The organism is Acinetobacter seifertii (genome assembly GCF_000368065.1).
In the GTDB taxonomy this organism is placed as follows: domain Bacteria; phylum Pseudomonadota; class Gammaproteobacteria; order Pseudomonadales; family Moraxellaceae; genus Acinetobacter; species Acinetobacter seifertii.
In genome coordinates this window covers 173015-230472 of sequence record NZ_KB851200.1, presented here as the reverse complement: position 1 = coordinate 230472, position 57458 = coordinate 173015, and the positions used below count along the sequence as shown (strand labels likewise).

The following is a 57458-nucleotide window of genomic DNA, read 5'->3' as shown; positions in this document are numbered from 1 at the left end:
TCACCCTGAATATCTACAACCTCGTAAACAGGGAGATGTTTTTTACGTGCTTGTAGATACTCTTGTAAACGTGATTTTGGATCCTTGAGTTGATCTGTTGGCTCAATATGATCTAAATAAGGTACATACCATTTTAACACAATATCGTTAAGTAGGTTCAGGTCACTACAATCAAGATATATTGCGCCAATAATCGCTTCTACAGTATCTGCCAATATTGACTCACGATGATGACCACCAGATTTCAATTCGCCCGTGCTTAATATTAAACACCGACTAAGTTGCAAATCGGTTGCAATTTTACCTAAAGCTTCTTGGCGAACCAGAGTCGCACGCATACGCGTTAAACGCCCCTCATTTTCATGCGGGTAGGCATGATATAAATAATTGGCGATGATCATCCCCAATAGCGAATCGCCTAAAAACTCCAAACGTTCATAGTTATACCTATGACTCACCGAACGATGAGTCAAAGCTAACTGTAGCAATTCGGGCTGCTTAAATTGATAACCGATCCGACTGAGTAAGCGAGGATCACTTAGTTTGAACTGATGTTTTGTCAAAACTCTTCTCAAATGTTAAAACTAAATCAATATTTAGTAAGAATGGTTTTCTTACTTCATATTTCTTTTTGACAATTAGACCCGATTGGTTAAACACTTCTGCAATCTCCTTAAAATGGAGGTCACGAATATTGTTCATTTCAAGTCGTTGATCCATTTGTGTCATAAACTTTTGGGGTGTGGTATCAGCTGAGCTTTGTTGCATAAGCTCAGTAATCTGATTATTAATCACACGATCATCCCAATATGCTGGCCAAACTGCAAGTACGGCTTTCGCCGCAACTGCAAATATGACCACCCCAAATAAAATTGCTAAATACGAAGTACCCTGTTGTGCCTTACGCATTTTTGTTTTCCTAATGGTTGTTTTTAATCTATTTTTCCATTTCGGCTAAAGCTTGGCAGGTGGAAACCAGGTTCTTTATGCATCCAGACATAGAAAGCTCGGCCTGTTAAGTTTTCTTCAGGAACAAAGCCCCAGAAACGACTGTCAGCACTTTGATCACGGTTGTCCCCCATTGCAAAGTAATGTCCTTTTGGAACTGTCACTTCCCAATATAAACCGTCTTGGTTCGAATATTTGCCATTATCAACATAGTTGATAAAAGGTGCCTGACGCGCAACGTTTACGCCTTCAAGCTCACGCATTGTAAATGTATGATCACCAATCGTTTCTTTATGATAAATCGACGTAGGTGTATCTAAAGCATCTTTTTCACGACTAAACTGAGTTGCTACTTTAGGAATTTTTTGACCATTAATAATCAATTGCCCATGATCATAAACAATATGATCACCCGGTAAACCAATTACACGTTTAATGTAGCTAATAGTCGGCTGAGGTGGATAACGGAATACAATGACATCACCACGTTTAGGCTCACCAACATCAATCACTTTTTTATTGACGATAGGTAAACGAACACCATAGTCAAACTTGTTAACCAAAATAAAATCGCCAGTCTCTAAAGTTGGAACCATAGAGTCTGATGGAATGTTAAATGGTTCATAAAGGAATGAACGTAATACAAGCACAACGGCTAAAACTGGCCAAAAGTCATAGGCCCATGTAATAACAAAATTTTCGTTCTCTCGCCCTTTATTCGCACGCTGTTTAAAAACGAGCTTATCTAGCAACCACACTGCAAATAAAATCAGCGTAACTGGAACAAGAATTAAATTAAAATCAAAATCCACATGACCTCACTCGCAGCCTAGCTGCTTGCTTTATGGCTGGGAGAATATAAGTTCATCCCAGCCCTTTCTTTTATCTTTCTACTTTCAAAACAGCTAAGAACGCTTCTTGTGGAATTTCTACACTACCCACTTGTTTCATACGTTTCTTACCTTCTTTTTGTTTAGAAAGTAATTTCTTCTTACGAGACACGTCACCGCCATAACATTTTGCTAGGACGTTTTTACGCATCGCCTTAACGGTCGAACGAGCAATAATTTGCGCACCAATGGCAGCCTGAATTGCCACATCAAACATCTGACGCGGAATCAAGTCTTTCATTTTTTCAACTAGAGCAATACCACGATGACGAGCATCATTACGGTGACAAATCATAGCCAAGGCATCAACCTTTTCACTATTAATTAGCACATCAACCTTAACTAAAGATGAACTTTCAAAACGTACAAAGTTATAGTCTAGCGATGCAAAACCACGTGAACATGATTTAAGCTTGTCAAAGAAATCCATTACGACTTCAGCCATTGGAATTTCAAAAGTAATCGAAACTTGATTACCTAAGAATTTCATGTCTTTTTGTACACCACGACGCTCAATACATAAGGTCATGACATTACCTAAGTATTCTTGCGGCACAAGAATGTGACATTCAGCAATTGGCTCACGTAAATCTTCAACAACTGAACCATCTGGCATTTTAGATGGACTATCGATATAGATCGTCTCACCTTTTTTGGTAACAGCTTCATAAACTACTGTTGGTGCAGAGCTAATTAAATCGAGATCGTACTCACGCTCTAAACGCTCTTGTACGATTTCCATATGCAACATGCCCAAGAAACCACAGCGGAAACCGAAACCAAGTGCATCTGAACTTTCAGGTTCAAAGAACAAGGCAGAATCGTTAATTTGTAATTTCTGTAATGCTTCGCGGAATGGTTCAAAGTCACTTGAATCGATTGGGAAAAGACCCGCATAAACCTGCGGTTTAACCTTTTTGAAACCTGGTAACGTTGCAACGTCTGGTGTAGTCGCAAGTGTAATGGTATCACCTACTGGTGCACCAAAAATGTCTTTAATACCTGCAATAACAAAACCTACTTCACCAGCTTCAAGAATATCTGTTTCAGTATGCTTAGGATTAAATACACCAACAGAAGTTACTGGATGAGTTTGTCCTGTCGACTTAACCAACATTTTGTCGCCCTTACGGATACGACCTTGTTTGATACGAACAAGAGAAACTACACCTAAGTAGTTATCAAACCATGAATCGATAATTAACGCTTGAAGTGGAGCTTCACGGTCACCTTCTGGTGCCGGAATAACATCAACTAAACGCTCTAATACACCTTCAACGCCTAAACCTGTTTTTGCTGAACAAGTCGGTGCATCTGTCGCTTCAATCCCGATAATTTCTTCAATTTCATGAATTACACGTTCAGGTTCAGCCTGCGGTAAATCAATTTTATTCAAAATAGGAAGAACTTCGAGACCTTGTTCAATAGCTGTATAACAGTTTGCAACTGATTGTGCTTCTACGCCTTGCGCAGCATCAACAACCAATAATGCACCTTCACATGCAGCTAACGAACGAGAAACTTCATACGAGAAGTCAACGTGCCCAGGTGTATCAATAAAATTAAGCTGATATTCCTGCCCATTTGGATGGGTGTAATACAATGTCACAGACGCTGCTTTAATGGTAATCCCACGTTCGCGCTCAAGCTCCATTGAGTCCAAGACCTGAGCTTGCATCTCACGATCTTGTAGGCCACCACACATCTGAATGAAACGGTCAGCTAAAGTAGACTTACCATGATCAATATGAGCGATAATCGAGAAGTTTCGGATATTTTTGATATCAACGGATTTTTTAGCTTGCGCCATGGGCTACCTTGAGAAAATATAAAGTGCTATGTAGCTTGTTTTAATACATAGCCAAAGCGGTTTAACAAATTGCGAGAGATTATAGCAGATTGCAGAAATGAAAAAGATATAAATTATTTCTTTTAAAAAAAGCTTTTAAACTTCTTTATGTAACCAAGTAATGTTCTTTAAAGAAAACTTAAATTAGTACAACTTCAGCTCAAACTTAAGTAAGTTGTCAGATACCGTATTGTTAGTATGATTAACTGTTTTACCAATTAATTCAAATCCAAGATTATTTACAACTTGCTGAGATTTAATGTTCCATTCAAATATTTCAGCCCAAATATATTTTATTTTTTTCTCAAATAAAAGTTCTTGCTTCAAATGCTGAATTATCCCTGTAAGTGCTTCTTGCATATAACCAATACCCCATGCTTTAGGATGAAGCTCATAACCAATCACTACAGCAAAATCATTATCAACTTGCTTGATGCTATTTACACCACATGTTCCCAACATAGTTCTATCTTGTTTAAGGCGGATAGCATGCCTAAAACCTATACATGTCTTCCATTTTAGATGCATTTTTTCAATCAAAACTTCCGCTTCTTCTAAGGAAACAAAAGGTTTCAAATCATAGAATTCAAGTACTGTTGAATTTGAAAATAATTCAAAAACAGATGTTTTGTCACTTTCCTCCAGTTCACTTAAAATTAGTCTAGAAGTTTCAATCGAAAATAAATGCTCCAAATTTTGATCTCTCTTAATGGCTTCTATATGAAATAGTAAAATCTAAAGGATTTATACTTGAATCAAGGGGCTTGTAGGCTTGTGTAAAAGTTGGTGACATCCGTTTTGGTCGGCCTGATGCAATTTCAATACATGCCCATTTGGTATTCCCAACAAATAAAACTGCCTGATCAGAGGGACGATAAAAAACATACTGGCGAAATGAGTAAAGCGCATTGATATCATCTAGCCATGTCCGCAATATAATTTCTTCGCCTTCAAACGCAGCCTTACGGTATTGCACATGATGCTCAACAGCAACCATTGCATGTTTAAGTTCAAGGTATTTGGTTACACCTACCCCTAATGTTTCAACATGAGCAGCAGCAACATCTTGCATCCATTGGACATACATTACATTGTTAACATGGCCCAAGGCATCAATATGCTGTGGCTGAACCTGAATATGCAAATCGAAAATACTGCTCACAAAACACCCACTTTAATCATTAAACCTAAAACCACAATTAAATTAGCTAGATTGAACATTATGCCGAATACAAATAATAAAAAACCACCCATTTTCAGGGTGGTTCATTTTTAAATCATTTTACTGAATGCGTAAACCAAGCATTGCTCGTTGTCCTTGACGAATGATTCCAACACGTGCGACCGTATTTTTTTGTAAGTTAGAAACAACTTTTGCAAAATCTTGGCTATTCAAAATTTGAGTATTATTAACCTGAATAATCACGTCACCCGGAATAATATTTGACAATGATGCTAGTCCACCACGGCGAACATCTTGAACATAAATACCACCTTTTACGCTCAATGCATTTTTCTCTGGCTCAGCTAAATCACGAATACTCATGCCTAAAACCGGACCTTTAGAGGCAGAAGTCTGAGCACCTGTAGCTGGTGTTTCATCTGGTGCGGTTGCCAAAGTTGCCGAGATATTACGAGTTTTATCATCACGTAATACTTCAAACTGAACAGTTTGATTTGGCTGTACTTTGTTTAAAGCATAGAGCAAATCACTTGTGCGTAGTACAGAAGTTCCATTAAGTTTTAAAATCACATCACCAGCTCTAAGCCCTGCTTTTTGAGCAGGTGAATTTGGCGTAACTTGTGTGATAAGAGCACCTTCTGGTTTAGGTAATTTGTAGGCATCAGCAAGGTTACGATCAATATCTTGCATCATAACGCCTAAGTATGAACGAGTAACCTTCCCTTTGGTTTTAAGCTGTTCAGCTACATCCATCGCAACATCGATTGGAATAGAGAAAGACAAGCCCATATAACCACCAGTACCACTAAAGATACGTGAGTTTACTCCGACTACTTCACCGTTTTGATTAAACAATGGACCCCCTGAGTTACCTGGATTTAAAGCCACATCTGTTTGAATAAACGGTACAGAGGTTTCACCACTCATATTTCGTGATTTAGCACTGACAATACCTGCTGAGGCTGAGTAATCAAAACCAAATGGTGAACCAATCGCTAAAACAGGCTCACCGACTCGTAAGCGGTCAACATTACCCACTTTTAAAGCCGGATAATTATTCCCATTCACTTTTAATAAGGCAACATCGGTACGTTCATCACTACCAACAACAGTTGCATCAATTTCACGACGGTCGTTTAAAGTAATACTAATGCGGGAAGCATTTTCAATCACATGATGGTTTGTGAGTAAGTAACCATCTTTACTAATAAAGAATGCACTACCGTATGCGGTTTTTTCTTGAGGACCTTGTTGCTGTGGAATGATGACCTGATTACCAAAGAAACGTTTTAAAATTTCAGGAACTTGCTGTTGCAACAGTTCATCCTGAGTCATTTTTTTTACGACATTTACACTCACCACAGCTGGACTAACTTGTTCAACGAGGTTTGAAAAATCAACAGCAGCGTTTGCCTGAACAGCGGCAACTGTAAATACCGCTGCATACATTCCTTGTTGTAAATAGCGAGATTTCATTCGGTGCTCACCCACAATTGGTCTACGAGAAATAAGAATAAAACTTTTGTATCACAATGCTTTGGAATTGTGCGTAACAATATGTTTACTTATAAGACATCATGATCACGTTTATTTTACACATTGCAATTTTTTAAGGTAATTGCAATTTTTCTGTGACTTAGAGCGCTTAAGCTCTTGCCTTTTTAGGTAAAAAGGGGTGTCATTAGCGGACGTTTTAAATTGATGCGAATGGACATGCCTAATCAACAGACAATTCACCACTTTGACGTGATTATTGTGGGCAGTGGCGGTGCTGGTTTAAGTCTGGCTTTATCGTTACCAAGTCATTTTAATATTGCAGTTTTAGCCAAAGCTGCTTTGACTGAAGCAAGTACCTTCTATGCACAAGGCGGTGTTGCTGCTGTTCTTGATGAAACTGACTCTATTCAACAACACATTAATGACACGATGATCGCAGGTGCTCATTTATGTGAAATAGATGCAGTTCAACATACTGTAGAAGGCGGTCGCCCTTCTGTTGATTTCCTTTTAGAGCAAGGTGTTCAGTTCACCTTAGATGAAGATGAGCAACTTCACTTAACGCGTGAAGGTGGGCACTCACAGCGCCGCATTATCCATTCTGCTGATGCTACAGGCAAAGCCATTTCAACCACATTGGTTGAACGCGCCAAACAACGCGAAAATATTACTATTTTTGAAAACTATATTGCGATTGATTTAATCACGTCGCATAAATTGGGTCATACAGATCAGGTAAATCGCGCTATTGGTTTGTATGCCTTAGACGAAAACACTGAAAAAGTTCATACCTTCCTTGCACCATTTACCGCACTTGCTTGCGGTGGTGCGATGAAAGCTTACCTTTATACGTCTAACCCTGATATTGCTACAGGCGATGGTATTGCGATGGCTTACCGCGCAGGTTGTCGTGTTGCGAATATGGAATTTAACCAGTTCCATCCAACCTGCCTATACCATCCACAAGCACGTTCTTTTTTAATTACTGAAGCGATGCGTGGTGAAGGTGCTTACTTACGCTTGCCTGATGGTGAACGTTTTATGCTTCGTTTTGATGATCGTGCAGAGTTGGCTCCTCGCGATATTGTGGCACGTACCATTGACCACGAAATCAAGCGTCTCGGTATTCGTCATGTATGGTTAGATATTACCCACAAATCACCTGAATTTATTAAAGAGCACTTCCCTACACTTTATGCACGATTGCTTGAGTTAGGTATCGACATTACCAAAGACATGATTCCAGTAGTGCCAGCAGCTCACTATACATGTGGTGGTGTTGTAGTTGACTCAAATAGTCAGACCGATATTGAAGGTCTATATGCAATTGGTGAAACCTCTTATACAGGCTTACATGGCGCAAACCGTATGGCAAGCAACTCATTACTTGAGTGCTTTGTTTACGGCATGAGTGCAGCAAAAGACATCGAAAATAAGTTTGATGAAAACTTCAAATTACCAGAAGTACCAACTTGGGATGACTCTCAAGTAACCAACCCAGATGAAGATGTGGTGATTTTACAAAACTGGGATGAGTTACGTTCAACCATGTGGAACTACGTTGGTATTGTAAGAACTACAAAACGTTTAGAGCGTGCTTTACACCGTATAGAGATGTTAAAGCGTGAAATCACTGAATATTATCAAGATTATCGTGTCAGTAAAAACCTGATTGAACTGCGTAATCTTGTGCTCGTTTCTGAGATGATTGTTCGCTGTGCCATGCACCGCAAAGAATCACGTGGACTACACTACACGCTCGATTATCCAGAAACTTCAAAAGAGATTCGTAAAACTGTTTTAACTCCTCCAACTTTTACAGTAGAACAACCATTGGTTAATACCGAAATTTAAACTGTTCTTCTTATAAAAAAAGCACAGCTCTTGCTGTGCTTTTTTTGAATTTAATATTCATGGTCTAGGTGGAATTGAATAAGTTGCGGTTACATGCGCTACTGGTTCATCTAATCCTACTGAATAAATCCATACCTCACCCACGACAAGACTCTTTCCGACTTTCATGAGCTTACATTCGCTGCGTAGATCTTTATCACCTGCGGGTTTTCTAAGAAAGTTAATATTAAAATTCGTCGTTACCGCCAAACCAACAATTCCAATTTCACCGAGTATTGCGATATACAAAGCAAAGTCTGCCAAAGTCATCATGGTAGGTCCAGATATGGTACCACCCGGACGTTGATGTCTTTGATCGACATGATAATAAACGACAGCAGCTTTAGGCGTGACTGATTCAATCGTGCAATGTTCAAGACTTGGGGGAAATTCCTTTTCAAGAAACGCTATAATTTCTTCTTTTGAACTTTTCATCCTTGTTTTTCTTCGATTTAAGAACAGTATTCAAAATAGCATAAAATATTGTTCAATATGCTCTATGTTCTTTTTAAGCAGATTTGTCATTATTTTTAACCACTCCCACAAATATGAGAGTGGCTTTTATTATTTATCCTAAATATTGTAAGGCTTGCTCAAACACCTGATCAGGACTTTGCGTAGCATCTAAACGTTTAATACGTTCAGGTTCAGCTTTCCATAAGGTCTCATAACCTTCGCGAACTTTAGTAAAGAAACTTAACTTTTCTTGTTCAAAACGGTCTAAAGCTCCACGCTCACGTGCACGGTTCATACCGAGTTCAATCGGTGCATCTAACCAGAAAGTCACGTTTGGCATACGTGAAACAAAGTTCTGATTTAAAAGCTGTAATTTATCTTGGCTTAAACCACGACCCGAACATTGGTAAGCAAAGCTTGCATCGGTAAAGCGATCACTTAAAACAATTTTGCTAGACTCTAGAGCCGGCAAAATCACTTGTTGTAAGTGTTGCGCACGTGCCGCATAAATTAAGAGTAGTTCAGTATCGTGACTCATATTTTCATCATGATTTACCGCTAAAAGCATTGAACGTATTTGTTCTGCTAAAGGCGTACCACCTGGTTCACGGGTTAAAACAACTTGTTTACCTTGCTCTTCAAAATGCTGATGAATTTTTCGAATGAGTGTAGTTTTACCTACCCCTTCCGTGCCTTCAAAGCTAATAAACATCTTTTTTCCTTATTTCTTCGATCTCAACACGGATAAGTACTCTTGTACCGCTTGATTATGAGCCTGTAAATCTGCTGTAAATTTATGACCGCCATTACCAGTTGCCACAAAATAAATATTATTTGAGTCATCTGGATGTAATGCTGCTTCAATTGCCTTTTGACTAGGTAAAGCAATTGGTGTCGGCGGTAAACCATTAATAGTATAGGTATTATATGCAGTTGGTGTACGTAAGTCTTCGCGAGTAATCTTGCCTTTATAGTTATCACCCATTCCATAAATCACGGTTGGGTCAGTTTGTAAACGCATACCAATTTTCAAACGGCGCACAAATACACCAGATACTTGCTCAAGCTCACTATCTACACTTGTTTCTTTTTCAACAATTGAAGCCATAATTAAAGCTTCATACTTATCTTTATAAGGTAAGTTTGGTGCACGATTTGCCCAAGCAGTATCTAAGGCTTTCATTTGATGATGATATAAAGCGGTGAGGATTTTTTTATCAGTCTCACCTTTTGCAAAGAAATAAGTGTTAGGCGCAAATAAACCTTCCGGATGATGATATGGAATTCCTAGCGCCTTCATGAGCTGATCATCAGGTAAATCGAGTATTGTATTTTTTACATTTTTATCATTTTTCAAAGCAGTAATAAGCTGTTTAAAGGTCGTACCTTCAATCACCAAAACACGGTTCATCTGAGCATTATCAGCATTAGACAACATCTCTAATACTTGCCTTACGCTCATCCCTTGTTCAATTTCATACACACCAGCTTTCATGCTGTCATGAATCATAAACTTTTGATAAAGCTTTAATACGATAGGAAAGCTAATTTTGTCTTCTTTTGCTAAACGATCAATAAAACCAGAATAAGTTTCCCCAGATGTAATAGATAACATCTGCTTTTTCCCTTCAACAGGATAAGCTTTAAATAAACTTGACCACAAAATAGCAAAAATAGAAATTAAAACAATAAAAAAGCCAATCAGCACCAACTTTTTAGGAAAATGAGATGCTGTTTTATTGCCCTTTTTTTTAGCATTTTTTGCTTTCGCGTTCACAGGTGGCTTCGGCATATTAATGAATCTGATTCAAGTTAAGGATATGAAATAAATCTATGCATGCCTGTGAATCTAGAGTTTGTTCACCTATTTGAGTAACTACTCGCATTGGATGTAAAGCATTACAAAAGAATAGACTCTGTATTTGTGGCACTTCATCTAATTCAATTATTCTGACTTCGCAGGCAATTCCATGGTGCTGCATACGCGCCAGAATTTCTGCACGCATCACACCGTGGACGCCATTATAGCGAAGTTCCGGTGTAATCCATCTATCATTTAAACGAATAAAACAATTACTGCTTACCCCTTCAACAATATAACCTTGTACATCAGATACTAATGCTTCTGCCCACCCTTGTTGATCTGCTTCTTTTTTTAGCAGTACCTGTTCCAGACGGTTTAAAGATTTAAGTCCAACTAGACTTGGCATGGTTAAACCCAAGGCCTGATTTAAAACCCCACACTTAATAAAGTCTGGTCGGAACTGATCTAATGCTTTTGGATAGAACCAGACATAAATATCTGCTTCATGCTTTGGCAAACTATAACCACGGTCACCTTCACCACGGCTAATTACAATTTTTAAAGTACCATTGAGTACAAGGTTTTGTTTATATAGATGCTGTAAACTCTGTTCAATGAAGTCAAAGTTTGCAGTTAAAGCTAGTTTTTGGGAGGCAAGTTTTAGACGTTCCCAGTGTCGAGCCTTAAGCTCAACCTTATTTTGAAAAATACGAATTGTGGTAAAGCATCCATCCCCATAATGAAATGCTCGGTCTAGTAACGGAATGGTTTCAACAGGTTGACCATTTTTAAAACACCACATGCTTAATCCGTCCTTTCTTAAAAACCGCCCAACAATACAACACCTTTCATTTAATTAATAAATGACTGATTTTAAAAAATTATACCGATTTAATCAGCACTTTTGAAACTTGTTATATATCAAGATTTAAGAATAGTTTATCCATTTTTTATATTTCTATATTTTTCATATTAAATTCGTTTTTTATTATTTTTTTAGAATAAAGACTAGCGCTATTCTGCGTTCATGTTTTGAACATTTCGTATTTTTGAGGGGTTATCTCATGCGTTTTTCTCAATTAAAAGTTGGGGTTATTGCTGCGCTTCTTTCTGTTTCATCATTTGCAGCACAAGAATTTTTAAACGTTTCTTACGATCCTACTCGTGAGTTATATACAGACTTTAATAAGCAGTTTGGTGCTTATTGGAAACAGCGTACTGGTCAAGATATTCAGTTTAAGCAATCACACGGCGGTTCCGGCAAACAGGCTCGTGCAGTGATTGATGGCTTAAATGCTGACGTTGTGACATTAGCACTTGCAGCTGATATTGACGAAATTGCTGAAAAAGCAAAATTGCTCCCAACTGATTGGCAGAAGAAGTTACCGCAAAACTCTACACCATACACATCAACAATCGTATTTTTGGTACGTAAGGGTAATCCTAAACAAATTAAAGACTGGGGTGACTTAATCAAACCAGGTGTAGAAATTATTACACCAAACCCAAAAACTTCTGGCGGTGCTCGCTGGAACTACCTTGCAGCTTGGGCTTGGGCAAAACATCAACCAGGTGGTAACGATGCTAAAGCACAAGAGTATGTCCGCCAAATTTATAAGCACACTAAAGTTCTAGATTCGGGTGCACGTGGTGCAACTACGACTTTTGCTGAACGTGGCATTGGTGATGTGTTACTTGCTTGGGAAAATGAAGCTCATTTAGCTGTTCGCGAACAACCGGGCAAATTTGAAATTATTACCCCGTCTCTTTCGATTTTAGCTGAACCACCAGTTGCTGTTGTTGAGAAAAACGCTGCCAAAAAAGGCAATCTCACCATCGCGAAAGGTTACCTCAACTACTTGTACTCACCTGCTGGCCAAGAAATTGCAGCACGTAACTTCTACCGCCCTCGTAATGCAGCTGTACTCAAAAAATACAGCAATGTATTTAAGCCATTGAAACTCGTAACAATTGATAAAGAGTTTGGCGGTTGGACAAAAGTGCAAAAACAACACTTTGATAATGGTGGTGTTTTCGATCAAATCGTGAAAATTAATAGTGCAGAGAAGTAATTCTTTGTACTAAGGATAAGGAGAACAGACATGACTCACTCTGTAATTGTTCCAGGTGTAGGTGGAAGTGAACATCAACATTGGCAATCTTGGTTGCAGCGTCAACTCGTGTCTAGTTCTCGTGTTGAGCAAAAAAACTGGGATAGACCCGTATTAAGTGAATGGATTGAACAATTTGTTAAAACAGTTCAAGCGGTACAAGCACCCGTGCAAATTGTTGCGCATAGCTTCGGTTGCTTAACCAGTGTTGCTGCTTTAGCTGAGCATCCTGAGTTACAAGCTCAGGTTAAAAAACTAATTTTGGTTGCTCCTGCAAATCCGGCACGTTTTGGTGAAGCTGGTTTTGCTCGCCATAGCTTGACTGACTACAAAGATTATTTTCATCAGTTAAAAATTAATGTGCCTACAACACTACTGATTAGTGAAAATGATCCTTGGTTAGATTTTTTTGATGCTTTACAACTTGCTAAAGCTTGGCAATTAAATCCTATTAATCTTGGAGAAGTCGGTCATATTAATGTTGCTTCCGGTTTTGGCCCATTCCCTGATTTACTGAACTATCTACTTCCTGAAGACTCGATGTGTAGCCACTCATCTATTGATCCGGTAAAGACACATTTCTCTTTGAAATTTGCTTAATACCCAGCTTTATACCGCGCCGTTTATCTTTATTTATTCGCTTACTGGTTTCAGCAGGCTTTTCTCTTTGAGGAAATATCATGTCGCAGCGATCCCGAGTGCTGCCTGGGTTTGGTCTATCATTGGGCTTCACCCTCGCCTACGTTTCTTTTATTGTGCTTATTCCATTAGCCGCAGTCTTTATCAAATCATTTGGAATCGGATGGGACGGACTATGGGAAATTTTAACCTCTGAACGTATTTTAAAATCACTTCAATTGAGCTTTAGTTCAGCTTTAATTGCGGCGTTTATTAATGTTGTTTTCGGACTACTTTTAGCTTGGTGCCTTGTTCGTTATAACTTTCCCGGAAAACGTCTGGTTGATGCTTTAGTAGACTTACCTTTCGCACTTCCAACAGCAGTTGCAGGTATTGCGCTTACTTCACTTTATGCACCCACTGGCTGGATTGGTCAATATTTAGAACCACTCGGTATTCAGGTTGCCTATACACCGATCGGAATTACGCTAGCTTTAGTATTTATTGGTATTCCTTTTATTGTTCGAACTGTTCAACCCGTACTAAGCGATATCGAAACCGAGCTTGAAGAGGCTGCTTCTGCACTTGGGGCAAATCGCTGGCAGACGATTACTAAAATTATTTTGCCAATATTACTACCTGCTCTATTTACAGGCTTTGCTTTAGCATTTGCTCGTGGCGTGGGTGAGTATGGTTCTGTAATTTTCATCGCAGGTAACCAGCCGTTTAAAACAGAAATTGCCCCACTCATGATTATTTCTCGCCTTGAAGAATATGACTATGCAGGTGCAACCACCATTGCAGCGGTCATGTTGGTTCTCTCTTTCATTATTTTATTTGCCATTAATTTACTTCAAGCATGGGCAAACCGTCGTACAGGGAGAAATATCACATGAACCTACATACCGACAGCAATGCACTTGCTTTGAAGTTACAGTCTCGTGATGCGACTCGTGAACCGACTTGGGTACGTTATACGCTCATTACAGTTGCACTGATTTTCTTTCTTAGTTGCTTAATGCTGCCACTTATTTTGGTTTTTGTTGAAGCATTTAAACAAGGCCTTGAAGTTTATGTTCAGGCTTTAATTGATCCAGATACTTTGTCAGCGGTGAAATTAACATTACTCACCGCAGCGATTGCAGTTCCAATTAACGTGATATTTGGTATTGCCGCAGCATGGGCTGTTTCTAAGTTCCAGTTTAGAGGTAAAGCGATTCTAACCACCATTATTGATATGCCTTTTTCGGTTTCACCAGTTATTGCAGGTTTAATGATTGTACTGATTTTTGGTGCTCAAGGTTGGTTAGGCGGCTGGTTAATGGACCATGACATCAAGATTTTATATGCCGTACCTGCGATTGTATTAGCAACTATCTTTATTACCGTTCCTTTTGTTGCACGTGAGTTAATTCCACTGATGGAAGCTCAAGGAACAGAGGAAGAAGAAGCAGCAATTGTGTTAGGTGCTTCAGGCTGGCAAACCTTTTGGAAAGTCACTCTGCCTAACATTAAGTGGGGTTTAATTTACGGCGTGATTTTGTGTAACGCGCGTGCAATGGGTGAGTTTGGTGCAGTATCAGTGGTTTCTGGTCACATTCGTGGTGAAACCAATACCCTGCCACTTCATGTTGAAATTTTATATAACGAGTACACCTTCAGTGCAGCCTTTGCCGTGTCCTCATTACTTGCTTTCTTAGCCTTATTAACACTGGTATTGAAAACTTGGTTAGAACTGCATCAAGACAAACCAGAACCGCATTCAACTGATTCGTAAGGAATGAAATCATGAGTATTCAAGTTAAGAATATTGAAAAACACTTTGGTGCATTCCATGCGCTTAAAAATATTTCCCTAGATTTTCCAGAGGGCGAACTGGTTGCGCTACTCGGACCATCTGGCTGCGGTAAAACCACACTACTTCGGATTATTGCTGGATTAGAATCAGCTGATGATGGTCAAGTGCTGCTTGAAGGCGAAGATGCAACTAATGTCCATGTTCGCGAACGTCAAGTTGGCTTTGTATTTCAGCACTATGCTTTATTCCGTCATATGACTGTATTTGACAATATTGCTTTTGGTTTACGTGTTCGCCCTCGTGCGACCCGTCCTTCGGAAGCTGAGATTAAAAAACGTGTTACTCGTCTGCTTGACCTAGTTCAACTGGGCTTTTTAGCAGACCGCTACCCTGCTCAGCTTTCTGGTGGTCAACGTCAACGTATTGCTTTAGCTCGAGCACTCGCTGTAGAGCCTCGTGTGCTATTGCTTGATGAACCATTTGGCGCACTAGATGCCAAAGTCCGTAAAGAACTACGTCGCTGGTTACGCAACTTGCATGACGAATTGCATATCACTTCAATTTTTGTAACCCATGATCAAGAAGAAGCTCTTGAAGTGGCTGACCAGATTATTGTGATGAATAAAGGTAACGTTGAACAAATTGGTTCACCACGTGAAGTCTACGAAAAACCTGCAACGCCATTTGTATTTGATTTCTTGGGTCAAGCAAATCGTTTTGAAGGTGAACATGCTGGCGGTATTATCCGTATTGGCAATGATCGTATCAAATTACCGACTACAGTTCAGGCACCGCAAGGAAAAGTGATTGCTTTTGCCCGTCCGGATGAGTTACATATTCATTCGCAACCACAGGCAAATACAATTGAAGCAACTTTTGTACGTGAAGTCTGGATTGCTGGAAAAGTAGTGGCGGAATTACAAGATCGTAATGGACGTTTAATTGAGATTGCTCTGAGCAGTGAAGCTGCAAAACAACATGCATTTAAACCAAATCAAACTGTTTGGGTCAGTGCATCTCAACTTCATCTATTTGCAGATCAAGTTGCTTAAGGAATTATTTGGTGAGGAATCATGTCGCGGAATTTAAAGCCGTTCCTCACCTCTTTCGAGGAAAAGTGTAAATGAACTTTCAACAATTAAGAATTATCCGAGAAACAGTACGCCAAAACTTTAATTTAACGGAAGCATCTGCCGCGTTATACACCTCTCAATCAGGTGTCAGTAAACATATTAAAGATTTAGAAGATGAATTAGGTGTACAACTTTTCGTTCGTAAAGGTAAACGTTTACTTGGTTTAACTGAACCAGGCCAATCACTACTTAGCATTGTAGAGCGTATGCTTGTAGATGCGGAAAATATTAAACGTCTTGCCGATGACTTTAATAAAGTGGATGAAGGTACACTCACGATTGCAACAACGCATACTCAAGCACGTTATGTACTACCCCCGATCGTTAATCAATTTAAAAAGCTATTCCCTAAAGTACATTTGATTTTGCAACAAGCCAGCCCTGTTGAAATTGCAGAAATGCTATTACAAGGTGAAGCAGATATTGGTATTGCGACAGAGTCTTTAACAACTGAAGAAAACTTAGCAAGTATTCCATACTATCAATGGCAACACAGTATTATTACTCCGCAAGATCACCCGCTTGCAAAGCTCAATAAGATTGATCTTGATGCTTTATCTGAATATCCGCTAATTACTTATCATGGTGGTTTTACAGGTCGTTCAAAAATTGATAAGGCATTTGAAGATGCCCAAATTGATGCAGATATCGTAATGTCTGCGCTTGATGCCGATGTTATCAAGACTTATGTAGAACTTGGCATGGGCGTCGGAATTGTCAACGATGTTGCTTACGATGCAGAACGTGACTATCGTTTAAAACAAATTAAAACTGATATCTTTGGTGTTAACACCACATGGATTGCTGTTCGTAAAGGCCATTTATTACGTGGTTACGGTTATGAGTTTATTTCTTTATGCTCACCCGATGCTGACATTAAAGCCCTCAAGAAAATTGCTTATCCAGATGAATAAAAATTAAGAATAAAATAAAAGAGCTGAATAGCTCTTTTATTAAGTTCAAAAAAAAACGAGCCGAAGCTCGTTTTTTTATATTTATTACCAGAAGAAGTTCACACCAACTTTACCCACTGGTAACCATTTGTATTTGTCATCGTTACGGATTTTGTTTTCTTGATCATCTAAAGTCTTACCTAGAGTACGACCATCGCTACCAATTAATGCATCATTATTTGAAGCTAAAGTTACTTTAGGATTACCAGTATAATAGGCACCGACTTCACCAAATACGCCCCAGTTTTTATTGATTTTAGGTGCGAAACCAAAACCTACGTAAGGAGCAATATCGTTATCATACTTTAGATTACCAGCGATATTTACCCCATTAGCACCCCCATTAAAACGATTTCCATCAATTTCAACAGAAGCATTCGTACCTACTTTTTTAGTCAAGTCATATTGACTATCAACATATGCTGCTCCAGCAGCGATATATACGCCTTGCGCCCAACGATTAGTACTTGCACCCCATGGACGAATCTCAGCATTTAAATATGCTAATTTATTATCCATATCCATGTCATACTTAGTACCATTGATTGATAAATCATCAGACCAAGAAATATCACCACCGTTATAACCCAATGCTAAACCAACGTATGGGTTTGCTTGCCATAATAAAGCACCACCATAGCCTGTAGTACCAACTTCAGCACGAGCGCCTACTGGAATTAATTGGTTCTTATCGAATGCATAACTGTCATGAACAACAGCTTCATCTGCCATTGCAGCACCAGCAGCAAGTAAAGCTGTAGTTGTCACTAAAACACGTAATACTTTCATCGTTTTCTCCTCAAGAAAAGGCTCTGTTTTTAATTTTTCAGCTTGTGACAAAAATTATATTCAAGAGCATAGAGTCTTTTTTATACAAAAACTGCTAGATTTCTGTTATTTTTTGATACAAATTGAGTTAAATTTTTATTTTCAAATCATTTTTGTGTAAAAAACACTTGATTATCTAATAAGCTTTTCCACTTTAACTCTCGCTTAAAACGTAACACGTTTTTTCAAAGATTCTTGTCACAAATTAGTGTAAAATCTTTAAAATTTTTTATGGAAGGAAGATCATGTCTCAGCTTTCTACGATCATTGAGCAAGCATTTGAAGACCGCGCAAACTTTACTGCAGCAGATTGCTCAAGCGAAATTCGCCAAGCTGTTGAAGAAGCAATTGCTGGATTAGATAACGGTACACTTCGTGTTGCAGAAAAAATCAATGGTGAATGGGTTGTTCATCAATGGTTAAAAAAAGCTGTTTTATTATCATTTAAACTAAATGACAATAAACCAATCGAGTCATGTGATCTTCGTTTCTACGACAAAGTTGAAACTAAATTCTCTGGTTGGACTGAAGAGCAATTTAAAGCTGCTGGGGTGCGTGTTGTGCCTCCTGCTGTTGCTCGTCGCGGTAGCTTCCAAGCTAAAAATGTGGTGTTAATGCCATCTTATGTCAACATTGGTGCTTATGTAGATGAAGGCACAATGGTTGATACATGGGCAACTGTAGGTTCATGTGCTCAAATTGGTAAAAACGTTCACTTGTCTGGTGGTGTTGGTATCGGCGGCGTTTTAGAGCCTTTACAAGCTAACCCGACAATTATTGAAGATAACTGTTTTATCGGTGCACGTTCTGAAATCGTTGAAGGCGTAATTGTTGAAGAAGGCTCAGTTATCTCAATGGGCGTTTTCATCGGTCAATCAACTAAAATTTATGACCGCGAAACTGGGGAAATCCATTACGGTCGTGTACCAGCAGGTTCAGTTGTAGTTTCAGGCAGCTTGCCATCTAAATGTGGTACTTACAGCTTATATGCTGCAATCATCGTGAAAAAAGTTGATGCAAAAACACGTGCAAAAACTAGCTTGAACGATTTGTTACGCGCTGACTAATTTGTTATAACTCTCTTGCGGAGCCTTAATCGCTCCTCATCTCTACGATCAACACTGATCGTAGAGATTTTATTTTTTATATAATGTGGTATTTCTAGAATGGCTTCCTTACGTTCCTCTGCAATTCCTGTCTCTGACCCTGCGTCTGGTTTACGCATTACCGAGATTTTTTACTCGTTGCAGGGTGAAGCAAATGCCTCTGGTCTACCGACTGTATTTATTCGTCTTACAGGCTGTCCTTTACGTTGTACATATTGCGATACTACCTATTCTTTTGAAGGTGGTGAACGTTTATCACTTGAGCACATTATTGAAACGGCTGAAAAATATAAAACGCCTTATATTTGTGTGACTGGTGGTGAACCTTTAGCGCAGCCAAATTGCTTAATTTTATTACAACGTTTATGCGATGCTGGTTTTGACGTTTCTTTAGAGACCAGTGGTGCCCTTGATGTCTCAAAAGTAGACCCTCGCGTTTCTAAAGTCCTCGATTTAAAAACTCCAACTTCTGGTGAAGAACATCGTAATCTCATCAGCAATCTTGACTATCTAACCTCACATGACCAAATCAAATTTGTGATTTGTAACCGTGAAGATTATGAATGGTCAAAGCAACAAGTTGAACAATATCAACTGCAAACTAAAGTCAGTACCGTTTGGTTCTCCCCTGCTTTTGCAGTTGAAAAAGGTGCTGTTGGCCTACCACGTTTAGCACGTGATCTGGCACAGTGGATACTGGACGATAAAATGCCTGTTCGTTTCCAACTACAGTTACATAAACTGCTTTGGAATGATGAATCAGGTCGTTAATCGCTCAATAAAATAAATTATTCCGAATATGGAGAAAAATATGCGCCCTCGTGCCATTGTTTTACTTTCAGGCGGCTTAGACTCAACCACTTGCCTAGCTTGGGCACAAGCGCGCTATGAATGTATTGCTATTAGTTTTATGTATGGTCAACGCTCGACCACTGAACTTGATGCAGCAAAAGCATTAGCTCAACGTGCTGGTGTTGAACATCGTGTTATTAATATCGATTTAGCGAATTTAGGTGGATCTGCACTTACAGACCATAACATTGCGGTACCAGAACAATTACAAGAAGGCATTCCTGTAACTTATGTACCAGCACGTAACACAATTTTCCTTTCATATGCCTTAGCAGCAGCCGAAGTATTCAATGCTGAAGCAATTGTGATTGGTATCAATGCTGTTGATTATTCAGGATATCCTGATTGTCGCCCAGAATTTATTGATGCTTTTGCCAATATGGCTCGTTTAGCAACAAAAGCTGGCGTTGAAGGAAAACCACTTAAATTTGAAACACCCCTGTTACATTTATCCAAAGCGAATATTATACGTTTAGGGATTGAACATGGCGTAGACTATAGCCAAACGGTATCTTGCTACCAAGCAGATGCTCAAGGACGTGCGTGTGGCAAGTGTGACAGTTGCCGTTTACGTAAAGAAGGCTTTATCGATGCTGGTGTTACCGATCCAACACGCTATATACCGCAATAAGTAGGTAAAATTTATGAAGTTGTTAAAATCAAATCTTATTCTTTCATCTTTATTCTCAGCAGTTGCACTTATGGCTGGTTCAGCTCATGCAGCTGAAAACCCAGTTCAAGCGGCATATAAAAGCACTAACGTTAAAGGTGCATTAATCAACGTTTGTAAAGACCAAACTGCAAAAGGCGGTAAATTAAGTTCAGCTGAAGTTAGCAAATTCTGTAGCTGCCAAGTTGATGCTCAAGGTAAAGTAACTGAAGCTCAAAAATGGGAAATTCAAAGCGCAATCAATGCGAAGAAAAGCCCAAGCTCTTTAGCTTTTGTACAACAACAAAACCGTGATCTTAAAGCATGTTTTGGTCCTCAGTTAACAACTAAACTTGAAAAGTTAACTGAAGATGCGATGAAAGCAGCTCAACAACAAGCTCCTAAAAAATAAGCTTTTATTGAGTCAAATTAAGCCTGCATTTATGCAGGCTTTTTTATAGCTCTGTTAAAATAACACTCATTTAGTCATTCGAAATAAACCATGCAAGAACAATGGAAAACCAACGCAACTGATAAAAAGTCTATTGTCTCATTTAGTGGAGGTAAAGACAGCTCTCTTGCTCTCTACCAGGCTATGAAAACTGGCAAGGTAATGGGTTTAATTGTTATGCTGGAAGAGCATGGTCAACGTTCTCGTTCGCATGCAATGCCACTTGATATTATTCGAGCACAAGCGCAAGCAATTGGCTTACCCATATTTATGGCTTCATCTAGCTGGAATGACTATGAAAGTAAATTCATTAGCTTACTGAATGAAGCCAAACAAAAAGGTGCAGAGGTGTTGGTTACAGGTGATCTAGATATGCCTGAACATGGTTGTTGGCATGACCGTGTCACTCAAACAGTGGGGCTTAAATTAGGCATGCCACTCTGGCTACGTCCCCACCGTGAAGTTGTTGAAGAGTTCATTCAATTTGGATTTAAAAGTGTAATTGTCACTGTTAATCTTAAACTAGGAATGAAAGTAGAAGATTTAGGTAAAACTTTAACTTTAGAATATATAGAAGAGCTTGAAAACCGTGGTATTGATCCATGTGGTGAGGGCGGCGAATTCCATACCACTGTCATTGACGGTCCAATTTTTAACAAAGCTATTCCTGTAAGAAAACTCGATATTGTTTATCATGAAGAATATGCTTTTCTACCACTTGAATTAGATCAAATTTAACTTTTAAAGGATAAGAAATGTCTGAAAATATTCAACTGCCAAATCAAGTATTTCCTACTACACACGGCGAAGTTAATTTAGCTGAAGTCGATAATGAATGGCTGATTATTTACTTCTACCCTAAAGATTCAACACCAGGCTGTACCACACAAGCTGTCGGTTTTTCTTGTTTAAAAGACCAGTTTGATGCTTTGGGCGCTCGTATTTACGGTGTCTCTCGCGACTCAGTAAAAGCTCATCAGAACTTTACTGAAAAGCAGGCACTGACTATTGATCTGATTAGTGATAAAGAAGAAGTGCTCTGTAATCACTTTGATGTCATTAAAGAAAAGAATATGTATGGTAAAAAAGTAATGGGTATTGAACGCTCTACTTTTATTTTCCATAACAAAACTTTAGTTAAAAGTTACCGCAAAGTAAAAGCTGCTGGGCATCCTGAACAAGTTCTAGAAGACTTAAAAACATTACAATCAGCTTAATAAACTTAAGTAGAGAAAAGCGAGTCTAATACTCGCTTTTCTCATGTACAAAAATCACTCAACCAGTTCAATTGGGAGTATGATAAAAAATATTAAAATAATTCAAATGAAGGATGACTATGAGTCTACTAAACTTTTCTATTTTATCGGTTTGTAGTCTTATTTTAACTGCATGTTCTGTGAACTCTTCGAGTATGCCTCCGACTCTTAGCTCTTCTACTCCACAAATTCAGAAATCCCCTATAGAAATAAGCTGCCAAGATTTACAAAACCCTGCCTTTCAACAAGCTATTCTTAAAACTATTAATCAAATTCGCCAGCAATCACGCCAGTGTGGTCAGCAGTATTTTTCTGCAACTACGCCACTGAGTTGGAATAATAATTTATACCAAGGTGCACTCTCTCATAGTCAAGATATGGCAACACATAACTTTCTTGGACATGTTGGATCAACAGGACTAGATTTAAAGTCACGTTTAAAACTTTATAATTCACTTGGTAAAGCCAATGGTGAAAATGTTGCGAGTGGACAGAAAACTTTAAATGAAGTAATGACAAAATGGCTAGCAAGCCCTCTACATTGTAGTAACCTAATGAACTCTAAGTTTACAACTTATGCAATCGCTTGTGCTTCGGATCAGTCCGCTAAACAAAAGAGTTACTGGACACAACAATTTGGTACACGTTAAAAGGAAAAATGATGCAATCTGGTTCGATTACCCCTATTTTAAGAATTTTTGATGTCGCGTTAGCTCAATCATTTTATCTTGATTTCTTAGGCTTTCAGCTTGATTGGCAACACCAATTTGAAGATAACTTTCCGTTGTATTTACAAATATCCAAAGACGATTGCATCATTCATCTCTCTGAGCATTTTGGAGATGCGAGTCCTCATAGTGCAATCCGTATTTATTGGGAACATATTTATGAGTTACATAGTGAACTCAGTCAAAAAGATTATAAATTTTCTAAACCTCAGGTTGAAAAAACAGATTGGGAAACACTTGAACTCAGCATCACCGATCCTTTTTCCAACCGTATTATTTTTTGGGCAGATGCTTAATCATTCAGTCCGCTAATATTTGATAATGGAATACTTTCGATATGACCTTCCATTTCCCATCTTCAAACACAAATGTAAGTGCATCATAAAAATATTTAGGGTGGATAACGCATTCAACATGGACTAGCGCCAACCGTTCATGAATCAAATTGATTGAACTGATTTTATCCTGTCGTGTTTGTTGCTTTGAAGCTGGAGAAATCCGACTCGCAACAATCGGAAAATATTCAGCCATGCTAAGTCGTAGTACGGGTTGCTCGGTTACATTGATATATATAGCATCAGGATGAAAAACATTATTTAGAAGTTGCACATCACAAAAATACAAACCATCAAAATATTGCTCTAGTTGTTTCTGAATCTCAGTAATAGGATTATTTTGCATTTTACGTACTCCAACTTTATCTTTTTCGTATCGCAGAAACAGTTTCACCTGCAACACCCCAGTTATCTGTTTCAACTTCATCAATGACTACAAATGTAGTAGCAGGATCTTTATCAAGTATACGAACCATAAGCTCCGTTGCTTCTCGAATTAATTGTTGTTTCTGCTGTAACGAGACATTTTCTTTAGTAATTTGAATTAAGATATAAGGCATACTCATCTCCTTTTATAATTTTCTTTCATAACAAAGGGATTCGGCTGCAATAGCATCTTGAACTGTTTGACGCTCGGCGATTCTCTGCATAAAACTTGCTAAATGCATAAAATTCTTTAGATCGAGCCCAATAAAATCAGCCCAGCGAGTAACGACAAAAAGATAAATATCAGCAATCGTAAAGTTGCTTCCTGTTAAATACTTTTGTCCCTTTAGTTGTTCATCAATCCATGAATAATGCTTATTGAGGATGATGCTATATACACTTTTGCATTGTTCATTATAAGAATCATTGAAAAATGGCGAATACGCTTTATGAATTTCCGAAGCAATAAAGTTCATCCATGAGAGAGTCTTGTAACGATCGGCGGCATTTATTTCAGCTAATAAATCTTTTCGTGACGATTGGTCAACAAGAAATTGGCTAATTACAGCGCCCTCCGTTAACAATGCACCATCATCAAGCTGTAATAACGGTACTTGTCCTTTTTTATTAAGTTGGTAAAAGTCTTCACCCATTTCTGTTAAATGCTGGTGTAAATCAACCTTGATTAATTCAAATGGAAATCCTAACTCTCTTAAAACAATATGTGGCGCTAAAGAACAAGCATTGTGTGAATAAAATAGTTTCATAAAATAACTCCATACAAGGTATGAAAATCATCTTATTGTTTACTTATATGTGCTTAAATAGCCCAGAACTCAAATCATTTTTTACATGGTGTAATAAATGACTCAACAGCAAAAAAGAATGATGTTTAGTAGCGTAGAGCTATTTTGCTTAGTCGCAGAAAACGAAAGCTTTTCTAAAGCAGCACTTCATGCAGGTGTTAGTCCAGCAGCGGTAAGCCGTTCAATTGCCCGATTAGAAAAACATTTAGCAACACCACTTTTTATGAGAACGACTCGACAAGTACGTTTGACACCACAAGGAAAAATGTATTTTGAGGAATGTAAACAAGCATTAAATCAAATTTTAGAAGCTGAGCAACAACTTAAAAACCAAAAGCAACAACCCTCAGGTTTGATTCGCATCAGCATACCGACACCTTATGGGCATTACCGAATATTGCCATTATTAGCAAAATTCTCACGACAATATCCTGCCATCGAAGTTGATGTTCAACTCACCAATAAAAATGTGGACTTTATTGCAGAAGGATATGATTTAGCAATTCGTGGACGACAATTTGCTGATTCGAATTTAATTGCACGTCAGCTTGAACAAGCTGAGCTAATTGTGGTGGCTTCACCAGAATACTTAAAAAATTTCGGCACACCGCAAACCCTTAACGATTTACAGCATCATCAATGCATTCAATTTGTGCTACCTAGTACAGGAAAAAATGTACCTTGGTTATTCAACTCAAATCACCAAACTATTGAATATCAAAGCACAGGTAAGATTCGTTGTTTAGATGATATTTTAGGTACTGTCACCTTAGCAAAACATAGTGCAGGATTATTACAAACCTACCGTTTTATAGTAGAAAAAGAACTTAAAAATGGAGAGTTGCTTGAAGTTCTTACAAAATTTTCAGGAACTTCACGTCCTTTTTCTCTCCTCTACCCACATAAAAAACACGAATCTTTTCATATTCGTGTTTTTATCGATTTCTTAATTCAAGAATTAAAGCCACAAACTGATTTAATTTAAATTACTTTTATCATCTATGAGATATTTGCGTTGTAGTTCAGCATAAACTTCAGTTTCTTTAAATTCATCTAAAAATTTAATCGTTCCTACTGGAAAAAATTCCGTTTGGATTTCCCCACGATAATAAGCTTCACGCATTGGCGTTGCTGAAATAGAGTCTTTTAAGCTATCCAGTTCCACCATGATCCACTCTGGAAATAGTCTCAAATAATAAGAAGACTCATCCTTAAAATGCCCAATCAAGCCAACTTTTGAGTTCGGTTCTATTACACCATTTACCAGTGATTTGACTTGTTTTACCCACTTCTCATCATTATAAACATCTACGACATGTACAAACCGAATACGCTTTTGCTCATCCGGTGAAAAATTTGACAAGATCATTTGCTCGCGCTCTACTGCTAAGAACGGATTCTTGATATTGCGCTCCATTTGAGCAGAGCCTAATGCTAAAACGACATAATGGCTTTGCTGCAAAGCAATTTCAATTGTCTGCATATGAGCCAAATGAAATGGTTGAAAACGCCCTATAAAAACGAGATAGTCAAATGTATACATAATGAGTTTTTCACTTTTTATGAACTCACCAGTTACGCTTATTACAAAAAATATGCGCCATAATGAGAACCTAAAAATCAACAACGTGGTTTAAAGCAAGGATAGTACGATGACACTTAGCTGTATTCAACAACCTCATGAACATTTACAAGCAAATTTACAAGGTGGCGTACTCACCTTAGCCATAAATCGCCCAGAAGCAAAAAATGCATTATATGGCGAACTTTACTTATGGATTGCCAAAGCGCTTGATGAAGCTGACCAAAATAAAGATGTACGAGTAGTCGTTTTACGTGGTGTTGAACAAGATTTTACCGCTGGTAATGATATGAAAGACTTTATGGGTTTTGTACAAAATCCTAATGCAGGTCCAGCAGGTCAAGTTCCTCCATTTGTACTCCTTAAATCTGCTGCCAAATTATCCAAACCCTTGATTATTGCAGTAAAAGGTGTAGCAATTGGTATTGGTGTTACGATTTTATTACATGCAGACTTAGTGTTTGCTGACAACACTGCCCTATTCCAAATTCCATTTGTAAGTCTTGGCCTTTCTCCAGAAGGTGGTGCTAGCCAACTATTGGTTAAACAAGCTGGCTATCACAAAGCAGCTGAACTTTTGTTTACTGCGAAAAAATTTAATGCAGAAACGGCAACACAAGCTGGTTTAGTGAATGAAGTCGTTGAAGACTCTTACGCATCTGCTCAGGCAACTGCTCAACACTTAGCAGCATTACCACTTGCTTCACTGAAACAAACAAAAGCATTGATGAAGCATGATCTGGATAAGATCATTGCATGTATTGATCATGAAGCTGAAATCTTTATGCAACGCGTTCAATCACCTGAAATGCTAGAAGCTGTACAGGCATTTATGCAGAAACGTAAACCAGATTTCTCACAATTTAACTAATATCCAAAATTTGGATAAATTCAAAGGCAGGCTCTTCGTAAGGATGACTTGCCTTTAATGCTTTCGCAACCTCACTTGCCTTTTCTTCAAGCACAATTGTTTCAACGCGCCATTCTTCAACTTGTTCGAGTTCACCGAGCTGTCCAATATAAGGATCAGCGCCCTTCACTGGTTTAAACTGCCCGATCCCTTTGACTTGCCATGCGCAATGTTCATAGTTACCTATACCACCTGCACCAGCAGCAAATATGGACTGTTTAGTCGATTCAAGATGTGACTCAGGTACGTAATAGATTAACTTTAACATCTGTAAAATGACCCCAAAATATTGAACTTATGTTAAAGCATACCTTTTAAGAATACCCTAAATCAAAGTCAGCTCATGATGGCCAAATAGTTTGCTCCAATAAAAAGAATTTGAATAACAAGCGCCAAACCAAATAAACGCCAGCCTTTGTCCTTTGTATACATCGCTCTTATGTGATTTTTGTTTTTCATCATTTTGATCTCCGATTTTTATCGTTGTTACAGAGAAAGCAAAAATTGAACCAACTTCCTTAAAGTATAATTTAATATAAATTTACCTTACCCATCGAAATATTTTTCTTATTAAATTGTTTTTTGTGTAACTTATCAAATAACATGTTAATAAATAATTAGGCCAAAAGAAAAATGACTAATTCATTCATAAATCAATGGAAGTTTTTTTATCCTAATAAACTTCCAATTTCACATTGTTTTCGACAATATTTTTCACAATTTTGGTTCCGAATTCATAGCCTTCCAGAGTCAAAAAGATATGCAGATACACCTGCAGAATATGAATTATTATTAAATCGTCATAATCAAATTATTGATGACTGTTTCGATTCTAATGCTTCTATTTTTATTGTTACCGGTCATTATTTCAGTCAAAGCGATAATAATAAAATATATGATCCAACTTTAAGGCTCTGATCCTAGACAGTATCGTGGACAACAAATCCCTCTAAATTCTTAAAATATTTCTTCTCAAAGGCTTCAGGGCTTAACCAGCCATTTGCAGAATGTCTTCTGACCCGATTGTAATAAATCTCAATATAGTCAAACAAGACAGCATTCGCTTCTTTTCGAGTGGCAAACACACTGCCATGGACCACATGACCTTTCAATGTATGAAAGAAGCTTTCAGTCACTGCATTATCCCAACAGTTTCCACGTCTAGACATACTCTGAGTACAATCATTTGTCAGTAACAGCGCTCTAAAATCACGACTACAGTACTGTGAACCTTGGTCCGAATGAACCATAACACCAGTTGGATAACCCTGACGAGCCATTGCATAGTTAAACGTATCACACACCAACTGGCGGTCTATTCGATGGCTGGTTTGCCACCCCACGATACGACGACTAAATAGATCCAGCATCACACATAAATACAGCCAACCTTGCTTGGTACGGATATAGGTAATATCCGTTGTCCAAACCTTGTTAGGCTGAATGACTGTAAATTGACGCTCTAACAGATTGGGTGCTGTAGGCAAACGATGGTTTGAATCAGTCGTATGCTTGTATTTACGCGCAATCCTGCTGCGTAAACCCAGATTTTTCAGCATTCTTCCAACAGTGCGTTCACTCATGCTGTAACCTAAATCATGCATGTCATGTACCAATGAAGGTGCACCCAATCGTGCATGATGCTGCCAATATACGGCTTTTAAATCATTATATTTCTCTACCGTATTGGCCTGACGTTTTCGCCAGGCATAATAGCCTGAAGTGCTGACACCTAGGTATTTACAGGCAGAAGATACCGTGACTTCATTCATATCTAGATCTTGAATTACCGTGTACTTTTCTTGGCATGATCTGTTAGAAAGTACACATGCGCTTTTTTTAAGATGTCATTGGCTTCCTTGAGCTGTTTGACTTCTTTCTCTAATTCCAAGATCCGCTGTTGTTCTGGTGAAAGTTGACGTTTGCTTGAACCCACTGGATTGGTTTCACGAATCCATTTGTCTAAAGTTGAATAACCCACACCTAATTTCTGGGCGATTGCAGCTATAGGCTCGTGTGAGTTTGAAAGTGCATAATCAATTGCTTGCTGTTTAAATTCAGCACTAAAACGTTTGGCCATTTCTTGGATCTCCAAAGTTAACGTTACGTTATCTTTAGAGGGAAGTACTGTCCATTATTTTGGCTAGGATCACTCAAATACGAATTTCATCCAGAAAAAGAAATAAATCTAACACAAGCTAATCCCGAAAATTATGATGATGACGAAGAAGATCATTTCTATAGACCGTATTCCATCAATGAAATTTGGAAAAAAAATGAACACAATGACTTATTAAAAAAGATCGCCGACGATGAGGTTCGAGCCTTTATGATTTCTTTTGAGCAAAATATAATTATTGCTCCATATGATGGTGGCATTGATTTTATTATCTTTAATGACGCCAAGAGGAATGAGTTAATAAATAAGTATAAAGATTGGCTGTCACCACGAGCGGATGGATTATAAAACTTTAGGAATATTAAATAACACATCTGTAATCTCTAAAGATTTTGGAGATAGACTTAATGAGAAATTATAATTCCCTATGAGTGGATGATCTTCTATTGGTAATGAATCTATATAATTTCTTTGCTTTATCCAATGAGTATGAGCCACACAATTTTTATGACAGCCTCAATCAAATCCTCTCTTTTTTTCTTATGAATTGCTAAATAATCATCTAGATAGCTCGAAACTTTATTATTTACTTTCTTTAAAATTCATCATTTATGAAGGAATTATAATTCAATAAATCAAATATTAAGGAAAACTCACCTAGTGACAAACAATGTGTATACAAAACATCGATTGCTCAAAAACCCCTCACAATCATGATAACGATTAACAACCTTATCTAGTAATACAGTTGCAGTATCTAATAATCTTTTCTTAATTTATTTAAAGACAATAATATATAAATAAAACTTTTATTATATTTAATCAAAGATTTGCATTATCAACAATCTTTAACTGTCTCTTCTCATATACGGTCATCATAAATGCTAAACCACATAAAATGGTGAAGCCGCCAGTCATTGGTATTAATGTCCCATCATATAATTGCCCAATAATAGAGGCAAGAATAAGTGACAAAACGGAGGACGCTGCACCAATAATGGCCGAAGCCATACCAGCAACATGCCCCATTGGCTCCATTGCAATCGCATTTAAGTTACCAAATAAAGTTCCAAATAATAAAAACAGAATGCAGGCATAAAGCATAAACATCCAAAATGCTACAGTCACCCCTAAAAGTTGAATTCCTAAGAAAACCAAAGAAATTAAGCAAAGACCGAGAAAGCCATAAATACAAATTGGACGCATACCAAACTTCATGACAATTTTAGAGTTGGTAAATGAAGCAATTCCCATCACACCAGCAAGCACAGCAAAGTAAGCACTAAACTCTTGCCCAGTTTTACCAAATTGCTGCATAAAAATTTGTTGAGAAGTTCCCAAATAGCCAATAAATCCACCAAAGCAAAAGCCTGCACATAACAAATAGCTCATGGTGGTTTTGTTACTCACTACTTCTTTAAAGCCCTCTTGAAATGCTTGTAAACGCATAGGTAAACGGTTTTCAGGAAGTAGCGTCTCTTCTAATCGTAAAGCGACCCATGCGCCAACCACTGTTGCATAAACCATATATAAAACAAAAATATCACGCCAACCAAAGAAATGAATAATAAGCTGCCCCAGACTTGGTGCTATTGCTGGAGCAACCATAAATACCATCATAATTAAGGACATGATACGGGCCATTTGAGCACCGCTATATTTATCTCGAACAATCGAAATAGAGGCAACGTAAGGTCCAGAAACCCCAATACCTTGAATAAAGCGCCCTACTAAAAACCATTCAAAACTTTGTGTGGTAAAGCACAATAAACTTCCCAAAAAGTAAATGATGATCCCAGCAAATAAAATGCGTTTACGTCCAATCGCATCAGATAGAGGTCCAGCAATGAGTTGCCCTATCGTCATACCGGAAAAAATACCAATAATGACCCACTGTGTCTGATTATTATTCTTTAAGTCAAAAACTCGTCCAATCTCACCTAAAGCAGGCAAGACAGCATCTATTGAAAAAGAAACAATAGACATGAGTAATGCCATCAGAAGTGCAAACTCACGGAAATGGATTTTTGATTTCATTTTTCTTCTCTACTATTTATTCTATTTGCATTGTACTACATACAAATAAGCCACCTTTCGGTGGCTTATTTCAATTTTTATATTAACCGATAAACTTACGTGCGTTACGGAACATACGTAACCATGCACCATCTTCAGTCCACTCTTCTGGACTCCAAGAGTGTTGAATTGCACGGAAGGTACGCTCTGGGTGCGGCATCATAATCGTTGCACGACCGTCTTTAGATGTTACACCAGTAATCGCTTCCGGCGAACCGTTCGGGTTCAATGGATAATGTTGAGTCGGGTTACCGTGACTATCAACATAACGCAATGCAACTTGGTTCGCAGCATTCAAGCTTGCTATGTTAGTTTCACTCGCAACTGCACGGCCTTCACCATGTGCTACAGCAATCGGTAAAATCGAACCTTCCATACCATCGAGTAATACAGAAACAGATTTTTCAACACGAACGTTTACGCTACGAGCTTCAAAAACTTCTGACATATTGCGGTGGAAACGTGGCCAGTGTTCAGCACCCGGAATAAGCGGTGCTAATTGTGACAACATTTGGCAACCATTACAGATACCTAAGCTAAACGTACCTTCACGGTGGAAGAATTGCTCGAATTGATCACGTAATTTTGCATTAAACAGAACTGATTTTGCCCAGCCACCGCCAGCACCCATTACGTCACCGTAAGAGAAACCACCACAAGTTACCAAGCCTTCGAAATCACTTAGGCTTACACGACCAGCAAGTAAGTCGCTCATGTGTACGTCAATCGTATTAAAGCCAACTTTGTCGAAAGCTGCTGCCATTTCAATATGACCATTTACACCCTGCTCACGCAAGATTGCCATATTAGGACGACGGCTGTTGATAAACGGCGCTTCAATAGGTTCATTTAAATCAAATGTAGGTTTTGCAATTAAACCTTGATGTGATTTATCAGTAATTAAAGCAAATTCTTGATCAGCAGTTTCAACGTTATCACGTAAACGTTGGATCTGATGAGAGACTTCAGACCAAGCCTGTTGTAACTCTGCTCGCTCTAGTGTTAAGCCATTTACAGATAATTGGTCAGTGTTATTTACGCGACCAACTACAGCAATTGCATCCTTCAAGCTAGAAGCAGCAACTTCTGCTTGTAAAGCATCCCAATCAGTTGCTTTGATTTGAACTACTGCACCAATTTCTTCAGCAAATAAGCCCGCAGTAGATTGGTTTTCTAATGCCACACCTAGACGTGAAGCAAACATCATTTCAGCTACAGTTGCGAGTAAACCACCATCACCGATGTCATGGTAAGCTTGAATCAACCCACGGTTATTCCAGTCTTGAATTAAAGCAAAGAATGCTTTGAAATCATCAAAACTATCAACATCTGGAGTGACTGAACCAATTGCTTTATATACTTGCGCAAGAATCGAACCACCTAAACGGAACTGACCTTTAGATAAATCAATACGTACAAGTACTGAATCTTCTAAATTCTTAAGTTCAGGTGTTAAAGTCTTACGAACATCAGCTACTGGAGCAAATGCAGTAATTACACCAGTCATTGGAGAGGTTACAGCTTTATCTTCGCCGTTGTCGTTCCAAGTAGTACGCATTGAAAGTGAGTCTTTACCTACAGGAATCGCAATTCCTAAAGCAGGACACATTTCCATACCAATCGCTTTCACACCTTCAAACAGTGCTTGGTCTTCACCTTTTTGACCAGCAGCAGCCATCCAGTTTGCAGAAAGTTTGATATCGCTAATTTGTTCAATGTTTGCACATGCAATATTGGTAATTGCTTCAGCAACTGCCAAACGAGCAGACGCTGCTGGATTTAACAATGCAACTGGTGGACGTTCACCCATTGCCATTGCTTCACCAGTGAAGCCTTGTAAGCTTGTTGTCGTTACTGCTGCATCCGCAACAGGAATTTGCCAACGACCAACCATTTGGTCACGTGCAACCATACCTGTAATTGAACGGTCACCAATAGTGATCAAGAATGACTTAGACGCAACTGTAGGATTTTTCAATACACGGAAAATCGCATCTTTCAAATCAACTTTTGAAGCGTCAAATTCGTTACCTTTACGCTCAATTGTTTCATAAGAACGTTGCATACGCGGTGTACCACCAAGCATCACTTGCATTGGGATATCAACTGCATTGTTCTCGAACAATGGATCTTCAACAGTTAAATGACGTGCTTCAGTTGCTTCACCTAATACGGCAAATGGACAACGTTCACGTGCACAGATTGCTTCGAACTGCTCTAAAGACTCTGGACGAATTGCAAGAACATAACGCTCTTGTGCTTCGTTTGACCAGATTTCCATTGGGCTCATGCCCGGCTCTAATGAAGGAATCTTACGAAGATTAAGAACTGCACCTAACTCGTGGTCATTTACAAGTTCAGGCATAGCATTTGATAGACCACCCGCACCAACGTCGTGTACAGAAACGATTGGGTTGAAGTCTTCTAAGCGCCAGCATGTATCGATCACTTCTTGACAACGGCGTTCCATTTCTGGGTTTTCACGCTGTACAGAAGCAAAGTCAAGGCTTTCACCCATTGTACCGCTGTCTACAGAAGATGCTGCACCGCCACCAAGACCAATTAACATTGCAGGGCCACCCAATACAATGAGCAAGTCACCTGGTTGAATCGCATCTTTTTCTACATGGTCAGGACGAATGTTACCGTAACCACCAGCGATCATGATTGGCTTATGGAAGCCCTTCACTTCACCATTTACGTTTTGTTCGAAAGTACGGAAATAACCATTTAAAGCAGGACGACCAAACTCATTGTTAAATGCCGCGCCACCTAATGGACCTTCAATCATAATTTGTAATGGCGATGCCATACGTGAAGGTTTACCGTAGTTTTCTTCCCAAGGTTGTTCAAAACCAGGAATATTTAAGTTAGAAACTGTAAAGCCTGTTAAACCAGCTTTTGGTTTACCACCACGACCAGTTGCACCTTCATCACGGATTTCACCACCCGAACCAGTAGCAGCACCAGCAAATGGAGAAATTGCTGTTGGATGGTTGTGAGTTTCAACCTTCATTAAAATATGAGCAGCTTGGCTCTTATATTTATAAACAAAATGACCATTTTCATCTGCTTTTGGATAAAAACGCATAGTGTCATAACCAACGATTACAGAAGCGTTATCTTTGTATGCTGATAACACATCAGTTGGTGATTCTTTATAAGTATTTTTAATCATTTGGAACAATGATAATGGTTGTTTTTCACCATCAATTGTCCATTCAGAACCGAAAATTTTATGACGGCAGTGTTCAGAGTTTGCTTGTGCAAACATCATTAACTCGATGTCATTTGGATTACGGCCAAGTCGTGTGAACGCTTCAGTTAAATAATCAATTTCTTGTTCAGATAAAGCAAAACCAAATTCGTTGTTGGCTTTTACTAAAGCTTCTTTACCTTCACCCAAGATATCAATTGAGTTTAAAGGTTTTGGAGCTGTTTCTGAAAAGAGCGCTTTTGCGTCATCAATTTGAGCAAAAACAGTTTCTGTCATACGGTCATGAAGTACTTGTTTTACTTCATTAGAAATTTCAGAAACACCTTTTAACGTAAATAAAAGACCACGTTCTAAACGGTGAACTGGCGTATTACAGTTCTTGAAAATATCAGTTGCTTTAGAAGACCAAGGTGAAATAGTACCCACACGTGGTGTTACTAAAATCTGAATCTCATCACTTGCAGTTTGACGAAGTTCAAAAGACTCACCGTCATTTAATAATTGCAAAGCAGATTGATGTTGCTGCTCGTTGAGCGCTTGATCAAACAAATAGACCCATTGGCTGTCAAAAGATTGAACAGAACTAATTGACGATAAACGTGTTAATAGTTGAGCTTTCTTAAAAGAAGAATGTGCTGCTGCACCGGCCACGATAAACATGTTGATTTTGGCTCCACGGGCAGGTCTTGTGAACCTTACCGCAATGTGACTTTAGAGAGAGCGCATATTCTACTGTGTCTTGCTAAAATCAGCTAGATGTAGAATCAGTATTCTGTAACCTAATTCTGCAAGAAGTGATGTGTTTTTTGTTCAAAATCATTTTTTTAAGCATTATAGGTAAAAATAAATTGTTTCATGTTTATTCAATAACATAATAAAACCTGAACTAAGACAAACTATGTCGCACCATGCTAGTGCTTTTAAGTTTTTTTTGGCATGATCAGGCTTTATAGTTTTGAATAATGATAAATGGAACAAATGCGTTGGTTGGAACTGCTTTCTGCAGTTCGTTTAGGTAGTAAAAAAAGCAGTACAGAATTGGCTCGAAGCCCATTTCATAAAGATTATGATCGCATTATATTTTCACAAAGTTTTCGTCAGTTAAACCGTAAAACTCAAGTTCACCCTCTAGCACAGCATGATGGGATCCATACCCGTTTAACTCACTCCCTTGAGGTTTCCTGTATTGGCCGTTCCATGGGTATGCTGGCAGCCGAAAAAATAAAAGATGAATTGCCCGTTTGGATATCTCCTGCCGATGTTGGCGCAATCATTCAAGCAGCTTGCCTTGCTCACGATATTGGCAATCCACCCTTCGGACACGCAGGTGAATATGCAATTCGTGAATGGTTTGATGATGCCTCACATAATGATTTTCTAAAAAAATTAACGCCCGAAGAAGAAGCAGACGTCCGTCAGTTTGAAGGTAATGCTCAAGGTTTACGCCTCTTAACCCGTATTGACTATCATCCAGACGATGGAGGTATGCGTTTAACTTACGCGACCCTAGGCGCATATTTAAAATATCCTTGGCTTTCAAAAACAATAGCTTCTCAAGGTGATCGTCCATCACACCAACGAGCCAAATTTGGTTGCTATCAGTCTGAAAAAGAAATTTTAAAGCAAATTGCTGAACAGCTTGGTCTCATTCAATTAGGTGAATACCATTACTGCCGCCACCCGCTTACCTATTTACTAGAAGCTGCAGACGATATTTGCTATGCCCTCATCGATTTAGAAGATGGCATTATTTTAAATATGCTGAATTACCAAGAAGTTGAACCGATTTTCCTCAACTTAATTGCAGATTATGGCCAACCTGAAGAGTTATCAATGCCAAGTAGTACATGGCAACAAAAAATTTCGGCATTGCGTGGTCGTGTCATGAAACGTTTAGTTGATGAAGTCACTACCGCTTTTGCCAAACATCAGTATGAAATTATTACAGGTCAGCTGCAAGGTAGCCTTCTACAATACTGCTCACCAGATATTGCTAAAGGGATTGAAACAGCCAAAAATCTGGCGCGTGAAAAAATATTTGAACACCCGCAGAAGTCTGGTTTAGAAATTATTGCACATCAAAGTTTGCAAACTATTCTTGACGCATTTGTACCATTAACCATGCCGCATAAATCTTTAAGCTTTAAAGAACAACGTTTAATGTCGATCCTTCATTTGTACGGTGCCCGCTTTAGCAATAACCACTACAGTAATATCATGCAGGTACTCGATATTATTAGTAAGTTTTCAGATCATCAGGCTTATAGCTTGGCGCAAGAGCTACAAGGTAATAAAATAGGTCTGTTTTAATGATAAGTAGACATGTTGATAGAGGGCTTTATCCATCATCTTTTATGTATTCAGATCAGTGGGTAAAATGTCCTAAATGTTCTCATCTGAGTATCCTGAAATATGACAGTCCTTTATCACCAGTAAATGCGCCTTATCAAGGAACTTTTTCTTTTAGTTGTTTAAATTGTTGTTATCAAATTAAAGCTGAAGAGAGTTCAATATCGAGTCGTCACAATGGTCATTTTTACGCCACAGCTTACCAGCGTTGCCAAAGTTGTGGTGGGTCATGGATCAAGGCAAATCAAAAGCTGAATAATTCAGGAGCTTATCCTCCATATATTCAAGCTAAATGTCATCTATGCCAAAAAATTTCAAAATTTGAAAAATATAATGTAGCTTTTGTTTTAGACCAAAAATTTGGTTTTACAAACTATGGTCTTGAACTTTATCTAAAAACTTCAAGTAGGCATGGAGACATATACGTTTATAGCCCTGAACATTTAAAAGAATTAAAAATATTCATTGAGGCTAATTTAAGAGAAAGAACTAAACAGACTGGTAATAACAGTTATTTTTCACGTCTACCTGCATGGATAAAATCCACACGAAATCGAAAAGAAATTTTAAAAGCCATTTTGCGTTTAGAACAAATGGCATCTACTATTCAACCATTAACAAATAAGTGAAAGATACAATGATCGGATGTTTAATTGGCGAAGTGTTTGCCTTAGAAGCCCCTACTGTCTTACTGAATGTAAATGGTGTGGGCTATGAAATTGATACGCCACTTTCAACATTTTGCCAATTACAAAAAGGCCAGAAAGTTACGGTATGGACGCATTTGGTCGTCCGTGAAGATGCCCAGCAGCTTTATGGTTTTAGTGATGTTCAAGAGAAAACAATTTTCCGCACTTTATTAAAAGTAAATGGTGTTGGTCCGAAAATGGCATTAGGTATTTTATCGACGTTAAGCGTTGAGTTATTGGTTCATACCATTGAACATGATGATATCAACACATTGGTCAAAGTTCCGGGCGTTGGTAAAAAAACAGCTGAGCGCTTAATGATTGAACTACGTGACCGTTTTAAAACCTTGGTTCAAGGCACTTCAACTGCAGCAACTATGCCTCAAATTCAATTTGCTGCAAACTCTCCTGTTGCAGAAGCAGAAGCTGCGCTGCAATCTTTAGGTTATAAGCCACTTGAAGCACAAAAAGCTGTAGCTGCGGTTAAAGCCGATTACACTGAATCAGCCGATATTATTCGTGCTGCTCTTAAATCAATGATGAAGTAAACACACTTATGCAAGACCGTCTAATCAGTGGAACAGAAAAACCTGAAGATCATTTTGATCGGGCTATTCGACCGACTTCACTTGCCGACTATATTGGACAGCCAGTTGTACGCGAGCAAATGGAAATTTTCATCGGTGCGGCTCGTGGTCGTGGTGAAGCACTCGATCACACACTGATTTTCGGTCCACCGGGCTTAGGAAAAACCACGCTTGCCAATATTATTGCGCGTGAAATGGGTGGCAACCTCAAATCCACTTCAGGGCCTGTTTTAGAGCGTGCGGGTGATTTAGCAGCGATGCTCACCAACCTTGAAGAAGGCGACGTCTTGTTTATTGATGAAATTCACCGCCTTTCTCCAGTGATTGAAGAAATTCTTTATCCAGCGATGGAAGACTACCAATTAGATATTATGATTGGTGAAGGCCCTGCTGCTCGTTCTATTAAACTCGATTTACCCCCGTTTACACTTGTCGCGGCTACAACGCGTGCAGGTTTGCTCACCTCTCCTCTACGTGACCGTTTTGGTATTGTGCAGCGTCTTGAGTTCTACTCTGTAGAAGACTTAACTCACATTGTGTCACGCTCTGCAAACTTGATGAATGTACCCATTACTGTTGAGGGTGCAGAAGAAGTTGCACGCCGTGCCCGTGGAACACCACGTATTGCCAATCGATTATTACGTCGAGTTCGTGACTATGCTCAAGTGAAAGGTACAGGTGAAGTAACCCATGAAATGGCACAGCGTGCGCTTGATATGCTCAATGTTGATAAAGCTGGCTTAGACACCCTAGACCGCCGTTATTTGAGCATGTTACTCGAGCGTTTTGATGGCGGCCCTGCTGGAGTCGAAGCACTTGCAGCAGCTATGGCTGAAGACAGCGGTACACTTGAAGATGTGATTGAGCCTTATTTAATTCAACAAGGTTATGTCATGCGTACTGCGCGAGGCCGTATTGCAACCAATCAGTCTTATTTACAGTTTGGCATGACACCACCTGAGCCTAAAAACTAAGCAAAGGAAGAGAGTTTTCTCTTCCTTTTTTAATTTAAGTATTTTTTTCAATTCAAATAATAATTGTCTTATCAATACATTAGCTACTCTATACCTTTTAAGTCTATATTTATACCTTATTGATTTTTTAATATTCTTAAAAACTGAATTATAAGAAATCTAGATATAAAATCTTATGGAAAATAATATTTTTAGGATAAGGACATGTACAAAAAAGCCGCTTTAATTTTTCCACTTGCCCTCATGAGTCAACTGAGCCTAGCAGATTGGGTCAAAGATGCCGCACAACAAAATGAGAATCAGGTCATTCAGTTAAGACAACATATTCATCAAAATCCTGAACTTGGCAATATGGAATTTAAAACATCTGCACTTGTTCAAAAAGAATTAAAGTCTTATGGCATCCAAGTCAAAACAGGTTATGCAAAAACAGGTGTTGTAGGTATTTTAAAAGGTAATAAACCCGGCCCTGTTATTGCGCTTAGAGCCGACATGGATGCTCTACCTATGGAAGAAAAAAGTGGTGTTCCATTTGCGAGTAAACAAAAAGCAATTTATCAAGGTAAAGAAACTTATGTGATGCATGCTTGTGGACATGATGCACATACCGCAATGCTATTAGGTGCAGCAAAAATTCTAGCTGCCAATAAAGATAAAATATCTGGTACGGTTGTCTTTGTTTTTCAACCGGCTGAAGAAGGTGGAGCAGATATAGATAATTTCACACAAGGTGATCAAATCGGCTCCAGAAAAATGATCGCAGATGGGGCATTTAAAGACTATAAACCTGAAGCCATTTTTGGCATACATGTCATATCCGGTATGCAAAGTGGTCATCTTTATTATAAAGATGGTGCCATTTTAAATAGTGCAGATCACTTACGTATTCAGGTCAACGGCAAGCAGGTTCATGGCTCTACCCCTTGGTTAGGTAGAGATCCAATTTATGCATCGGCTCAAATGATTAATAATTTACAAAGCCTTATTAGTCGAAGGACTGACCTCACTCAAGGTATGGGTGTAGTGAGTATTGGGAATATTCAAGGTGGTACAGCAGGAAATGTAATTCCCGAACAGGTCAATATGGTCGGGACTATCCGCTCTAATAACGAACAAATACGAGCAAATATCTTAAAAAGTTTACCAGTCATGATAGAGCATAATGCTCAAGCCAATGATGTGACTGCCAAAGTTGAAATTGCGCCTTATGCGCCAGTGACCATGAATGACAAAACACTGACTCAGTTTATTCAGCCAACTTTAGTCAAGGTTGTTGGAGACTCAAAACTTCATGTTTTGGATCATAATGCAAGCGCAAGTGAAGATTTTGCCTATTATGGCAAATTAATGCCGTCATTCTTTGTTTTCTTAGGTGCAACACCAGAAAATCAGGACTTAACTCAAGCTGCACCAAATCATAGCCCCTATTTTATTGTAGATAATAAAGCCTTAAAAACTGGAACAGAGCTACACGTCAGATTCGTATTAGATTATCCGAATATATCAAAACAAGTTCAAACTTCATGGAAGCCCTCTTAACTTAAAAAGCTTGCCAGCTATAAGATGTAGCGCTTTTAGATTAGAAATACAGCAATCGCAATTGAAAGGTTGTGCCATAGGACTTAGTATGCAATCTGCTAAACTGCCCCGTATTTAAAAGCAGATGTATGGCTTTTGAATAGAACGAATGTTTTATTCAAAGTCATATTTTAAATATAAAGCTCTATAGTGAACTAAAACGGAATACTCTCATGGCGAATCATTTTGAATTCAATATTCGTGTTTATATCGAAGATACGGACGCAGGCGGTATCGTTTACCATGCCAACCACATTCGCTACATGGAACGTACCCGTACAGAATGGCTTCGTGCTTCTGGTGTTGATCATTACTGGCATCAAAAAGACTACAACTTTGTTGTTCACAAAATTGACGTAAAATACATGCGTCCTATCCTAATGGATGACCTAATTACTGTTACAGCACGTGTAGTTTCATGTAAAGCTGCGTCATTTGTGTTGCAACAAAATATTTATCGTGGTGAAATCTTGCTTGCTTCTGGCGAGGTTGAATTGGCATGTTTAAGTAAAGAACTTGTAGCTCGTCGTCTTCCAGAAGAAATACGTGATCTTATTCGTAAAGAATTGGAACAAGACTAAAAAAGCAACCGGCATATGTAACTATGGCAACAAACATTGAATCAACCCTGCATATTTCTGACCTTATCTTACAAGCAAGTCCAGTCGTCCAATTGGTCATGCTAATTTTATTGTTAGCATCAATCTTTAGTTGGTATTTGATTGCCAAGTTACATATGGGTTATAAAAAGGCACGTCAAGGTGATGAACATTTTCAAAAAATGTTCTGGTCTGGTGCTGAACTCAATACGCTCTATAACAACGCACAACTCAACTCAAAACGTTCAGGTCTTGAGGATATTTTTTATCAAGGGCTGAGTGAATTTTTCAAACTTAAAAAGCGCCACGCTTCTACTTCCCAAACGATCGAAGGTACCGAACGTATTTTACGTGTTGGTTTAAGTCGTGATCAAAGTACTCTTGAATATGGCCTTGGCACTTTGGCAAGTATCGGTTCTGTTGCCCCATATATCGGCTTATTCGGTACAGTGTGGGGAATCATGAATGCTTTTATTGGTTTAGCTGCCGTTGACCAAGTGACTTTAGCAACGGTTGCACCGGGTATTGCCGAAGCACTTATTGCAACTGCAATTGGCTTATTTGCTGCCATTCCCGCAGTACTCGCTTTTAACCACTTTACGGCTAAAGGTGAAAGCGTCTACTCTGACCGCGCATTATTTGCCGAAGAAATGATTGCATTATTGCAACGTCAATCTGTGGGTTCATCACAGGAAGATGCATAATGGCTATTCAACGTTCAGGGCGCTTTGAGCGCATAAAAAAACCATTAAAAAGTGACATGAACGTCGTACCCTATATCGATGTAATGCTCGTACTCTTAGTTATTTTCATGGTGACTGCTCCCATGATTACTAGCGGTATTAAAGTCGACTTACCTCAGGCAAATAATCGTCCAATTGAATCCAAAGATATGCCAGCCATGGTAACGATTGGTAAAGATGGCAATATTTATCTTCAATACGAAGACTATAAAGATAACGAGCCACTTTCTCGTGAAAAGCTCGAATCTGTATTAAGTGAAGCGCAAAAGCAAGCTGAGCAGGAAAACAAACAGCTTACGGTTTTAGTGAATGGTGATAAGTCACGCCCTTACGGCGAGGTCGTATCATTGATGGCAAGTTTACAAGAAGCAGGTTTAACTCAAGTTGGCCTTCTGACAGAGCCTTTAAAATAAGCTATGAACAAAAATCAAAAGCCTCCTTTTAAACAGAATGCGATTGCATTGGGCTTCACACTTGGAGTTCATGCAATTGCTATTGTCGGCTTGCTTTTTTTAGGCTTGAGTAAACCACCTGAACAGCCCAAAAAGCTAACTACTATTTTAGTTAAGCCAGAAGATTTACCACCGCCTTTAGCGAAAGAAGTTGAGCAACAAACTACAGCAGAAAATCAGGCAGAAGAAGTTCTAAGCCCAATTGTGGATGAAAATCTTCCTCAAAATCTTCCAGCAGTACCATCACCTCCTCCTCCGCCCACAGCACAACATCTTGTTGCCCAAAAGCAAAAAGCTGAGCAGGCACAGCAAGCAAAATTAGCTGAGGAAAAACGTAAAGCCGAAGAAGCTGCTAAAGCGAAGCAAGCTGCGGAACAACAACGTTTAGAGGAAGCTCAAAAGCAGCAAGCTGAAGCTAAGCGTCAAGCTGAGGCCAAAGCTGCAAAAGTTGAAGCCGAACAAAAGCGTAAAGCTGAAGCTGAGGCAAAAACCAAACATGAACAAAGTGAGGCTCGCAAAGCTGAAGAAGCAGCTAAACGAAAGGCTGAGGCCGAGGCAAAACTGAAACGTGAAGCAGAAAATGCAAAACTTCAGGCACAGCAAGAAGCAAAACGTAAAGCTGAAGCTGAGGCAAAAGCGAAACATGAAGCTCGTAAAGCAACCGAAGATGCTAAACGCAAAGCGGCTGAAGAGGCGAAAGTTAAACAGCAGAAAGTAGCTGAGGATGCCAAGCGTAAAGCTGAAGCCGATGCAAAAGCCCAAAAGCAGAAAGCGGCTGAGGATGCTAAGCGTAAAGCTGAGGCGGATGCAAAAGCTAAACACCAAAAAGCAGCTGAAGATGCCAAGCGTAAAGCTGAAGCCGATGCAAAAGCTCAAAAGCAAAAAGCGGCTGAGGATGCCAAGCGTAAAGCTGATGCTGACGCAAAAGCTAAACACCAAAAAGCTGCCGAAGATGCCAAGCGTAAAGCTGAAGCCGATGCAAAGGCTCAAAAGCAGAAAGCGGCTGAGGATGCCAAGCATAAGGCTGATGCTGATGCAAAAGCGAAACAGCAAAAAGCGGCTGAAGATGCAAGACGTAAAGCTGAAGCTGAGGCCGAAGCAAAAGCTGCATCTGCTAAAAAAGCACAGGAAGAAGCCGCTCAGAAAAAGGGTGAAGCCAAAAAAATTGCATCTTCAGCGAAGCGTGATTTTGAGCAGAAAATTAGAAATGCTTGGGATATTCCAGCAGGAACATCAGGTCAAAAAGCTACTGCGCGTGTAACGTTAAGTGATAGTGGAGCTGTATTATCAGTTATTGTTAGCTCTAGCAACCCAGATGTTAAAGCTAGTGTTGAAGCAGCGATTCGTTCTGCTGCGCCGTATCCTATGCCATCTGATCCTGATGCTCGACGCGAAGCAAGATCATTCAGTTCAACATTTACTGCAAAATAAGTATCTTGTTACATGCTTTAAATAGTTTAAGGCATGTAACTATGTTACAAAATCCACAGTCACAAAAATGCCTTCAATGACTTTAAACCTATGAAAACGAGCCGCAAACACCTTTTAGCCTTAACGCTGCTTACAGCATTAAGTCCTCTTGCACCAACAGCTGCATTTGCTCAACTACATTTAGAAATTGCAAAAGCACCTGATCAGGCGCCTAAAATCGCTATTGTTCCGTTTAACAATGACAATGGACTTTATCCAATTGTTGAAACGGACTTAAACCGTTCAGGACGTTTCACAAGTTCATCGAAAAACTTACCTGCAAATGCTGCAATTAACCAGATTCAAGCATCTGATTGGCAAGCTGCAGGTATTCCATACGTTGTTACAGGGCAAATTAAGCAAACAGCTGATGGGTTTGAAGTCCATTACCAACTTTATGATGTGCAAAAACAGCAATATCTTCTAAATGAGTTGTTAAATGTACCTGCTTCGCGCATCCGCCAAGCTGGACATATGGTTAGTGATGCTATTTATCAAGCTTTGACTGGTATTGCAGGCGACTTTAGTGGTCGTATCGCTTATGTATTACGTAATCCAGCTACTCCTGCTGAACGTTACACTTTACAAATTGCGGATACAGATGGTGAACAACCAAAAACTGTTCTCTCTTCACGCGATCCGATTCTATCTCCGACATGGACTCCTGATGCCAAAAAAATTGCTTATGTTTCCTTTGAAACTAAACGTCCAGCAATTTACCTACAAGATCTTTCTACTGGAACACGTGAAGTACTTACCAGCTTTAAAGGTTTGAATGGTGCGCCGAGCTTTTCACCAGATGGTAAATCAATGCTATTTACAGGGTCAATGAATGGTAACCCTGAAATTTATCAAATGGATTTATCAACTCGCCAAATCAAACGTATGACAAATGACACGGCAATTGATACAGAAGCTCGTTACACCCCAGATGGAAAAGCTTTTATTTTTACATCTGACCGTGGAGGCTCTCCTCAAATTTATCGCTATGATTTTGGAGATGGCTCAGTAAAACGTTTAACATTTAAAGGGTCATTTAATGCACGTGGCACTCTAAGTGCAGATGGTAAAAAAATTGCACTGGTGCATCGACCAAGTGGTAGCAACTATAAGGTTGCTATCCAAGATATTAATACAGGGATTGTTAATATTCTTACCCCTACGAGTTTAGATGAATCACCAAGTTTCTCACCAAATGGACAAATGGTGGTTTACGCAACTCGTGAAGGGAACCGTGGTTTACTGTCTGTCATGTCCACTGATGGTCGTTTCCGTATGAATTTACCAAGTGAACAAGGTGAGGTACGTGAACCAGCCTGGGCACCTAAATAACTTTTTCTTCCATTGATGGAGATGATGATGAAATCAATCAAATATTTGGCTTTTCCTCTACTTAGTGTAGCGCTTGTCATGACAGGTTGTGCGAGCCGTAAACCAGCAACGACTGCAAATGCTGGTACTACAAACCCAAGCACCGTAAACACGACAGGTTTAAGTGAAGATGCTGCATTAAATGCCCAAAATTTGGCAGGTGCTTCATCAAAAGGTGTAACTGAAGCAAATAAAGCTGCTTTAGCTAAACGTGTTGTTCACTTCGATTACGACAGTAGTGATTTATCTGCTGAAGATTATCAAACACTTCAAGCCCATGCTCAGTTTCTTATGGCAAATGCAAACTCAAAAGTTGCATTGACAGGTCATACAGATGAACGTGGTACACGTGAATACAACATGGCTTTAGGTGAGCGTCGTGCAAAAGCTGTTCAAAGCTACCTCATTACAAATGGTGTAAATCCACAGCAACTTGAAGCTGTAAGTTATGGTAAAGAAGCTCCTGTTAACCCAGGTCATGACGAATCAGCTTGGAAAGAAAATCGCCGTGTTGAAATTAACTATGAGGCAGTTCCTCCTCTATTAAAATAAAATATCCCTTTAAAAAATAAACGCCCATCTATGGGCGTTTATTTTTGCTTTCTTAATTTAAGAAGATTTATTTTCCTCTTCTTCTGAATGTTGCATCGACTCAATCAAATCATGCTTATTAAAAGCTTTATATTCAGGTTTAGCTTCATAGTCTTTCCAAGCTTCCTGAACACTTTCTTTCGAAATTTCTTCTAAATTGATTGGTTCACCTGCCGTTGGGGTCGCATCAAACTTCTTAGTTGTCATTTCGATTCTCCTAAATATACATTCCTTTGCTATGCAAACAACATACCATGTAAAATGAGGCTTGTAAGCATAAATGCAACACAAATAAAGTAAGATAATTTTTATTTTCCGGCATTCTCATCTAGAATATGCCACGTATTTATTTGACTCATTTTGATGCTTGCGCACAGGAGCGTTTTTTTATGTCCAACCTCACATTGTCCCAATTTTTACAACAACAAAAAGGGAACCTAACACCTGAGTTGGCCCAAGTCATCGACACCATTGCTACGACTTGTAAAACCATTGACCAAGCCCTACAAAAAGGTGCTTTGGCTGGAATTTTAGGTAGTGCTGGTAATGAAAATGTTCAAGGTGAAACACAGAAAAAACTTGATGTGATTTCTAATGACTATTTAATTGATGCTTTAAAAGTTCACCCTCATGTTGGTGGTCTTGCATCTGAAGAGCTTGATGAATTTACACCTGCGCAAGAAAACGGCGAATACTTAGTTTTATTCGACCCATTAGATGGCTCAAGTAATATTGATATCAACATGTGCGTAGGAACAATCTTCTCGATTCTTCCTGCAAAAAATGCAGTGACACAGTCACAAGATTTCATGCAAGCAGGAACTCAACAGGTTGCTGCTGGTTATGTGTTATATGGCCCATCAACAATGATGGCTTTAACCGTTGGAAACGGTGTAGCGTTCTTTACTTTAGACCCAGAAACTCAAACATTCTTACTTACTACAGAGAATGTTCAAGTATCAGCAGATACTCAAGAGTTTGCAATTAACGCATCTAACCAGCGTCATTGGGAACAACCAGTAAAACAATATATTGAAGAGTTACTTGCAGGTAAAACATCTGTACGTGAAAAAGATTTCAATATGCGTTGGGTTGCATGTATGGTAGGCGATATTCACCGTATTTTATGCCGTGGTGGTATTTTCCTTTATCCATATGACTTAAAAGACCCGAAAAAAGCAGGTCGTTTACGTTTAATGTATGAAGCTAACCCAATGAGTATGCTTATTGAACAAGCAGGTGGTTCATCAACGACTGGCCGTGTTCGTATTTTAGATATTGAACCTACAGAGCTTCACCAACGTGTTCCTGTAATTATTGGTTCTAAAAATGAAGTGGAACGCGTAACAAGCTATCATTAATAATTTAAATTATAGAGGGCGTCATATAGTATGATGACGCCCTTTTGGATATATCCTTATGGCGGTTATTTTTTTAGAATCAAAAGACAATGCAAAAATTAAACATTTGCGTGGTTTAATTGAACTCAATAGCGCCCGAAAAAAGCATCAGCAAACAGTTCTTGAAGGTACTCACCTTTGCCTAGCTTGGTTACAACAACAGAAAAAGCTCTTTTCGTTGTTTACCACTGAACAGGCATTGGAACATGACGATTTAAAGAAAATTATCGAACTTCATCAGGGTCATGTTTTTATTATTAGTGAAGTTCTATACAAAGACTTAAGTACCTTAGGTAATACTCTTCCTTGTTTGGCTATTATTGATTTACCTAAAACAGCATCAACGATTGATTATAGTTTAGACACTCTAATTCTCGAAAATGTACAAGACCCAGGCAACGTAGGTACATTATTACGTTCAGCAGCAGCAGCAAATATTAAACAAATCATTTGTACCCAAGGCTCTGCCTCCCTCTGGTCTCCTCGCGTTTTAAGAGCAGGTATGGGAGCTCATTTTAGCTTACATTGCTTTGAAAACTTTCAATTGACCGATATTCTTCCTAAATTCGATATTCCTGTTTTCGTTACAAGTTCTCATCGCTCAACCAGTCTTTATTCAAAAGATCTTTCAAAGCCATGCGTTTGGATTTTAGGCAACGAAGGACAAGGCGTAAGTGATTATGCTTTAGAGCATGCGCAGTCGGTGACAATACCGCAGCCCGGTGGTCAAGAGTCATTAAATGTAGCAATTGCAGGATCTATTTGTTTTTTTGAAATGGTTCGCCAACGCCAATAAAACGTTAATTTATTTTACATCGCTCATATTTGTGAAAAAAATCATTTACACTACTAAAAAATAGCCGATTGTTGTCAACCTCCCACCTCTTTTCAACGTTATATAAGAGATATATTGAAGATAAGGTGGGTACGTCCAATGACAGGATTTTCCATCTCCATGGATTTAGCACCGAAAAAGTCTCGATCGGAAGCATCTAGTGTTCATGCCAGCACGGCTGAGCAACGCCTAAAGGTTTTTATGCAAGATGTTACGGGTCGTGCTTTGGTGATGATGGAGAGTGCTACCCAAAGTCAACAAGGCATTGCGATGGACTTGGTTCAAGAAGCATTTATTGCTTTACACAAGTCTTACGCCGATCGAAGTACTGAAGAATGGTATCCGCTGTTTTATACTATTCTAAATAACAAGCTTCAGGATTGGCGTCGTAAAGAAGCACGTCGGGCAAATCCATTTTCATTCTTTAAAAAAGTTAGTCTAGACAATGATGATGAAGAAATCATTGATGTTGTCGATGAAAAAGCAATCAATCCAGCAGATTTTCTAGATCAAGCAGTGACGATAGAAGAGATACGAGAAGCGATTGCAAAACTACCTGTTCGTCAACAGCAGGCTTTCATGTTACGTGCTTGGGAAGGGTTTGACACTCATACTACAGCACAAATCATGAACTGTACTGAAGGTAGTGTCAAAACCCATTATCATCGAGCAATTCAGGGACTTAGAGAGTACTTAGCACATTTAAATCCCATGGGAGGTTCTAATGAATCATGATGATTTCACTAAAAAGGTGACGTCTAAACTCGATAGTTTGGCTGATCACCATAAAAATAAAACAGTGGTAATGAATCATGTGCTTGACCATATCCAACAGAAGCCAGCATCTTACTATAGTATCTGGAAAATGACGGGTTTCGCACTTGCCGCAGCAATTACTGGTTTTGTCATTTTACCAAATTCAGCGGAGTTGATCGAAAAGCCACAAAATCAAGTTATTGTAAATCCTAAATTATCGCCACAGATGGTTGAAGATTTAGAAATGCTGATGGTGTTGGGTGAGGATAAAGTTCAACATGGTAGCTAAAAAGTTAGCACTTATCCTTTGTTCATTAAGTTTCCTGCAAACAAGTTTTGCAGGTTTTGAACGTTTCTGGATTTTTTCTAAAGATGCCAATACACAAGTAGATGATACTTGGAATGCTATGTCTGAAGAAGAACAACGAGCTGTAATTAAACGCTATCAAAGCTTAAAAGAATTACCAGCAAACCAAAGCGCTAATCTGCAACAACGCATGGATTGGTTCAACCAACTCCCAGATGCAGAAAAGCAGAAAATGCGTGAAGCTTGGCAAAAAATGAGTACACAAGAGCGTAATGATTTACGTCAGCGTATGCTTAAAGCAAGTGCAGACGAAAGAACAGCTATACGCGAAGAATATATCAATAAATATTTAGAACACTAATCTAAACTTTTAATAAAAATGCTTGTTTTGAAATCCGACTAGCAATAAAAAAGCCTCCTATGGAGGCTTTTTTATTTTTTCTTATTTACGATAACGTCTATAAGCAATCAAACCTAACAGTGATGCAATAGAGAGAATACCTATACCTCCCCCACCACTTCTTGAATCATCAGTTGTAGTTGCTGTGCTTACTAAATTAATCGTTCCTGCGCTAGCTGAAATAGTTCCATCTGCATCGTATACATAGTAGGTCAATGTATCATTGAAAGTATTAAACACGTTGCTCGCTTGAATATAGATGTTACCACCATAGCAAGTATTACCACTATCATCTTTAGGACACGGACCTTCCCGATCTGCTTTCACTACCTTGAAAATACCGTCTTTTGAGGTTTTGCTTGGTATATAAATTGGTAACTCCACACCTTGATCATTTACCCAAAATTTAGGTTTATTTGGTTTAGTCTTAAGTGTGTTTACAGGACCATCCCCATCATCATTAGCATACTGTAATAAATTTAAGGGAATGACTTCATTTGCTAAATACTTAAACGTTACCGTACCATTACCAGCAACGGGTGGAATATTATCAAAGCGAGCTTCCAATAACCCAGATGATTGTGTGGTTCCATCTTTACTGCTAATCGTATATTTACAATAGTTGTAATCACCAGCTTGGGTAATAATATCATCTGATCGATAGAATACAATTTGCTGCAAAGCAGCATTCCATTCACAAAAGAGTCCATCATCTTTTTTAATGCTGGTAACTTTATCGTCGATTAATCCAGTTCCAACAGTTTCAAGATTAATATTGTAGTCAGTTGTATTAAAGAACTTCAAAATATGATTACTATCTTCATTTGGCAAAGGTAAGCCATTTGCTTTCAAATCAATATAGATTGCTCGATATTTTGCATTTGCTTTGGTTTGATCAAGAAGGTTTTTATAATTTGCTGAATCAATTTTTAATACATTCAACAAATACGCATAATCTGGATTCAATATATTTTTCTGAACGGTATCATACTGAGATTGATATTTAGCCAGCAAATCCGTAAGAGAGGTATTACCCAAACCTTTTATATCACCAGCAGTAAGTTTCATTAACTCGACTGAGCCAATATCACAACTATTACGACTATTTGGTTGATAATATAATTTACTGTCCGCAAGTCGTGATAAACCTCGTTGGTCTATAGACGTACAGGTATCTTTACCTTCAGGATCTACATCTACTAGATTTTTGCCACCAATATTATTTTTTGGATAGTAAATGGGTAGAAAACCAGTTTCTGGAGCAGAGGCATGTAAAGGTTCAAGTAATGCATTAAAAGGCTGACCAGCTATATCAACAGTTCGATGTGTAGACGTCAGTGCTTCTGTTGGTAAGTCACATTTCGCAGAATCATTTGTCAGATTCAAAGCATTAAATGATAGTGCGAAACCAGCATTTTTTAAATCAGCCGCAGGTCCTATAAAGTAATGACAAGCATAGGTTCCCAAATTATAACCAATTACATTAAACCTTAACTCTTTACTTCCCATAGTGTCATATAAGAAGGTGCTATAAGCGTTATTTTCAACAATAGTATTATTTTTTAAAGATAAAGTACTGTTAGCGCTAAGTATGGTTGAAGGATTAGGAGTACCATTTGGAGTAGCATCACCGGTAAATTTCAAAATACTGCCATTTACTGTATTTGCAATATTTTGAGCAATGGTATTAATTGTAAAAGTTGCTTTTGGCTCCCCGCAAAACTCAAAAGTATTATTAGAGCTATTCGAACCATTATTGATAATACTAGAAGAGGTAAATGTTACTTCCCGTTTTGCATAGGCTGTACCATTCCAACAGCTCATCGAAAGCACACTTCCAGATGTTGCTGTATTACCTTGAATTAAAGAATGTGTTGTAGACAAATTAACATTATCACCACCCAGAAAAATTGCTCCTCCTTTTGGAGCTTGAGAGTTTAATATCTGAGTATTGAGCAATGTGACATTGCCACCAGCATAAATCGCACCGCCAAAATCTGGTGCTACACCATTTTCCAAAATAACGTTTTGAATAAATAGAGGCTGTTTATTTACGGCTGTGTTGAAAATACGCGATTTTCCAGCAGCATTTATTATTGTCTGTAACGGTTGTAGTGCTGGATAGTCATTGGTTAACACACTTTTTTCTGACCAATTTTTATCTTGATCTTTTTCACCGAACCCATAAATTGCTATATCTGCATTGGGAACCAGCTCTTTATTTAATGTATAAGTCCCTGCTTTTAGTTGAATCACCTGACTTTTAGAGGTGTTATAGACGGTACATCCATAATCAGATCTTCGTGTTTCAGCAACTTTTATTGCTTCTCTTAACGAGCAAGCATTAGGATTCTCACCATCCTCATCTGCAAAAGTTGTAACTTCAATTCTTTGATTTGTTGTATCAGCAAAAAGAGGCATAGCCGCCAGCACGGCTAGTGCTAATACTGCTTTTTTATAATTTTTCATAGTCCTCATCCCTGATTATGACTTGAAACGGCGTAGCGCGATTAAACCAAATAACCCTAAAATTAAACCGCCACCTACACTTCCCCCACCACCAGTACTTACAGATTTATCTTCGATACCAGATAAAGGTTCTTGGACTACAGTCGCCGGAATCGAGACATATTGGAAATCTGTTCCATCATTAAATCTTGATACACTCGTAACAACTTGAATACTAAAAATGTCTGCACCGTGCCAGTTTCCATTTGGTGTGTAAACGACATTTCCGTTCTGGTCTATTGTTATGCTGCCTTTAGAAACTGGAGTATCAGTGCTCTGTTTTATTTTCAAACAACCTGGTTGCCAGTCTTTACCATCAGGTCGATCACCAAATAAACGTTTACAAGTAGCAGGTGTGACCAAATCAGCTTCACTTAAAGAATCTAAAATATTAAATTTTGCAACTTGTCCATATTTAATATCTTGCCCAACAGTCGCAATTTCATTATTTAAAATATATTCAACTGCTCCTAAGTCGCACAGCTCATCATAGCCACTACGGTTTTTTCCACGTTGGTCAAGTCTTTCACAACTAGCCAATCCAATCGATGAACCGTCACTATATAGCCGTCCCTTATTGATAATTAAAGAATCAGCTAGGCTATTATAACTCTCGAGTAGACGAGGCTTAAAAAATCCCAAAAAGCTATCTTTCGGCGTGCTAAATGGGCATAACAAACCATCTTTCGCTGTTACATCACAGACACCTTCATCGATATCTCCAGCGATTAACTTTTCACTAGCAGGAAAAAGGATATTAGGTAACTTTGCAGTAGCATTACGATTACAGTCAGCAATCACTAAATTACTTTGAATAACCGTCTTGTCATCTGTATTTGCAGTACAGTTTGCAGTGTTACCCACTAATATACTGTTCGAAACAGAAGCATTTCCCTGTGGAGCATCGAGAAATAACCCAGCTGCATTTTTGATCATTGTAATGTTATTAACAAACATTCCATCTTTAATGTTTGCAATAAATCCAACTTTATTGTGGAAGAATGTACTGTTACTAAAGCCTATAGCACGTACATTTAAGTATCCTCCTGTACTTTCATCATCAAATTTTGTTGCACCATAAAATAATGCGCCATCTGAAGAAGAAACTTCATTATCACGTATTACAGATTGAGTGACGAGATATAAAGGCTGTTCACTATAAATAACACCACCTTGAGCCGCTTTATTATTTTGAATCAAGCTATTTATAATATTTACAAAACCAGCAGTTTGGCCTGTTTTAGATAACAATCCTTGATTGTAAATTGCTCCACCCTGATTCGCATACCCACCAATCAATCGTGAATTTTGGATAGTCAATTTTTCATGGTTTAAAATTAAACCACCTGTTAATACCTTAGAGTTTGAACCTGCGCCTTGTAAGTTAAGATCACTCAAGGTCACAGCAAAGGATGCTTTCTCTACACTACCATCATCAATTTTAAATAGCTGATCTGTACCCACCATCTTTATTGTTGCGTTATGGGAACCAGGCTGATCAGTATCAACTATCGTAGAATCATTTTTTGCGGTACTGATCGTAAGAGGGGCTGTAATCGTTATTTTTGAATTTAACGTATATTCGTTATCACGCTGCAAAATAATATTTGATGAGGAATCTTTATTTCCACAGCCATGATAGCCATTTGCATATTTTTCAACATCAGCAGCGTTTGATGAACCACGATAATTCAGAAATTGTACCGCTTCTCGTAAGGTACATACCGTATCATCTTTATCTTCATCAACTAAACTTGTGACTTGAATATCAGCAGAATAAGCGTGCCCAGCAGCAGCCAATAATGCAAAAGCAATGCTCCGTTTGAGCATACCCTTCTCCTTACCTATTTTTTTCATTTTTCTTTGTCAATATTGCAAAGTTTTAACTTTTGCAAACGCATCCTTTGTGCGTACTTTGTCACAGGAGTCAGAATTTCTCAAGATCTTTTGATCGGTCTATAGCGTCATTTTAGATAAGCAGCTTCATAAATATTTGTTTAATTAAACATCTATTAATATATGTATATTTTACTTATCTAAAAATTTAGTAGTGCACTTTAGAATTTAAATTATAAGTAGTTAATAGATGAATATTTTTTATAGTAAAGCACAGGCTTAGGCTAAAAATTAAATTTTTTTATTGTTGATACTCATCAATTAAAGCATAGATTTGTCTTAAAGTTGCATTTGACAGCTTCGTCTTCTCACCTTTAAGAAGTTTCTCTAATTGAGCTACCGTTTGCAATAATACAGATGCTTGATGAGGTCCATGTAAAAGCAAATAATCTACAATCTGCTGATCGAAATGAATCCCGCGTCTAGACATCACAGAGGTTACTAAAGCATAGCGATCAGCATATAAGCTTCCGCTTGGAACTTTTACACTCACTGCTTGCGTAAGTCTTGATTGTAAATCTGGTAACTCTAATTTCAATTCAATCGGCGCAACACGCGAAGAAAACACGAGTTGCCCTTCATGATTATTCATTAAGTGAAAAACCGCTTTTTGCCAGTGAGGCACACCACTAATTGACTCAATATCATCTAAAGCAACTAGGTCATAGTGCTCTAAACAAGTAATTGCCTCAATTGGAGCGTCAAGCAGTTCAAGCAGAGAAACTTTTATTGCAGACTTGCCTACTTCTAAATAAGAATCACAAATTGCTGATAGCAAATGACTCTTTCCCGTTCCTGCTCCACCATAGATATAAAATCTATTCACTAGACCTGCATGTAGTTGACGCACTGCATCAACTACATGCCCCCAACCCGGTCCCGAAAAATCACTGATTCGAGCATCAAGTTGAGGTTCTATATCCAGTTGGAGTTGACGCATATAATGAATTGGCCTTGAAATTATTTCTGATCTGAAAGATTCGGTGTATCTGTATCTTGCTGTTTTTTAACTTCAAGATCAAGTTTAGTATCTTCAGTTTCTATATGAATTTGCTCAATATTGCCTTCTTGGATCACTAATGTAGAAGATGGTGCATATAATGAACTCTTTTCATAGTTTTCTCTTAAATGTTTCAAGAGCACTACAATCACAGCAGCTACAGGTAATGCGATCAACATGCCTAAGAAGCCAGCAAGTTGTGCACCTGCCAAAACGGCAAATACGACAGCAACAGGCGAAAGACCAATTTTATCACCGAGTAAGAATGGTTGCAGAATATAGCCTTCTACTGCCTGACCAATCATAAAAACCACACCAACCAGTAATAAATGCATCCAGTCCATTCCAAACTGGAATAAGCTTGCAATAACAGCCGCAATAATACCGACTGCAAAACCTAGATATGGAATAATACTGGCAAGGCCTGCCACCATACCAATAATAAGCCCGACCTCTAACCCAATGACTTGAAGACCTACCGCATAGACGATACCGAGTAAGAGCATTACGAGGAATTGTCCCTTAACAAATGCTCCTAAAACACTGTGACATTCACGAACAATTTGCAAAGTCGTTGCTTCATATGGACGCGGAATGAGACGACGTAAGTTTTGTAGCATACGGTCCCAATCAAGCAAGAAATAGAAAGCAATAATTGGAATTAAAACAATTGTTCCGCCAATCTGAATAAAATTCAGACCTGATTGCGCAAGCTTTAATAAAACAGCCTGAATACTGTCAGCACTATAATTGGTCTGGACATAATCCATGACTGCTTTCGACATTTGATCGGTGTCAATTTCCATTTGCTGGACATGGAATGTTGAAGAAATCCATGGTAATAGCTCTGCATTAATCCAATGAATCCCAGCAGGAATACTATCTCGTGCATAAACAAGCTGTTTCCAGATGAGTGGAACTAAATACCACAAAGCTACGGTTAAAGTTACACCAATACCGATAAAAACAATGCTAATTGCCAACCAACGAGGGAGCTTAATTTTTACTAGAACATCGACCAGTGGACTAAATAAATAAGCCAGGAAAAAAGCACCAAGAAATGGAATGACCACAGGCTTGAGCAAGTATAATACCCATACCAGCAATACAATACCTGCGAGTAAGAAAATACGGCGCAGCATACGATCTTGCATAAAATCTAGCCTTTTTTGATTTAATCGTTATAAATAGAAAAATATTTTTATTAAAGATAGCATTTTCGAGCATAAATAACATAAGAGTTTCGTATATTCAGGTTATAATCTGCCGCCAATGCGGAGACTTCATTTATGAGCAACTCAACTTCTACCCCAAATACCGGCTTAAGCTATAAAGATGCGGGTGTTGACATTGAAGCGGGCGACGCACTGGTCGATCGTATCAAGTCAGTCGCTAAACGTACAACTCGTCCAGAAGTAATGGGCGGACTTGGTGGCTTTGGTGCACTATGCAAAATCCCTAAAGGTTACGAAGAACCAGTTTTGGTTTCTGGAACCGATGGTGTAGGTACTAAATTACGTTTAGCACTTAACCTTAATCGTCATGACACAATCGGCCAAGATCTTGTGGCTATGTGTGTAAACGATCTTTTAGTTTGTGGCGCAGAACCATTATTCTTCCTCGACTATTATGCTACTGGTCACTTAAATGTAGATGTAGCTGCAAACGTAGTTACTGGTATCGGTAAAGGTTGTGAACTTGCAGGTTGCGCACTTGTAGGTGGTGAAACAGCTGAAATGCCAGGTATGTATGAAGGCGAAGATTACGATCTTGCTGGTTTTGCCGTAGGTGTTGTTGAGCAAAGCAAAATTATTGATGGCTCTAAAGTAAAATCTGGTGATGTACTTATTGGTGTTGCCTCAAGTGGTGCTCACTCAAATGGTTATTCATTACTACGTAAAATTTTAGATGTTAAGAATGTAGACTTAACTCAAGTGATTGATGGTCGCCCACTTGCTGATGTAGCAATGGAACCAACACGCATTTATGTAAAACCAGTTCTTGAGCTTTGCAAACAAGTTGATGTACATGCTATGGCACACATCACTGGTGGCGGTTTACCGGGTAACTTACCACGTGTATTACCAAATGGTGCTCAAGCAGTAATTAATGAAGCTTCTTGGGAATGGCCAGAATTATTCAAACTTTTACAACGCGAAGGCAATGTAGAACGCTTTGAAATGTACCGTACCTTTAACTGTGGTGTAGGTATGGTGATTGCAGTTGATGCAAATGATGCAGAAAAAGCAATTGAAGTGCTTAATGCTCAAGGTGAAAAAGCTTGGAAAATCGGACATATCCAAGAAAATGCTGAATCAGTGGAAGGTGCAGACGAAAAAATTCGTGTGATCTTTGAATGATGAAAATTGCTGTTCTAGTCTCTGGGAACGGCAGTAACTTACAAGCCTTGATAGATGCACGTCTATCAGGGCAAATTGTAGGTGTATTGTCTAATAAAGCCGATGCTTATGCCCTAGAG

61 protein-coding genes and 2 pseudogenes (2 of these 63 running past the window's edge) are annotated in these 57458 nt (G+C 38.6%); 37 read left to right on the top strand and 26 right to left on the bottom strand.

The features are described 5' to 3' along the window. From rnc to F985_RS08395, 7 genes are all read right to left on the bottom strand, one after another. Positions 1-563: the 5' portion of a ribonuclease III gene (rnc, locus tag F985_RS08425; protein ID WP_004699968.1), read on the bottom strand. Its footprint begins 130 nt before the window's first position; 563 of the gene's 693 nt are visible here — the first part of the coding sequence; the start codon lies at positions 561-563; its stop codon lies beyond the left edge, outside the window. Then, complete coding sequence (locus F985_RS08420; RefSeq protein ID WP_004699967.1) at positions 535-909, bottom strand: DUF4845 domain-containing protein; 375 nt, start codon at positions 907-909, stop codon at positions 535-537. The genes rnc and F985_RS08420 overlap by 29 nt, the downstream gene beginning before the upstream one ends. A 23-nt stretch (positions 910-932) precedes the next feature. Then, on the bottom strand, positions 933-1760 hold the full coding sequence (gene lepB, locus F985_RS08415; RefSeq protein WP_004699965.1) for a signal peptidase I: 828 nt from the start codon (positions 1758-1760) through the stop codon (positions 933-935). A gap of 70 nt (positions 1761-1830) precedes the next feature. Further along, positions 1831-3648: a translation elongation factor 4 gene (gene lepA, locus F985_RS08410; protein ID WP_004699962.1), complete on the bottom strand. Its 1818-nt coding sequence runs from the start codon at positions 3646-3648 to the stop codon at positions 1831-1833. 183 nt (positions 3649-3831) lie between these two features. After that, positions 3832-4380 carry a GNAT family N-acetyltransferase gene (locus F985_RS08405; RefSeq protein ID WP_004699960.1) on the bottom strand — a complete coding sequence of 183 codons (549 nt, stop codon included), beginning with the start codon at positions 4378-4380 and terminating at the stop codon, positions 3832-3834. A gap of 13 nt (positions 4381-4393) precedes the next feature. Beyond that, on the bottom strand, positions 4394-4849 hold the full coding sequence (locus F985_RS08400; RefSeq protein ID WP_004699958.1) for an acyl-CoA thioesterase: 456 nt from the start codon (positions 4847-4849) through the stop codon (positions 4394-4396). 120 nt (positions 4850-4969) lie between these two features. Further along, positions 4970-6346, bottom strand: coding sequence for a Do family serine endopeptidase (locus tag F985_RS08395; protein ID WP_004699956.1), 1377 nt, complete (start codon positions 6344-6346; stop codon positions 4970-4972). A gap of 231 nt (positions 6347-6577) precedes the next feature. On the opposite strand from F985_RS08395, the gene nadB reads away from it, so the two are divergent. Continuing rightward, positions 6578-8221, top strand: coding sequence for an L-aspartate oxidase (gene nadB, locus F985_RS08390; RefSeq protein WP_031944433.1), 1644 nt, complete (start codon positions 6578-6580; stop codon positions 8219-8221). Positions 8222-8278: 57 nt separating this feature from the next. Here the strand turns inward: nadB and F985_RS08385 are convergent, their stop codons facing one another. From F985_RS08385 to pabC, 4 genes are all read right to left on the bottom strand, one after another. Beyond that, positions 8279-8695 carry a PaaI family thioesterase gene (locus tag F985_RS08385; RefSeq protein WP_004699951.1) on the bottom strand — a complete coding sequence of 139 codons (417 nt, stop codon included), beginning with the start codon at positions 8693-8695 and terminating at the stop codon, positions 8279-8281. A gap of 133 nt (positions 8696-8828) precedes the next feature. Continuing rightward, positions 8829-9428 carry a dTMP kinase gene (gene tmk, locus F985_RS08380; protein ID WP_004699949.1) on the bottom strand — a complete coding sequence of 200 codons (600 nt, stop codon included), beginning with the start codon at positions 9426-9428 and terminating at the stop codon, positions 8829-8831. 9 nt (positions 9429-9437) lie between these two features. After that, on the bottom strand, positions 9438-10508 hold the full coding sequence (gene mltG / locus F985_RS08375) for an endolytic transglycosylase MltG (protein WP_004699947.1): 1071 nt from the start codon (positions 10506-10508) through the stop codon (positions 9438-9440). 1 nt (position 10509) lies between these two features. Then, the gene (gene pabC, locus F985_RS08370; RefSeq protein WP_004699945.1) at positions 10510-11322 is read right to left on the bottom strand and encodes an aminodeoxychorismate lyase; all 813 of its coding nucleotides are present in this window, start codon (positions 11320-11322) and stop codon (positions 10510-10512) included. A 262-nt stretch (positions 11323-11584) separates the two neighbouring features. On the opposite strand from pabC, the gene F985_RS08365 reads away from it, so the two are divergent. From F985_RS08365 to F985_RS08340, 6 genes are all read left to right on the top strand, one after another. Continuing rightward, the gene (locus F985_RS08365; protein ID WP_004699943.1) at positions 11585-12592 is read left to right on the top strand and encodes a sulfate ABC transporter substrate-binding protein; all 1008 of its coding nucleotides are present in this window, start codon (positions 11585-11587) and stop codon (positions 12590-12592) included. 30 nt (positions 12593-12622) lie between these two features. Beyond that, positions 12623-13231 (top strand): RBBP9/YdeN family alpha/beta hydrolase, encoded by a 609-nt coding sequence (locus tag F985_RS08360; RefSeq protein WP_004699940.1) that lies wholly within the window; start codon positions 12623-12625, stop codon positions 13229-13231. A gap of 80 nt (positions 13232-13311) precedes the next feature. Continuing rightward, positions 13312-14145 carry a sulfate ABC transporter permease subunit CysT gene (gene cysT, locus F985_RS08355; RefSeq protein ID WP_004699938.1) on the top strand — a complete coding sequence of 278 codons (834 nt, stop codon included), beginning with the start codon at positions 13312-13314 and terminating at the stop codon, positions 14143-14145. Further along, positions 14142-15026 (top strand): sulfate ABC transporter permease subunit CysW, encoded by an 885-nt coding sequence (cysW, locus tag F985_RS08350; protein ID WP_004699936.1) that lies wholly within the window; start codon positions 14142-14144, stop codon positions 15024-15026. The genes cysT and cysW overlap by 4 nt, the downstream gene beginning before the upstream one ends. 11 nt (positions 15027-15037) lie before the next feature. Continuing rightward, complete coding sequence (locus tag F985_RS08345; protein WP_004699934.1) at positions 15038-16099, top strand: sulfate/molybdate ABC transporter ATP-binding protein; 1062 nt, start codon at positions 15038-15040, stop codon at positions 16097-16099. A 71-nt stretch (positions 16100-16170) separates the two neighbouring features. After that, positions 16171-17094 (top strand): CysB family HTH-type transcriptional regulator, encoded by a 924-nt coding sequence (locus tag F985_RS08340; RefSeq protein WP_004699933.1) that lies wholly within the window; start codon positions 16171-16173, stop codon positions 17092-17094. 84 nt (positions 17095-17178) lie between these two features. On the opposite strand, the gene carO is transcribed toward F985_RS08340, so the two are convergent. Next, positions 17179-17922, bottom strand: a complete 744-nt coding sequence (gene carO, locus F985_RS08335; RefSeq protein ID WP_004699932.1) for an ornithine uptake porin CarO type 2 — start codon at positions 17920-17922, stop codon at positions 17179-17181. Positions 17923-18206: 284 nt separating this feature from the next. On the opposite strand from carO, the gene dapD reads away from it, so the two are divergent. From dapD to F985_RS08295, 8 genes are all read left to right on the top strand, one after another. Further along, entirely contained in the window at positions 18207-19028 is an 822-nt protein-coding gene (dapD, locus tag F985_RS08330) for a 2,3,4,5-tetrahydropyridine-2,6-dicarboxylate N-succinyltransferase (RefSeq protein WP_004699931.1), read from the top strand. Between the two features lie 99 nt (positions 19029-19127). Further along, complete coding sequence (gene queE, locus F985_RS08325; protein WP_004699930.1) at positions 19128-19838, top strand: 7-carboxy-7-deazaguanine synthase QueE; 711 nt, start codon at positions 19128-19130, stop codon at positions 19836-19838. A 40-nt stretch (positions 19839-19878) separates the two neighbouring features. Next, positions 19879-20550 (top strand): 7-cyano-7-deazaguanine synthase QueC, encoded by a 672-nt coding sequence (gene queC, locus F985_RS08320; RefSeq protein WP_001247780.1) that lies wholly within the window; start codon positions 19879-19881, stop codon positions 20548-20550. A gap of 13 nt (positions 20551-20563) precedes the next feature. Continuing rightward, positions 20564-20980 carry a hypothetical protein gene (locus F985_RS08315; protein WP_004699929.1) on the top strand — a complete coding sequence of 139 codons (417 nt, stop codon included), beginning with the start codon at positions 20564-20566 and terminating at the stop codon, positions 20978-20980. Positions 20981-21070: 90 nt separating this feature from the next. Then, positions 21071-21757 (top strand): Dph6-related ATP pyrophosphatase, encoded by a 687-nt coding sequence (locus F985_RS08310; protein WP_004699928.1) that lies wholly within the window; start codon positions 21071-21073, stop codon positions 21755-21757. Between the two features lie 17 nt (positions 21758-21774). Further along, positions 21775-22236 carry a peroxiredoxin gene (locus F985_RS08305; protein ID WP_004699927.1) on the top strand — a complete coding sequence of 154 codons (462 nt, stop codon included), beginning with the start codon at positions 21775-21777 and terminating at the stop codon, positions 22234-22236. Between the two features lie 119 nt (positions 22237-22355). Then, positions 22356-22925 carry a CAP domain-containing protein gene (locus F985_RS08300; protein WP_004699926.1) on the top strand — a complete coding sequence of 190 codons (570 nt, stop codon included), beginning with the start codon at positions 22356-22358 and terminating at the stop codon, positions 22923-22925. 11 nt (positions 22926-22936) lie between these two features. After that, positions 22937-23299, top strand: a complete 363-nt coding sequence (locus F985_RS08295) for a glyoxalase superfamily protein (RefSeq protein ID WP_004699925.1) — start codon at positions 22937-22939, stop codon at positions 23297-23299. Positions 23300-23303: 4 nt separating this feature from the next. Here F985_RS08295 and F985_RS08290 read toward each other — a convergent pair whose 3' ends face one another. The 3 genes from F985_RS08290 to gstA are packed head-to-tail and all read right to left on the bottom strand — an operon-like array spanning position 23304 to position 24531. Beyond that, on the bottom strand, positions 23304-23684 hold the full coding sequence (locus F985_RS08290; RefSeq protein ID WP_004699924.1) for a nuclear transport factor 2 family protein: 381 nt from the start codon (positions 23682-23684) through the stop codon (positions 23304-23306). 16 nt (positions 23685-23700) lie between these two features. Continuing rightward, entirely contained in the window at positions 23701-23898 is a 198-nt protein-coding gene (locus F985_RS08285) for a 2-hydroxymuconate tautomerase family protein (protein WP_004699923.1), read from the bottom strand. 12 nt (positions 23899-23910) lie between these two features. Further along, positions 23911-24531, bottom strand: coding sequence for a glutathione transferase GstA (gstA, locus tag F985_RS08280; RefSeq protein WP_004699922.1), 621 nt, complete (start codon positions 24529-24531; stop codon positions 23911-23913). Positions 24532-24628: 97 nt separating this feature from the next. Here gstA and F985_RS08275 point away from each other — a divergent pair, with 97 nt between their 5' ends. Beyond that, positions 24629-25555 carry a LysR family transcriptional regulator gene (locus F985_RS08275; RefSeq protein ID WP_004699921.1) on the top strand — a complete coding sequence of 309 codons (927 nt, stop codon included), beginning with the start codon at positions 24629-24631 and terminating at the stop codon, positions 25553-25555. Here the strand turns inward: F985_RS08275 and F985_RS08270 are convergent. Further along, positions 25547-26113, bottom strand: a complete 567-nt coding sequence (locus F985_RS08270) for a nicotinate-nicotinamide nucleotide adenylyltransferase (RefSeq protein WP_004699920.1) — start codon at positions 26111-26113, stop codon at positions 25547-25549. The genes F985_RS08275 and F985_RS08270 overlap by 9 nt on opposite strands. 109 nt (positions 26114-26222) lie before the next feature. On the opposite strand from F985_RS08270, the gene F985_RS08265 reads away from it, so the two are divergent. Then, positions 26223-27023 carry an enoyl-CoA hydratase-related protein gene (locus F985_RS08265; RefSeq protein ID WP_004699918.1) on the top strand — a complete coding sequence of 267 codons (801 nt, stop codon included), beginning with the start codon at positions 26223-26225 and terminating at the stop codon, positions 27021-27023. Here the strand turns inward: F985_RS08265 and F985_RS08260 are convergent. Together F985_RS08260 and F985_RS26245 are read right to left on the bottom strand one after the other, a co-directional pair. Continuing rightward, the gene (locus F985_RS08260) at positions 27016-27330 is read right to left on the bottom strand and encodes a YqfO family protein (RefSeq protein WP_004699916.1); all 315 of its coding nucleotides are present in this window, start codon (positions 27328-27330) and stop codon (positions 27016-27018) included. The genes F985_RS08265 and F985_RS08260 overlap by 8 nt on opposite strands. Positions 27331-27398: 68 nt before the next feature. Next, entirely contained in the window at positions 27399-27524 is a 126-nt protein-coding gene (locus F985_RS26245) for a KGW motif small protein (RefSeq protein WP_004699915.1), read from the bottom strand. Positions 27525-27695: 171 nt separating this feature from the next. Between F985_RS26245 and F985_RS26085 the strand changes: the two are divergent. Next, positions 27696-27977, top strand: a pseudogene (locus tag F985_RS26085) (DUF3885 domain-containing protein); the annotation flags it as partial. A gap of 5 nt (positions 27978-27982) precedes the next feature. Here the strand turns inward: F985_RS26085 and F985_RS08245 are convergent. Beyond that, positions 27983-29142, bottom strand: a protein-coding gene (locus tag F985_RS08245) for an IS3 family transposase (RefSeq protein ID WP_085945698.1) whose coding sequence is annotated in 2 segments (ribosomal slippage) — positions 27983-28908 and positions 28908-29142 — 1161 coding nt in all. Because the reading frame shifts where the segments join, the coding sequence is not laid out codon by codon here. A gap of 72 nt (positions 29143-29214) precedes the next feature. Here F985_RS08245 and F985_RS26080 point away from each other — a divergent pair. Then, a pseudogene (locus F985_RS26080) lies at positions 29215-29529 on the top strand (DUF3885 domain-containing protein); the annotation flags it as partial. A 474-nt stretch (positions 29530-30003) separates the two neighbouring features. Here the strand turns inward: F985_RS26080 and F985_RS08235 are convergent. Both F985_RS08235 and purL read right to left on the bottom strand, forming a co-directional pair. Continuing rightward, positions 30004-31218 carry a multidrug effflux MFS transporter gene (locus F985_RS08235; protein ID WP_004699907.1) on the bottom strand — a complete coding sequence of 405 codons (1215 nt, stop codon included), beginning with the start codon at positions 31216-31218 and terminating at the stop codon, positions 30004-30006. Positions 31219-31300: 82 nt separating this feature from the next. Next, positions 31301-35134: a phosphoribosylformylglycinamidine synthase gene (gene purL, locus F985_RS08230; protein ID WP_004699904.1), complete on the bottom strand. Its 3834-nt coding sequence runs from the start codon at positions 35132-35134 to the stop codon at positions 31301-31303. Between the two features lie 309 nt (positions 35135-35443). Between purL and F985_RS08225 the strand changes: the two genes are divergently transcribed. The 11 genes from F985_RS08225 (at position 35444) to pal (ending at position 45838) form a co-directional block, all read left to right on the top strand. Then, positions 35444-36784, top strand: a complete 1341-nt coding sequence (locus tag F985_RS08225) for a deoxyguanosinetriphosphate triphosphohydrolase (protein ID WP_004699901.1) — start codon at positions 35444-35446, stop codon at positions 36782-36784. Beyond that, positions 36784-37452, top strand: a complete 669-nt coding sequence (locus F985_RS08220; protein WP_004699899.1) for a hypothetical protein — start codon at positions 36784-36786, stop codon at positions 37450-37452. The genes F985_RS08225 and F985_RS08220 overlap by 1 nt, the downstream gene beginning before the upstream one ends. An 8-nt stretch (positions 37453-37460) precedes the next feature. Further along, on the top strand, positions 37461-38060 hold the full coding sequence (ruvA, locus tag F985_RS08215; RefSeq protein ID WP_004699898.1) for a Holliday junction branch migration protein RuvA: 600 nt from the start codon (positions 37461-37463) through the stop codon (positions 38058-38060). Positions 38061-38068: 8 nt separating this feature from the next. Then, complete coding sequence (ruvB, locus tag F985_RS08210; RefSeq protein ID WP_004699895.1) at positions 38069-39073, top strand: Holliday junction branch migration DNA helicase RuvB; 1005 nt, start codon at positions 38069-38071, stop codon at positions 39071-39073. A gap of 204 nt (positions 39074-39277) precedes the next feature. Continuing rightward, positions 39278-40612, top strand: a complete 1335-nt coding sequence (locus F985_RS08205) for a M20 family metallopeptidase (protein WP_004699894.1) — start codon at positions 39278-39280, stop codon at positions 40610-40612. 212 nt (positions 40613-40824) lie between these two features. Then, a complete protein-coding gene (gene ybgC / locus F985_RS08200) occupies positions 40825-41232 on the top strand; it encodes a tol-pal system-associated acyl-CoA thioesterase (RefSeq protein ID WP_004699892.1) in 408 nt (135 codons plus the stop codon). A gap of 23 nt (positions 41233-41255) precedes the next feature. Continuing rightward, positions 41256-41954, top strand: a complete 699-nt coding sequence (gene tolQ / locus F985_RS08195; protein WP_004699890.1) for a protein TolQ — start codon at positions 41256-41258, stop codon at positions 41952-41954. Beyond that, positions 41954-42406, top strand: a complete 453-nt coding sequence (gene tolR, locus F985_RS08190; protein ID WP_004699888.1) for a protein TolR — start codon at positions 41954-41956, stop codon at positions 42404-42406. The genes tolQ and tolR overlap by 1 nt, the downstream gene beginning before the upstream one ends. 3 nt (positions 42407-42409) lie before the next feature. Continuing rightward, positions 42410-43876 carry a cell envelope integrity protein TolA gene (gene tolA, locus F985_RS08185; RefSeq protein WP_004699886.1) on the top strand — a complete coding sequence of 489 codons (1467 nt, stop codon included), beginning with the start codon at positions 42410-42412 and terminating at the stop codon, positions 43874-43876. 90 nt (positions 43877-43966) lie between these two features. After that, on the top strand, positions 43967-45247 hold the full coding sequence (gene tolB, locus F985_RS08180; RefSeq protein WP_004699885.1) for a Tol-Pal system beta propeller repeat protein TolB: 1281 nt from the start codon (positions 43967-43969) through the stop codon (positions 45245-45247). 27 nt (positions 45248-45274) lie between these two features. After that, positions 45275-45838 (top strand): peptidoglycan-associated lipoprotein Pal, encoded by a 564-nt coding sequence (gene pal / locus F985_RS08175; RefSeq protein ID WP_004699882.1) that lies wholly within the window; start codon positions 45275-45277, stop codon positions 45836-45838. 57 nt (positions 45839-45895) lie between these two features. On the opposite strand, the gene F985_RS08170 is transcribed toward pal, so the two are convergent. After that, entirely contained in the window at positions 45896-46084 is a 189-nt protein-coding gene (locus tag F985_RS08170) for an NF038105 family protein (RefSeq protein WP_002052586.1), read from the bottom strand. A 182-nt stretch (positions 46085-46266) separates the two neighbouring features. Between F985_RS08170 and F985_RS08165 the strand changes: the two genes are divergently transcribed. From F985_RS08165 to F985_RS08145, 5 genes are all read left to right on the top strand, one after another. Next, positions 46267-47238 (top strand): class 1 fructose-bisphosphatase, encoded by a 972-nt coding sequence (locus tag F985_RS08165; protein WP_004699879.1) that lies wholly within the window; start codon positions 46267-46269, stop codon positions 47236-47238. A 58-nt stretch (positions 47239-47296) separates the two neighbouring features. Next, positions 47297-48073 (top strand): TrmH family RNA methyltransferase, encoded by a 777-nt coding sequence (locus tag F985_RS08160; protein WP_004699877.1) that lies wholly within the window; start codon positions 47297-47299, stop codon positions 48071-48073. Positions 48074-48232: 159 nt separating this feature from the next. Continuing rightward, on the top strand, positions 48233-48847 hold the full coding sequence (locus F985_RS08155; RefSeq protein WP_004699875.1) for an RNA polymerase sigma factor: 615 nt from the start codon (positions 48233-48235) through the stop codon (positions 48845-48847). Next, positions 48837-49157, top strand: coding sequence for a hypothetical protein (locus F985_RS08150; RefSeq protein ID WP_004699873.1), 321 nt, complete (start codon positions 48837-48839; stop codon positions 49155-49157). The genes F985_RS08155 and F985_RS08150 overlap by 11 nt, the downstream gene beginning before the upstream one ends. Then, positions 49147-49536: a DUF3106 domain-containing protein gene (locus F985_RS08145; RefSeq protein WP_004699871.1), complete on the top strand. Its 390-nt coding sequence runs from the start codon at positions 49147-49149 to the stop codon at positions 49534-49536. Before F985_RS08150 ends, F985_RS08145 begins: the two co-directional genes overlap by 11 nt. Positions 49537-49617: 81 nt before the next feature. On the opposite strand, the gene F985_RS08140 is transcribed toward F985_RS08145, so the two are convergent. The 4 genes from F985_RS08140 to cxpE all read right to left on the bottom strand — a co-directional run bounded on the left by F985_RS08140 (position 49618) and on the right by cxpE (position 56133). Then, on the bottom strand, positions 49618-52044 hold the full coding sequence (locus F985_RS08140) for a CSLREA domain-containing protein (protein WP_004699869.1): 2427 nt from the start codon (positions 52042-52044) through the stop codon (positions 49618-49620). A 15-nt stretch (positions 52045-52059) separates the two neighbouring features. Beyond that, the gene (rbtA, locus tag F985_RS08135; protein WP_004699867.1) at positions 52060-53913 is read right to left on the bottom strand and encodes a rhombotarget A; all 1854 of its coding nucleotides are present in this window, start codon (positions 53911-53913) and stop codon (positions 52060-52062) included. Between the two features lie 307 nt (positions 53914-54220). Next, positions 54221-54919, bottom strand: a complete 699-nt coding sequence (gene hda / locus F985_RS08130; RefSeq protein WP_004699865.1) for a DnaA regulatory inactivator Hda — start codon at positions 54917-54919, stop codon at positions 54221-54223. Between the two features lie 20 nt (positions 54920-54939). Then, positions 54940-56133, bottom strand: a complete 1194-nt coding sequence (gene cxpE / locus F985_RS08125) for a chloramphenicol efflux transporter CxpE (protein ID WP_004699863.1) — start codon at positions 56131-56133, stop codon at positions 54940-54942. Between the two features lie 135 nt (positions 56134-56268). Between cxpE and purM the strand changes: the two genes are divergently transcribed. Both purM and purN read left to right on the top strand, forming a co-directional pair. Then, positions 56269-57339, top strand: coding sequence for a phosphoribosylformylglycinamidine cyclo-ligase (purM, locus tag F985_RS08120; protein ID WP_000071984.1), 1071 nt, complete (start codon positions 56269-56271; stop codon positions 57337-57339). After that, positions 57336-57458: the beginning of a phosphoribosylglycinamide formyltransferase gene (purN, locus tag F985_RS08115; protein ID WP_004699860.1), read on the top strand. It continues 507 nt past the right edge of the window; 123 of the gene's 630 nt are visible here — the first part of the coding sequence; the start codon lies at positions 57336-57338; the stop codon falls past the right edge of the window. Before purM ends, purN begins: the two co-directional genes overlap by 4 nt.

What these genes read in the sequence shown, in the direction of transcription:
- F985_RS08420 (WP_004699967.1), bottom strand. Translation starts at nt 909, where the DNA reads ATGCGTAAGGCACAACAGGGTACTTCGTATTTAGCAATTTTATTTGGG.
- lepA (WP_004699962.1), bottom strand. Translation starts at nt 3,648, where the DNA reads ATGGCGCAAGCTAAAAAATCCGTTGATATCAAAAATATCCGAAACTTC.
- F985_RS08395 (WP_004699956.1), bottom strand. Translation starts at nt 6,346, where the DNA reads ATGAAATCTCGCTATTTACAACAAGGAATGTATGCAGCGGTATTTACA.
- nadB (WP_031944433.1), top strand. Translation starts at nt 6,578, where the DNA reads ATGGACATGCCTAATCAACAGACAATTCACCACTTTGACGTGATTATT.
- F985_RS08385 (WP_004699951.1), bottom strand. Translation starts at nt 8,695, where the DNA reads ATGAAAAGTTCAAAAGAAGAAATTATAGCGTTTCTTGAAAAGGAATTT.
- tmk (WP_004699949.1), bottom strand. Translation starts at nt 9,428, where the DNA reads ATGTTTATTAGCTTTGAAGGCACGGAAGGGGTAGGTAAAACTACACTC.
- mltG (WP_004699947.1), bottom strand. Translation starts at nt 10,508, where the DNA reads ATGCCGAAGCCACCTGTGAACGCGAAAGCAAAAAATGCTAAAAAAAAG.
- pabC (WP_004699945.1), bottom strand. Translation starts at nt 11,322, where the DNA reads ATGTGGTGTTTTAAAAATGGTCAACCTGTTGAAACCATTCCGTTACTA.
- F985_RS08365 (WP_004699943.1), top strand. Translation starts at nt 11,585, where the DNA reads ATGCGTTTTTCTCAATTAAAAGTTGGGGTTATTGCTGCGCTTCTTTCT.
- F985_RS08360 (WP_004699940.1), top strand. Translation starts at nt 12,623, where the DNA reads ATGACTCACTCTGTAATTGTTCCAGGTGTAGGTGGAAGTGAACATCAA.
- cysT (WP_004699938.1), top strand. Translation starts at nt 13,312, where the DNA reads ATGTCGCAGCGATCCCGAGTGCTGCCTGGGTTTGGTCTATCATTGGGC.
- cysW (WP_004699936.1), top strand. Translation starts at nt 14,142, where the DNA reads ATGAACCTACATACCGACAGCAATGCACTTGCTTTGAAGTTACAGTCT.
- F985_RS08345 (WP_004699934.1), top strand. Translation starts at nt 15,038, where the DNA reads ATGAGTATTCAAGTTAAGAATATTGAAAAACACTTTGGTGCATTCCAT.
- F985_RS08340 (WP_004699933.1), top strand. Translation starts at nt 16,171, where the DNA reads ATGAACTTTCAACAATTAAGAATTATCCGAGAAACAGTACGCCAAAAC.
- carO (WP_004699932.1), bottom strand. Translation starts at nt 17,922, where the DNA reads ATGAAAGTATTACGTGTTTTAGTGACAACTACAGCTTTACTTGCTGCT.
- dapD (WP_004699931.1), top strand. Translation starts at nt 18,207, where the DNA reads ATGTCTCAGCTTTCTACGATCATTGAGCAAGCATTTGAAGACCGCGCA.
- queE (WP_004699930.1), top strand. Translation starts at nt 19,128, where the DNA reads ATGGCTTCCTTACGTTCCTCTGCAATTCCTGTCTCTGACCCTGCGTCT.
- queC (WP_001247780.1), top strand. Translation starts at nt 19,879, where the DNA reads ATGCGCCCTCGTGCCATTGTTTTACTTTCAGGCGGCTTAGACTCAACC.
- F985_RS08315 (WP_004699929.1), top strand. Translation starts at nt 20,564, where the DNA reads ATGAAGTTGTTAAAATCAAATCTTATTCTTTCATCTTTATTCTCAGCA.
- F985_RS08310 (WP_004699928.1), top strand. Translation starts at nt 21,071, where the DNA reads ATGCAAGAACAATGGAAAACCAACGCAACTGATAAAAAGTCTATTGTC.
- F985_RS08305 (WP_004699927.1), top strand. Translation starts at nt 21,775, where the DNA reads ATGTCTGAAAATATTCAACTGCCAAATCAAGTATTTCCTACTACACAC.
- F985_RS08300 (WP_004699926.1), top strand. Translation starts at nt 22,356, where the DNA reads ATGAGTCTACTAAACTTTTCTATTTTATCGGTTTGTAGTCTTATTTTA.
- F985_RS08295 (WP_004699925.1), top strand. Translation starts at nt 22,937, where the DNA reads ATGCAATCTGGTTCGATTACCCCTATTTTAAGAATTTTTGATGTCGCG.
- F985_RS08290 (WP_004699924.1), bottom strand. Translation starts at nt 23,684, where the DNA reads ATGCAAAATAATCCTATTACTGAGATTCAGAAACAACTAGAGCAATAT.
- F985_RS08285 (WP_004699923.1), bottom strand. Translation starts at nt 23,898, where the DNA reads ATGCCTTATATCTTAATTCAAATTACTAAAGAAAATGTCTCGTTACAG.
- gstA (WP_004699922.1), bottom strand. Translation starts at nt 24,531, where the DNA reads ATGAAACTATTTTATTCACACAATGCTTGTTCTTTAGCGCCACATATT.
- F985_RS08275 (WP_004699921.1), top strand. Translation starts at nt 24,629, where the DNA reads ATGACTCAACAGCAAAAAAGAATGATGTTTAGTAGCGTAGAGCTATTT.
- F985_RS08270 (WP_004699920.1), bottom strand. Translation starts at nt 26,113, where the DNA reads ATGTATACATTTGACTATCTCGTTTTTATAGGGCGTTTTCAACCATTT.
- F985_RS08265 (WP_004699918.1), top strand. Translation starts at nt 26,223, where the DNA reads ATGACACTTAGCTGTATTCAACAACCTCATGAACATTTACAAGCAAAT.
- F985_RS08260 (WP_004699916.1), bottom strand. Translation starts at nt 27,330, where the DNA reads ATGTTAAAGTTAATCTATTACGTACCTGAGTCACATCTTGAATCGACT.
- F985_RS26245 (WP_004699915.1), bottom strand. Translation starts at nt 27,524, where the DNA reads ATGATGAAAAACAAAAATCACATAAGAGCGATGTATACAAAGGACAAA.
- F985_RS08235 (WP_004699907.1), bottom strand. Translation starts at nt 31,218, where the DNA reads ATGAAATCAAAAATCCATTTCCGTGAGTTTGCACTTCTGATGGCATTA.
- purL (WP_004699904.1), bottom strand. Translation starts at nt 35,134, where the DNA reads ATGTTTATCGTGGCCGGTGCAGCAGCACATTCTTCTTTTAAGAAAGCT.
- F985_RS08225 (WP_004699901.1), top strand. Translation starts at nt 35,444, where the DNA reads ATGGAACAAATGCGTTGGTTGGAACTGCTTTCTGCAGTTCGTTTAGGT.
- F985_RS08220 (WP_004699899.1), top strand. Translation starts at nt 36,784, where the DNA reads ATGATAAGTAGACATGTTGATAGAGGGCTTTATCCATCATCTTTTATG.
- ruvA (WP_004699898.1), top strand. Translation starts at nt 37,461, where the DNA reads ATGATCGGATGTTTAATTGGCGAAGTGTTTGCCTTAGAAGCCCCTACT.
- ruvB (WP_004699895.1), top strand. Translation starts at nt 38,069, where the DNA reads ATGCAAGACCGTCTAATCAGTGGAACAGAAAAACCTGAAGATCATTTT.
- F985_RS08205 (WP_004699894.1), top strand. Translation starts at nt 39,278, where the DNA reads ATGTACAAAAAAGCCGCTTTAATTTTTCCACTTGCCCTCATGAGTCAA.
- ybgC (WP_004699892.1), top strand. Translation starts at nt 40,825, where the DNA reads ATGGCGAATCATTTTGAATTCAATATTCGTGTTTATATCGAAGATACG.
- tolQ (WP_004699890.1), top strand. Translation starts at nt 41,256, where the DNA reads ATGGCAACAAACATTGAATCAACCCTGCATATTTCTGACCTTATCTTA.
- tolR (WP_004699888.1), top strand. Translation starts at nt 41,954, where the DNA reads ATGGCTATTCAACGTTCAGGGCGCTTTGAGCGCATAAAAAAACCATTA.
- tolA (WP_004699886.1), top strand. Translation starts at nt 42,410, where the DNA reads ATGAACAAAAATCAAAAGCCTCCTTTTAAACAGAATGCGATTGCATTG.
- tolB (WP_004699885.1), top strand. Translation starts at nt 43,967, where the DNA reads ATGAAAACGAGCCGCAAACACCTTTTAGCCTTAACGCTGCTTACAGCA.
- pal (WP_004699882.1), top strand. Translation starts at nt 45,275, where the DNA reads ATGAAATCAATCAAATATTTGGCTTTTCCTCTACTTAGTGTAGCGCTT.
- F985_RS08170 (WP_002052586.1), bottom strand. Translation starts at nt 46,084, where the DNA reads ATGACAACTAAGAAGTTTGATGCGACCCCAACGGCAGGTGAACCAATC.
- F985_RS08165 (WP_004699879.1), top strand. Translation starts at nt 46,267, where the DNA reads ATGTCCAACCTCACATTGTCCCAATTTTTACAACAACAAAAAGGGAAC.
- F985_RS08160 (WP_004699877.1), top strand. Translation starts at nt 47,297, where the DNA reads ATGGCGGTTATTTTTTTAGAATCAAAAGACAATGCAAAAATTAAACAT.
- F985_RS08155 (WP_004699875.1), top strand. Translation starts at nt 48,233, where the DNA reads ATGGATTTAGCACCGAAAAAGTCTCGATCGGAAGCATCTAGTGTTCAT.
- F985_RS08150 (WP_004699873.1), top strand. Translation starts at nt 48,837, where the DNA reads ATGAATCATGATGATTTCACTAAAAAGGTGACGTCTAAACTCGATAGT.
- F985_RS08145 (WP_004699871.1), top strand. Translation starts at nt 49,147, where the DNA reads ATGGTAGCTAAAAAGTTAGCACTTATCCTTTGTTCATTAAGTTTCCTG.
- F985_RS08140 (WP_004699869.1), bottom strand. Translation starts at nt 52,044, where the DNA reads ATGAAAAATTATAAAAAAGCAGTATTAGCACTAGCCGTGCTGGCGGCT.
- rbtA (WP_004699867.1), bottom strand. Translation starts at nt 53,913, where the DNA reads ATGCTCAAACGGAGCATTGCTTTTGCATTATTGGCTGCTGCTGGGCAC.
- hda (WP_004699865.1), bottom strand. Translation starts at nt 54,919, where the DNA reads ATGCGTCAACTCCAACTGGATATAGAACCTCAACTTGATGCTCGAATC.
- cxpE (WP_004699863.1), bottom strand. Translation starts at nt 56,133, where the DNA reads ATGCAAGATCGTATGCTGCGCCGTATTTTCTTACTCGCAGGTATTGTA.
- purM (WP_000071984.1), top strand. Translation starts at nt 56,269, where the DNA reads ATGAGCAACTCAACTTCTACCCCAAATACCGGCTTAAGCTATAAAGAT.